General features: G+C 42.3%; 49 protein-coding genes and 1 other annotated feature (2 of these 50 running past the window's edge). Of the genes, 8 read left to right on the top strand and 41 right to left on the bottom strand.

Annotation, left to right across the window (positions count from 1 at the left end; genetic code table 11):
* Window positions 1–494: the start of an MDR family MFS transporter gene (locus tag A5877_RS16350; protein WP_005236311.1), read on the bottom strand. 985 nt of this gene lie to the left of the window's left edge; only the first 494 of its 1,479 coding nucleotides appear in the window; the start codon lies at window positions 492–494; its stop codon lies beyond the left edge, outside the window.
* A 137-nt stretch (window positions 495–631) separates the two neighbouring features.
* On the opposite strand from A5877_RS16350, the gene A5877_RS16345 reads away from it, so the two are divergent.
* From A5877_RS16345 to spxB, 3 genes are all read left to right on the top strand, one after another.
* Window positions 632–1,117, top strand: a complete 486-nt coding sequence (locus A5877_RS16345; protein ID WP_005236312.1) for a MerR family transcriptional regulator — start codon at window positions 632–634, stop codon at window positions 1,115–1,117.
* A gap of 180 nt (window positions 1,118–1,297) precedes the next feature.
* Window positions 1,298–1,990 carry an N-acetylmannosamine-6-phosphate 2-epimerase gene (locus A5877_RS16335; protein ID WP_005236313.1) on the top strand — a complete coding sequence of 231 codons (693 nt, stop codon included), beginning with the start codon at window positions 1,298–1,300 and terminating at the stop codon, window positions 1,988–1,990.
* Window positions 1,991–2,117: 127 nt separating this feature from the next.
* A complete protein-coding gene (gene spxB / locus A5877_RS16330) occupies window positions 2,118–3,851 on the top strand; it encodes a pyruvate oxidase (RefSeq protein WP_086317341.1) in 1,734 nt (577 codons plus the stop codon).
* Window positions 3,852–3,928: 77 nt separating this feature from the next.
* Here the strand turns inward: spxB and A5877_RS17420 are convergent, their stop codons facing one another.
* On the bottom strand, window positions 3,929–4,057 hold the full coding sequence (locus A5877_RS17420) for a hypothetical protein (RefSeq protein ID WP_005236316.1): 129 nt from the start codon (window positions 4,055–4,057) through the stop codon (window positions 3,929–3,931).
* Between the two features lie 411 nt (window positions 4,058–4,468).
* On the opposite strand from A5877_RS17420, the gene A5877_RS16325 reads away from it, so the two are divergent.
* Entirely contained in the window at window positions 4,469–5,014 is a 546-nt protein-coding gene (locus tag A5877_RS16325; RefSeq protein WP_016620851.1) for an NfeD family protein, read from the top strand.
* 25 nt (window positions 5,015–5,039) lie between these two features.
* Window positions 5,040–6,494, top strand: coding sequence for a flotillin family protein (locus A5877_RS16320; protein WP_008381386.1), 1,455 nt, complete (start codon window positions 5,040–5,042; stop codon window positions 6,492–6,494).
* 78 nt (window positions 6,495–6,572) lie between these two features.
* Here A5877_RS16320 and A5877_RS16315 read toward each other — a convergent pair whose 3' ends face one another.
* The 3 genes from A5877_RS16315 to A5877_RS16305 form a co-directional block, all read right to left on the bottom strand.
* A complete protein-coding gene (locus A5877_RS16315; protein ID WP_005236324.1) occupies window positions 6,573–7,142 on the bottom strand; it encodes a sugar O-acetyltransferase in 570 nt (189 codons plus the stop codon).
* A 22-nt stretch (window positions 7,143–7,164) separates the two neighbouring features.
* Window positions 7,165–7,674 carry a cyclophilin-like fold protein gene (locus tag A5877_RS16310; RefSeq protein WP_008381393.1) on the bottom strand — a complete coding sequence of 170 codons (510 nt, stop codon included), beginning with the start codon at window positions 7,672–7,674 and terminating at the stop codon, window positions 7,165–7,167.
* A 124-nt stretch (window positions 7,675–7,798) separates the two neighbouring features.
* Window positions 7,799–8,770 (bottom strand): alpha/beta hydrolase, encoded by a 972-nt coding sequence (locus A5877_RS16305; protein ID WP_217809923.1) that lies wholly within the window; start codon window positions 8,768–8,770, stop codon window positions 7,799–7,801.
* Between the two features lie 341 nt (window positions 8,771–9,111).
* Here A5877_RS16305 and A5877_RS16300 point away from each other — a divergent pair, with 341 nt between their 5' ends.
* A complete protein-coding gene (locus A5877_RS16300) occupies window positions 9,112–9,996 on the top strand; it encodes a LysR family transcriptional regulator (protein WP_086317337.1) in 885 nt (294 codons plus the stop codon).
* A gap of 88 nt (window positions 9,997–10,084) precedes the next feature.
* On the opposite strand, the gene A5877_RS16295 is transcribed toward A5877_RS16300, so the two are convergent.
* The 26 genes from A5877_RS16295 to A5877_RS16170 all read right to left on the bottom strand — a co-directional run bounded on the left by A5877_RS16295 (window position 10,085) and on the right by A5877_RS16170 (window position 43,790).
* Window positions 10,085–10,498: a VOC family protein gene (locus A5877_RS16295; protein WP_008381397.1), complete on the bottom strand. Its 414-nt coding sequence runs from the start codon at window positions 10,496–10,498 to the stop codon at window positions 10,085–10,087.
* Window positions 10,499–10,813: 315 nt separating this feature from the next.
* Window positions 10,814–11,272: a DUF3788 family protein gene (locus A5877_RS16290; RefSeq protein WP_086317335.1), complete on the bottom strand. Its 459-nt coding sequence runs from the start codon at window positions 11,270–11,272 to the stop codon at window positions 10,814–10,816.
* A gap of 43 nt (window positions 11,273–11,315) precedes the next feature.
* Window positions 11,316–11,780, bottom strand: a complete 465-nt coding sequence (locus tag A5877_RS16285) for a hypothetical protein (protein WP_008381399.1) — start codon at window positions 11,778–11,780, stop codon at window positions 11,316–11,318.
* A gap of 231 nt (window positions 11,781–12,011) precedes the next feature.
* Window positions 12,012–12,143, bottom strand: a complete 132-nt coding sequence (locus A5877_RS17415) for a hypothetical protein (protein ID WP_008381400.1) — start codon at window positions 12,141–12,143, stop codon at window positions 12,012–12,014.
* Window positions 12,144–12,314: 171 nt separating this feature from the next.
* Window positions 12,315–12,680, bottom strand: a complete 366-nt coding sequence (locus A5877_RS16275; RefSeq protein ID WP_086317333.1) for a hypothetical protein — start codon at window positions 12,678–12,680, stop codon at window positions 12,315–12,317.
* A 268-nt stretch (window positions 12,681–12,948) separates the two neighbouring features.
* Entirely contained in the window at window positions 12,949–13,932 is a 984-nt protein-coding gene (locus tag A5877_RS16270; RefSeq protein WP_008381404.1) for a serine hydrolase, read from the bottom strand.
* 140 nt (window positions 13,933–14,072) lie between these two features.
* Entirely contained in the window at window positions 14,073–14,609 is a 537-nt protein-coding gene (locus A5877_RS16265) for a CDP-alcohol phosphatidyltransferase family protein (protein ID WP_061054032.1), read from the bottom strand.
* 143 nt (window positions 14,610–14,752) lie between these two features.
* A complete protein-coding gene (locus A5877_RS16260) occupies window positions 14,753–15,436 on the bottom strand; it encodes a M23 family metallopeptidase (RefSeq protein WP_086317331.1) in 684 nt (227 codons plus the stop codon).
* A gap of 302 nt (window positions 15,437–15,738) precedes the next feature.
* Window positions 15,739–17,712, bottom strand: coding sequence for an ABC transporter permease (locus A5877_RS16255; protein ID WP_086317329.1), 1,974 nt, complete (start codon window positions 17,710–17,712; stop codon window positions 15,739–15,741).
* A gap of 3 nt (window positions 17,713–17,715) precedes the next feature.
* On the bottom strand, window positions 17,716–18,474 hold the full coding sequence (locus A5877_RS16250; protein WP_005236354.1) for an ABC transporter ATP-binding protein: 759 nt from the start codon (window positions 18,472–18,474) through the stop codon (window positions 17,716–17,718).
* Between the two features lie 93 nt (window positions 18,475–18,567).
* Window positions 18,568–19,551: a sensor histidine kinase gene (locus A5877_RS16245; protein WP_086317327.1), complete on the bottom strand. Its 984-nt coding sequence runs from the start codon at window positions 19,549–19,551 to the stop codon at window positions 18,568–18,570.
* Complete coding sequence (locus A5877_RS16240; RefSeq protein ID WP_008381414.1) at window positions 19,544–20,236, bottom strand: response regulator transcription factor; 693 nt, start codon at window positions 20,234–20,236, stop codon at window positions 19,544–19,546. The genes A5877_RS16245 and A5877_RS16240 overlap by 8 nt, the downstream gene beginning before the upstream one ends.
* Before the next feature lie 107 nt (window positions 20,237–20,343).
* Window positions 20,344–21,174 (bottom strand): prenyltransferase, encoded by an 831-nt coding sequence (locus tag A5877_RS16235; protein WP_086317325.1) that lies wholly within the window; start codon window positions 21,172–21,174, stop codon window positions 20,344–20,346.
* A 331-nt stretch (window positions 21,175–21,505) separates the two neighbouring features.
* Window positions 21,506–21,934 carry a VOC family protein gene (locus A5877_RS16230; RefSeq protein WP_008381416.1) on the bottom strand — a complete coding sequence of 143 codons (429 nt, stop codon included), beginning with the start codon at window positions 21,932–21,934 and terminating at the stop codon, window positions 21,506–21,508.
* 74 nt (window positions 21,935–22,008) lie between these two features.
* Entirely contained in the window at window positions 22,009–23,670 is a 1,662-nt protein-coding gene (locus A5877_RS16225; RefSeq protein WP_086317323.1) for a phosphoenolpyruvate carboxykinase (ATP), read from the bottom strand.
* Window positions 23,671–24,094: 424 nt separating this feature from the next.
* Complete coding sequence (gene rlmD / locus A5877_RS16220; RefSeq protein ID WP_010749606.1) at window positions 24,095–25,462, bottom strand: 23S rRNA (uracil(1939)-C(5))-methyltransferase RlmD; 1,368 nt, start codon at window positions 25,460–25,462, stop codon at window positions 24,095–24,097.
* Between the two features lie 244 nt (window positions 25,463–25,706).
* Complete coding sequence (typA, locus tag A5877_RS16215) at window positions 25,707–27,536, bottom strand: translational GTPase TypA (protein WP_005236363.1); 1,830 nt, start codon at window positions 27,534–27,536, stop codon at window positions 25,707–25,709.
* 127 nt (window positions 27,537–27,663) lie between these two features.
* Complete coding sequence (locus A5877_RS16210; protein WP_061054025.1) at window positions 27,664–29,001, bottom strand: sensor histidine kinase; 1,338 nt, start codon at window positions 28,999–29,001, stop codon at window positions 27,664–27,666.
* A gap of 27 nt (window positions 29,002–29,028) precedes the next feature.
* Complete coding sequence (locus A5877_RS16205; protein ID WP_087627605.1) at window positions 29,029–29,730, bottom strand: LytTR family DNA-binding domain-containing protein; 702 nt, start codon at window positions 29,728–29,730, stop codon at window positions 29,029–29,031.
* A gap of 197 nt (window positions 29,731–29,927) precedes the next feature.
* On the bottom strand, window positions 29,928–30,389 hold the full coding sequence (locus A5877_RS16200; protein WP_086317321.1) for a hypothetical protein: 462 nt from the start codon (window positions 30,387–30,389) through the stop codon (window positions 29,928–29,930).
* Window positions 30,386–33,457 (bottom strand): glycoside hydrolase family 3 protein, encoded by a 3,072-nt coding sequence (locus A5877_RS16195; RefSeq protein ID WP_254907497.1) that lies wholly within the window; start codon window positions 33,455–33,457, stop codon window positions 30,386–30,388. Before A5877_RS16195 ends, A5877_RS16200 begins: the two co-directional genes overlap by 4 nt.
* Window positions 33,458–33,537: 80 nt before the next feature.
* Window positions 33,538–35,112 (bottom strand): MFS transporter, encoded by a 1,575-nt coding sequence (locus A5877_RS16190; protein WP_016611074.1) that lies wholly within the window; start codon window positions 35,110–35,112, stop codon window positions 33,538–33,540.
* A complete protein-coding gene (locus A5877_RS16185; RefSeq protein ID WP_254907496.1) occupies window positions 35,109–37,670 on the bottom strand; it encodes an alpha-L-rhamnosidase in 2,562 nt (853 codons plus the stop codon). Before A5877_RS16185 ends, A5877_RS16190 begins: the two co-directional genes overlap by 4 nt.
* A gap of 10 nt (window positions 37,671–37,680) precedes the next feature.
* A complete protein-coding gene (locus A5877_RS16180; RefSeq protein WP_086317317.1) occupies window positions 37,681–40,065 on the bottom strand; it encodes a glycoside hydrolase family 2 TIM barrel-domain containing protein in 2,385 nt (794 codons plus the stop codon).
* A gap of 190 nt (window positions 40,066–40,255) precedes the next feature.
* A complete protein-coding gene (locus A5877_RS16175; protein WP_086317315.1) occupies window positions 40,256–41,266 on the bottom strand; it encodes a glycosyltransferase family A protein in 1,011 nt (336 codons plus the stop codon).
* Window positions 41,267–41,357: 91 nt separating this feature from the next.
* Window positions 41,358–43,790 (bottom strand): glycoside hydrolase family 3 C-terminal domain-containing protein, encoded by a 2,433-nt coding sequence (locus tag A5877_RS16170; RefSeq protein ID WP_086317313.1) that lies wholly within the window; start codon window positions 43,788–43,790, stop codon window positions 41,358–41,360.
* Between the two features lie 234 nt (window positions 43,791–44,024).
* Here A5877_RS16170 and glf point away from each other — a divergent pair, with 234 nt between their 5' ends.
* Window positions 44,025–45,152: a UDP-galactopyranose mutase gene (gene glf / locus A5877_RS16165; RefSeq protein WP_086317311.1), complete on the top strand. Its 1,128-nt coding sequence runs from the start codon at window positions 44,025–44,027 to the stop codon at window positions 45,150–45,152.
* A gap of 132 nt (window positions 45,153–45,284) precedes the next feature.
* Here glf and A5877_RS16160 read toward each other — a convergent pair whose 3' ends face one another.
* From A5877_RS16160 to A5877_RS16150, 3 genes are all read right to left on the bottom strand, one after another.
* Window positions 45,285–46,052: an inositol monophosphatase family protein gene (locus A5877_RS16160; RefSeq protein ID WP_086317309.1), complete on the bottom strand. Its 768-nt coding sequence runs from the start codon at window positions 46,050–46,052 to the stop codon at window positions 45,285–45,287.
* Window positions 46,053–46,060: 8 nt separating this feature from the next.
* A complete protein-coding gene (locus A5877_RS16155) occupies window positions 46,061–46,333 on the bottom strand; it encodes a UPF0223 family protein (RefSeq protein ID WP_008381425.1) in 273 nt (90 codons plus the stop codon).
* A 207-nt stretch (window positions 46,334–46,540) separates the two neighbouring features.
* Window positions 46,541–47,446, bottom strand: coding sequence for a hypothetical protein (locus tag A5877_RS16150; RefSeq protein WP_005236371.1), 906 nt, complete (start codon window positions 47,444–47,446; stop codon window positions 46,541–46,543).
* Window positions 47,447–47,634: 188 nt separating this feature from the next.
* Here A5877_RS16150 and A5877_RS16145 point away from each other — a divergent pair, with 188 nt between their 5' ends.
* Complete coding sequence (locus tag A5877_RS16145; protein ID WP_005236373.1) at window positions 47,635–48,159, top strand: type 1 glutamine amidotransferase domain-containing protein; 525 nt, start codon at window positions 47,635–47,637, stop codon at window positions 48,157–48,159.
* Between the two features lie 72 nt (window positions 48,160–48,231).
* Here A5877_RS16145 and A5877_RS16140 read toward each other — a convergent pair whose 3' ends face one another.
* From A5877_RS16140 to mgtA, 7 genes are all read right to left on the bottom strand, one after another.
* A complete protein-coding gene (locus A5877_RS16140; RefSeq protein WP_086317307.1) occupies window positions 48,232–49,431 on the bottom strand; it encodes an MFS transporter in 1,200 nt (399 codons plus the stop codon).
* A gap of 162 nt (window positions 49,432–49,593) precedes the next feature.
* Window positions 49,594–50,865, bottom strand: a complete 1,272-nt coding sequence (locus tag A5877_RS16135; RefSeq protein WP_086317305.1) for an O-acetylhomoserine aminocarboxypropyltransferase/cysteine synthase family protein — start codon at window positions 50,863–50,865, stop codon at window positions 49,594–49,596.
* A 50-nt stretch (window positions 50,866–50,915) separates the two neighbouring features.
* Window positions 50,916–51,169: a binding site (T-box leader), on the bottom strand.
* Between the two features lie 109 nt (window positions 51,170–51,278).
* Window positions 51,279–52,685, bottom strand: a complete 1,407-nt coding sequence (gene lpdA / locus A5877_RS16130) for a dihydrolipoyl dehydrogenase (protein ID WP_086317303.1) — start codon at window positions 52,683–52,685, stop codon at window positions 51,279–51,281.
* A gap of 7 nt (window positions 52,686–52,692) precedes the next feature.
* Window positions 52,693–53,982 carry a 2-oxo acid dehydrogenase subunit E2 gene (locus tag A5877_RS16125; protein WP_086317301.1) on the bottom strand — a complete coding sequence of 430 codons (1,290 nt, stop codon included), beginning with the start codon at window positions 53,980–53,982 and terminating at the stop codon, window positions 52,693–52,695.
* Window positions 53,983–54,007: 25 nt separating this feature from the next.
* Window positions 54,008–54,985, bottom strand: a complete 978-nt coding sequence (locus tag A5877_RS16120; RefSeq protein WP_005230047.1) for an alpha-ketoacid dehydrogenase subunit beta — start codon at window positions 54,983–54,985, stop codon at window positions 54,008–54,010.
* Between the two features lie 2 nt (window positions 54,986–54,987).
* Window positions 54,988–56,097 (bottom strand): pyruvate dehydrogenase (acetyl-transferring) E1 component subunit alpha, encoded by a 1,110-nt coding sequence (gene pdhA, locus A5877_RS16115; protein ID WP_005231936.1) that lies wholly within the window; start codon window positions 56,095–56,097, stop codon window positions 54,988–54,990.
* 434 nt (window positions 56,098–56,531) lie between these two features.
* Window positions 56,532–57,671 carry the 3' portion of a magnesium-translocating P-type ATPase gene (gene mgtA, locus A5877_RS16105; protein ID WP_005236382.1) on the bottom strand. The gene runs 1,452 nt beyond the window's last position, so only the last 1,140 of its 2,592 coding nucleotides appear in the window; its start codon lies off the right edge, out of view; it ends in the stop codon at window positions 56,532–56,534.

Here is a 57,671-nt window from a genome sequence, read left to right as displayed (position 1 = left end):
ATCCAACCAGATAACGTTGGGCCTAAGGCTGGTGCCAACCCAATAACGATTCCAGACATGCCCATAGCTGAACCGCGTTTTTCTGGTGGGAAGATCGACAACATGATATTTTGCAAAAGCGGCATGGAGATCCCTACACCAGCAGCTTGCACTAAGCGGCCAATCAATAATGTAGAAAAGTTCGGTGCTGCAAAACAAGCGATCGTTCCAGCCAGGAAGATGCTCATTGCCGTTAAGTAAAGATTTCTTGAGCTGAACTTGTTGATCAGCCATGCGGTGATCGGGATCATGATCCCATTGACCAGCAAGAAACCGGTGGTTAGCCATTGGACATCAGATGCAGAGATGTCAAAGGCATCCATCAAAGTTGGAAAAGCCGTTGTTAACAATGTTTGGTTCAAAACAGTACAAAACGTACCGATCAGCAAAACCATAACCAGTAAGGAACGATTGTAAGGTTTGCCGTAGATATCTAAAGGACGACTCGTTGACATATTTCACACTCTTTTCAGTATATTTTTCATAAAACCTTCTTTACTTTAAATCTTTCCCTAACATTTGTCAACCTACTTGACATAAAAGTAAAACAAGTTACAATGTTAACAAATACCTTTACAAGAATGGAGTCCGTATGTCTCATCTTTTTCGAAAACTCGTTGATAATGAAAACTTGTTGGTCGGCATCAGCGAACTTAGCCAAATGTGTGATATCTCCCCTCGCCAATTGCGTTATTGGGAACAAAAAGGATTTATTCAATCGGTCCCACAAGAAGAAAATGCCCCACGAAAATACCGACTGCCCACGGTCGTCAAAGTGGAAATGATCAAAACGTTTTTAGATGAAGGCTTTACGTTAGCCAAGGCTGTTGAAAAAGCAGACAAAAAAATCAAGACCGCCCATCATATTCGCAAAGTGTTTTCTGGAGTTTTACAGAATTTAGAAGTCATCAATGAACGGTTTACGATCATCAGTCTGGGACCAGTAGACGAAGACGGAAAAATCCTCCATATCATTCACGATGAAGAAACAGAACGATTGCAATACGAAGTGCTGTCTGCTAATCAAACGATCGATTTTGAGAAGTTCAAGCAATGCACGTCAAAACAAGCAGAATAAAAAATCTGCCTAGCCTATTCGTTACGTGCAGCAAGTATCCATGACAGTGATGCTTGCTGCACGTTTTTTGAATGTCTTGCCTTTGATTCAAAGAGGTGTTGATTCATTTACAAGCAAAAAACCTCATGATATAGTCGAAGGGAGAAACGAACCTTTATCAGAATGGGAAGTGTCATATAAATGGAAAAAGAAGTCTTTACCCAACAAATCAAGGGCGGGTTGATTGTTTCTTGTCAAGCATTGCCTGGAGAACCCTTGTATACCGAAAAAGGCGGTGTCATGCCCCTATTGGCAAAAGCAGCTCAAGAAGCTGGAGCTGTTGGCATCCGTGCCAATTCCGTTCGCGATATTCGCGAGATCCAAGCCGCTGTTGATTTGCCGATCATCGGAATCATCAAAAAAGACTATCCACCGGAAGAACCATTTATCACAGCAACCATCAAAGAGGTACACGAATTAGCAGCTTTACATATTGCGGTGATCGCCTTGGACTGCACCTTGCGCAAACGTCATGATGGCTTGACGGTCAATGCCTTTATCAAGCAAATCAAAACTCTTTATCCCCATCAACTACTCATGGCAGATATCGCCACCTATGAGGAAGGCATCAATGCCTTTGAAGCGGGCGTCGATTTTGTTGGTACAACTTTGTCAGGCTACACGGCGAACAGTCCTACCAATGACGAACCGGACTATCAGTTGATCCAGCAATTGGTTGCGGCGAAGGTTCCGGTAATAGCCGAAGGCAAGATCCACACACCGGAACAAGCAAAAAAAATTCAGGATATGGGTGTGACCGGTATCGTGGTTGGTGGTGCCATCACCCGACCAAAAGAGATCGCCAGTCGATTCGTGCAAGAGCTTCGCAACTGAGTCGTTCATTTCCTAAAATAAGTCTTTCTATGCGCCTTGTGACAGAAGGCGCATTCTTTGTTGTCTTTTTGAGAAACGTTTATACTTAAAAGAGAACGAATGACAACAGAGAAAGCGAGTGAAGAAAATGACAAAAATCAATGCTGGTACAGCAATGATCAAGGTTTTTGAAGCGTGGGGCATCGACCATATCTATGGAATCCCCGGTGGATCTTTCAACTCAACGATGGATGCTTTGTACCATGAACGGCAATCGGTCAAGTATATTCAAGTACGTCATGAAGAAGCAGGTGCGCTGGCAGCAGCGGCTGATGCCAAGCTAACGGGAAAAGTCGGTGCGGTTTTTGGTTCTGCTGGTCCGGGTGCCACCCATTTGATCAATGGCTTATACGATGCTCAAATGGATAATGTGCCCGTCGTTGCCTTGTTAGGACAAGTAGCTTCGAGCTCGATGAACTACAATGATTTTCAAGAAATGAATGAAAATCCGATGTTCGCTGATGTCAGTATCTACAATCGCACGGTCATGTCCCCTGAAAGTTTGCCCCACGTGGTGGACGAAGCCATTAAAGCAGCCTACAAATTTAAAGGAGTCGCTGTGGTAACGATCCCGGTCGATTACGGGTTTGCAGAAATCGACGAACAGGAGATTGCAACCGCAAAAAATCATAAGACAGGTGTTCTCCAGCCTGATGAAGAGGGTTTACAGGCTGCCCTTCCTTATTTTGAACAAGCAAAAAAACCCGTCCTTTATATCGGACAAGGTCTCTTTGGTCATTTTGATGCCATCGATGCTTTTTCTAAGCATTTCTCGATGCCTATCGCAGCTTCTGTCTTAGCCAAAGGCATCGTGCCTGATCTTTATGAAAACTTTCTTGGATTTGCTGGACGGGTTGCGACAAAACCTGCCAATGAAGCTTTGGCAGAAGCCGATCTCATCGTTTTTGTCGGCAGTGACTTCCCTTTTGGCCGCCGCTTTTTCAATCCTGGTGCCAACTTTGTCCAAGTTGATATCGACGCCTCGAAATTTGGTCGTCGTCATCAGACGGATGTCTCCGTTTTAGGAGATGGTGCGACCGCTCTTAGAAAATGGACAGAGATGGCAGCCCCTCGTCCTGCAGATGCTTGGTTAAAAGCCAATCAAGAAAACTGTCGCAATTGGCATGCATGGCGCCATCATTTTTACCATGATTCGCAAGTTCCTTTGCGTCCTGAACCTGTCTATCGAGAAATCAACCGGATTGCAGCTCCTGATGCCCTGTTTGTCACGGATGTCGGTAATGTGACGATCCACAGTATCCGTCATTTAGAAATGACGGGTGAACAGCGTTTTATAACGTCTGGCTGGTTTGCGACAATGGGTAATGGTGTACCTGGTGGGATCGCAGCTCAATTGAGCTATCCGAATCGCCAAGTATTTACCTTTAGTGGGGATGGCGGTTTTGCGATGCAAATGCAAGACATCATCACCCAAGTGAAATATGATTTACCAATCATCAACGTGGTCTTTTCCAATGACTCATTCGGCTTCATCGAAGCGGAGCAAGAAGATACCGAGCAAACCAAGTTCGGTGTCCAACTAGCCGGTGCTGATTTTGGTAAAGTTGGGGAAGCATTAGGTGCGAAAGGCTTCACGGTAACGAAGGAAGATGAATTAGCATCCGTCTTTACACAAGCTAAAGAAATCAACGGACCTGTGGTGATCGATGTCAAGATCGCTAACGAACGACCTCTTCCTGTCGAAGAACTGAAACTTGATCCGAACCGCTTCAGCGCTGAAGAAATCGCAGCGTTTAAAGCAAAATACCAAGTCCATGATCTGCCAGCTTTGAGTGAGTTGTACGTGAATTCTGAGGAATAAAAAAAAAGAGAGAAAGACAGCAACCCTGTCCTTCTCTCTTTTTTTAATCGCTCATTTCGTATTAATAATCCATCGCCTTACTTATTATAAATTTTCGGGCCTTTACGCATGTTTTTCCGATCATTTTTTGGGGATTCCATCTTTTTTGAACGGCCGCCGCCTTGTTTTTTCTTGATTAGTTCTAACATTTTTTCTTTTTGATCCATCGATTCCACCTCTATTTCTTAGCAATACGATCTGTCGGTTGAAAAGAAGTGTTCCTGACTTCTTTTATGTTTGCGAACAACTACTTTATTTCGATTGGGTTAAAAAACAAACGCTGCCTATTGACGTGTCTAGAGTCAGCAGTTCCTTTTGACATTTTTACTACCCTGATTTAATCTACTTTGATTTTGATTGTTTGTCAATGGCTCTTGAAAAAATCATGTGCTTTTGTTGCCTTCTCCCAAATAACAAACCACCATTTATTATATTATTTTATCATTTTATCTAATTAAATCGAATATTTTTATTATTTATTGGTATAATTATAACAGAATCTCTGTTCCTTTCTTTTGCTTCCTTCGTTCTTCTTACGATTGTCTCCTAACTTTCGTCGTTCTCACAAATCACGCTATTTGAAAGGAGGTGGATATGTGCTGCACACTTATGCACCTGAGCAAATTTATTTGTATGTTTTGATTGGCTGTGCTGTTTTAGCCTTTTTGCTGCTTCTGTTTGGGGATATCTTCGATTTCGACGGACCAGTCGATCCGATGTTAATTATTCCATGGTTTGCCTTTACAAGTCTCTTCGGTTACTTAGGAGAAACTTTTCTGTCTGGCTATTCGCTCCTACTTTTCGTCATTAGCGGCTGCCTTGCTACAGGGCTCGTTTTTCTCTTGAATTTTTACGTGCTGATTCCCATGCGAAATGCGGAAGCGACACTGTCAAGTTCTGAGAAAGATTTTGAAGGTCGCATCGCAACGGTGCTGACGCCGATTCCTTGTGAAGGAATGGGCGAAATTCAACTCACAAGTGTCACTGGTTCAAGCAATCGACCAGCTACGGCTTTCCAACCAATCGATGAACCATTAGCAGCTGGATCGAAGGTTTTGATTATTGAAGTCAAAGAACGAGTTTGCTACGTCGTTCCTTACACAAAAAAATTTTTGGATAACTAAACTAAATCACTAAAGAGGTGTATCTATGGATATTCTATTATCACCAATCGTTTTCCCGATCGCCATCGTGGCATTCATTTTATTAATGCTTTTGATCGTCTTTGTCACGAAATATCAAACAGCCAAGCCCGATGAAGCATTGATCATCAGCGGAAGCTATCTAGGTAGCAAAAATGTACACGCCGATGAAAGCAACAACAAAATTAAAATCGTGCGTGGTGGCGGAGCCTTTGTTTTGCCAGTGTTTCAACGATCGAATCGAATCAGTTTGCTCTCCAGCAAGCTGGATGTCTCAACGCCGGAAGTCTACACTGAACAAGGGGTTCCCGTGATGTGTGACGGAACTTCCATTATTAAGATCGGCTCATCCGTGGAAGAAATTGCAACGGCAGCGGAACAATTTCTAGGAAAAACCCGTGAAGAATTAGAAAATGAAGCGCGGGAAGTGCTAGAAGGCCATTTGCGTTCGATCCTTGGTTCGATGACTGTGGAAGAAATTTATCAAAATCGCGACAAATTCAGCCAAAGTGTGCAAGAAGTAGCCTCTGTCGATCTAGCGAAAATGGGCTTGATCATTGTCTCCTTTACGATCAAAGAAGTACGAGACAAAAACGGCTATTTGGATTCTCTTGGAAAGCCTAGAATCGCCCAAGTCAAACGGGATGCTGAAATTGCGGAAGCTGAAGCACTGAAAGAAACCCGCATCAAAAAAGCCCAATCGGAACAAGAATCGCAAACAGCGGAATCAAAACGCATGACCGAAATCGCTGAAGCATTGAAGGAAAAAGAATTGAAGCTGGCGCTTTATAAGAAAGAACAAGACATCGCCAAAGCCGATGCCGATCAAGCCTATCATCTACAAAGTGCCATCATGAAACAAAAAGTCCGAGAACAAGAGATTGAAGTCGAAGTCGTTGAACGACAAAAACAAATCGAATTGGAAGAAAAAGAAATCTTGCGTCGTGAGAAGCAATTTGATTCAGAGATCAAGAAAAAAGCCGATGCGGATCGTTATGCGCTTGAACAAGAAGCGCTAGCCAAAAAAGCATCTGCCTTAGCTACCACTGAAGCCGAGCAATTTCGAACAGAGTCCTTGGCAAAAGCCGAAGCCGATAAGATTCGTTTGATCGGTTTGGCAGAAGCCGAAACCACTTTGGCGAAAGGAACGGCAGAAGCCGAAACGAAAGAAAAAGTCGCTGAAGCCTTCAAGAAATACGATGAAGCAGCCATTCTGAGCATGATCGTCGAGATCCTGCCACAATTAGTCAAAGAAGCAGCCGCACCATTAGGCAATATCGATAAAATTTCAGTCGTTGATACAGGATCAGGTGAAGGTGGCGGTGCCAATCGTGTCACCAATTACGCCACCAATCTCTTATCGACCACACAAGAAACGTTGAAAGAAACCCTCGGTCTTGATGTGAAATCGTTGATTGAAAACTTCGCCGGTTCCACTACGAGCGAGCCGCCTCAAGAATAAGAAAACTGCTGTTAGTCTTCATCGCTTTACAAGCGACAAGGCGAACAGCAGTTTTTTTCTTACTCATTGCTATTATGCTTACTCAGTAACCTCTTTGACATATTTTGCAGGTACACCAGCCACGATCGTGCGCTCAGCGACATCTTTGGTCACCACCGACCCAGCAGCAATGATCGCATGGTCACCGATGGTCACACCGGCAACGATCGTTGCATTTGAGCCAATCCAGACATTCTTCCCAATCGTAATGGGGGCTGGATAAAGCGTGCTACGATCTTCAGGGTGAAGGCCATGATTCAAGGTAGCTAGAACAACGTTATGCCCAATTAGGGTATCATCACCGATCGTGATCCCTCCTTGGTCTTGAAAATGACAACCCGCATTGATAAAGACATCTTTGCCAATGCTGATATTCTTGCCATAATCTGTATAAAAGGGTGGAAACAGCGAAAAAGTCGGCTCAACTGGTTTTCCTGTTAATTGGGCAAAAAGTTCTTGTAACTCATCAGACTCATGGTAGACTGTATTGATTTTCATCGTGATTTTTCTCGCCTTAGCACTCAGAGCTACCATTTGTTTGGAAGCTTGCGAACCGGCAAGTAAGGGTTCGCCACTTGCCATGAGTTTGTTTAATTGATCGATCGTCATGTGTTTTTCTCCTATTCATTTGTTATTCACGAGGATTTCTTAACGAAAAAATAACCTCTACGTCTTCCGCCCCAAGTACTTCTTTTAACCCCGTCGGATCTTCAATGACACCGATACGATTATAACCACCATAAGAATTGGTAAAGGTCTGATAAAACAGCACCAACGTATGACTATTCCAGCTCATGATTTCTCCTTCGTGAATGATCTCCGGCCGTTCTGTAGTCATTTCTGGCAAATTCTCAGAAAAACGATAATATTTCTCGTTGTTGTTCAAATCACTCATTGTCACCGTAAAGGGCATTTGATTCATTAGGTGCTCAGACACCTCATTTTCATAAAACTTCGCTAGAAAATCCTGTTGACCAACCGTAATGACGACAGCTGTTGCTGCTGAAAACTGCTGGACATTCTCTTGGCTAGCTTCCGATGAAGTTTCGTTAGCGGATTGCATATTGGTTCTCTCTGTTTCGCTTGTCCCACAGGCACTTAATAAGAACAGCAAAATAGCGGATATCAATTTTATAAGCATCTCTTCGCTCCTTTCTGGTGATGATTCTATGTAGAAGCGGGCAACTGAATGCGTATTTTCAAAAAAACACGACTGCTCAGCAGAGGCAGAGTGACCGAACAGTCGTGAAGATCGTTGTGGCTATTTAGTTCAAATGTTCTTGGAAGAATTGGGTCATTTGATCAAAAGGAATTACGTCTGTTTGATCATATAGATCAACGTGCGAAGCATTAGGAATGACCGTCAACTCTTTGTTATCGCCTTGTAATTGTTCAAAGGCGTCTTGACTGAAGTAAAGAGAGTGGGCTTCTTCCCCATGTAGTAATAAAACGGCGCTTTGGATCTCATCGATATACGACAAGAGCGGCATATTTAAGAACGACAGCGATGATGTCACGTTCCAACCGTCATTAGAATTTAACGAACGTTCATGATAGCCGCGTTCCGTTTTGTAGTAATCGAAATAATCTTGCATAAAGACCGGTGCATCCTCCGGTAGTGTATCTGGCACTCCACCTGCTCTTTCGTAGCTACCGTTAGCAAAATCGACTGTCCGCTGGGCGTTCAGCTGTTGGCGCAATTCATGACGTCCTTCAGCCCCCATCTCATCAAAATACCCCTGAGCATTGACTCTCGACATGTCATACATCGTGGCGGAAACCGTCGCTCTCACACGGGTATCAATGGCTGCGGCATTCAATGCCATCCCGCCCCAACCGCAAATTCCGATCAAGCCGATTCTTTCTTCATCTACATTTTCTTGGACTGACAAAAAATCGACTGCTGCCTGAAAGTCTTCTGTATTGATATCTGGTGATGACACATAGCGTGGTTCCCCACCGCTTTCGCCTGTGTATGAAGGATCAAAAGCGATCGTAACAAAACCTCGTTCAGCCATCGTTTGGGCATATAGACCAGATGTCTGTTCTTTGACTGCCCCAAAGGGTCCGCTAACCGCGATTGCTGGAAGTGGTCCTTGCGCATCAATTGGTTCATAAAGATCAGCAACTAAAGTGATGCCGTAGCGATTTTCAAAAGTTACTTTTCGGTGATTCACCGTGTCACTTTCTGGGAAAACTTTGTCCCATTCATCTGTAAATGAAACATTTTCTGTCATCGTTTCTCCTCCTGAACTGGCTTGTGTTGCTTCGTTTGCCGCCTCGTTATTGCTGCTGCAAGCACCTAAAATAAGTGGTGCTAGCATCAATAGTGATACAAGTGCCTTTTTTTGCCAATTTTTCATTTCATTCGCCTTCTTTCATGGTCAATCATCCTGTACCTTAGGGCGACATATACAACTCCTTTTCTCTTTTGATCTTTTGTTTGTTACCAGCAACTCATAGATCAAAAGAGTGATTCTCGGATTAAATCTATTGTACTTCGCGGTCTTTTACATGTAAAATATCAATATCAAATACCTAACTATTCATTATACGAATAACAAGAGGAGCATTTTAAATGGAATTAAAAAATCTGACCACCTTTTTAGCAGTTGCAGAAAAAGAGACAATTTCGGCTGCCGCAAAACATCTGCATCTTTCTCAACCTTCCTTGTCCCGACAATTGATGGAGCTAGAAAAAGAATTAGGCGTGACGTTGTTCACCCGAGGCAATCGCAAAATCACACTAACAGAAGACGGACTGTTGTTTCGTAAACGGGCGGAAGAAATCGTAGAATTATTAGAAAAGACCCGCTCAGAATTTTTGTCGCCTCGAGATACGATCGCCGGCAATGTATCGATCGGAGCTGGAGAAACTTATGTGATTCAGTTGCTAGGAGCAATCATCAAAGAAATCCAAGCTGAATACCCCAACATCAAATTTCACTTTTATAGCGGCAACGCCGATGAGGTCAAAGAACGATTGGATAAAGGATTGTTGGATTTTGGTGTCGTAATCAGTCCAGCAGACGTCAAAAAATACCATTCCTTACGCTTGCCTGCCAAAGATACCTGGGGCGTGTTGATGCGAAAAGACAGTCCTCTAGCTCTCAAAGAAGTCATTACCCCAAAAGATCTCTGGGACGTTCCCCTGATTACTTCGCGACAAAGTTTGGTCAGCAGTGAACTTTCTAAATGGTTGAAAAAAGACCTGAAAAAATTGACGGTCGTCGCCACATATAACCTTGTTTACAATGCATCAAAACTGGTAGAAGAAGGTGTCGGCTACGGCTTGACTCTAGATAAATTAGTCAACTTCGCCCCCGATAGCCAATTGTGTTTTAGAGAATTGAGTCCTGCACTGGAATCAAACCTTGACGTTATCTGGAAAAACACCCAAGTTTTTTCAAAAGCTTCTGGACTTTTCTTGGAGCGGATGAAGGAACGCTTTACAGTAGAATGATTTCAAATAAAAAAAGATTTATCTCAAAACAACTATGAGATAAATCTTTCTTTACGTTTTTTTCTGATTCATTTTGAATGTTAACTCTTTAGACACCGCCATCCTCCAAGCTTAGCAAATTTCCTTCTGGATCGCGGAAATAAGCAATATGAAAAGCTTGGTCCCCTTCCCCCAAAACGGTTTTACTTACTTCAAACACTACACCAGCATTGTTCATTCTCGTATAATCTTCTTCAAAATCCGTAGTATGAAATGTTGCCGAAAGCGTATCAGATGAAATCCGATTCTCTGAAATCGGGTAGCCCTCCATTTGATCGATCACGGCATCCACTTGGAACATACCAAAAAAAGGCGCCTCCTCTTTCTTCGATGCAAAGCTTGTATAAGGACCTGACTCATCGCCATAAGTTGGTACCAAGCCGACTTTTTCCGTATAAAATTCATAACACTTCTGATAGTCTCCTTTGACTTGAACGCAAGCTGTGATTCGTTGAATGGTCAATTTGTCTTTTCTCCTTTTCGAATGTGTCTTTCATCTATTTAAAGTAATTAAAGCATATGTTAACCATAATAGCATATTTATCGAATAAAATTTATTGTATTGTGAATTCCCTTCGATAATCTAATCAAAATTAGCGTTGGTTTTCCCAATAGTTACTTATATTAAGAATCAATCAGATGAAATGTAATAAACTTAAAGTCTTCTGATTGACTTTTACTTTTCTAAACCTAAAAATGGGTAAACTATAACAAAGATTCCTTTTTGATAGATGCAATAAAATCAGACTATCCAAGTTAAATAAATCTTACTCTTACTTTATTTATTTTTTTTGAACACGATCAATTCGGTGATATCTTCAAAGAGTGATGGATTAGCGACATCAAAAATCACAGAAAAAAACTTCATTTTCGTGCCATTGGTCGGCGCCTTATGAATCCTTTCTTTTGTGTCATCACTGATTGGTAGAGACAATAACTGTGTTCGGACTTTCTCGCTAAAGTGAAAGGAGACTTTGAAGAAGCCCTCCCACATCGAGAGCCAAAAAATTGGTTTCACTTTATTCGTTCCACGAGTCGTTGTCCATTTGTATTCGCCTTTGGATAACCACGCTTTCCCATCTTGGTAATAGCGCCAATCCATAAGAGAGATTCCCTCGTTTTTAAGCGTTTCGACAAAACGTTGATAAATGGCATATTCCTCTCCCAATGATTCAGCAATCAGCTGCTCTGTTGGTTTCACGTTTTTGTCTCGAAACAATTGCTCTTTGCCTTCCATCCTCCCACTCAACTCCTTGCGCTTTTTTTAGGTTTTTGCTACGTTACAATTTAATTTTGTTGATATCATCAGTGATGACCCAATCGTCCATATTTTTTTCACGATTGTACTGAAATGGCGTTATTTCTTCTAATTCAGCGATTTCATAGACCGCTAGATACTTTTTCCCTGCCCAACGATCGACTTGCTTTTTCGATAGATTCAACTCTTTTTCATAGCGTTCTACAAAATCTATGGATTCTTCTTTCGTCATCTTTTCAGATTCAGTCACATTGGCAATGATGCCCCGATGAGTGATGGTCAAATCGCCGCCGGTCTCCACAAAATAAACAAGATCGTTGATTTTGGCTCTTCCTCCTAAGGGTGATTTTCTGCCAGCTGCCCCCCGAATGATCATTGTTTTGTCGCCATGAATCAGTTTCTCAAGCTCTTTGGCTTCCTTATTTAAATAGACCAAATGTTCTGCCCGCCCAGCTTTTCCTTGATACCATTCTGCTGTTTTTGTCATAAGAAGTTCCTCTTTTCATATGAATTGTTTTTTAGCGTTGTCCATTCCATACTGAATGGTTATTGGAACATTTTTTCAATCGTGTATAGGTGAGAGCTGCAACTGTTTCGATTGATGAATGAATAAAAACATTTGTGCAAAGGCATCTGGGATACCGCATTGGTCAAATGTTTCCGCATCTTCTTTCGTTTCGAACTTGGTGATGTCAGCCCAAATTTCTCAATCTACTAATCATTCAAAAGAAAGGTATCCTCTTTGTTTGAAAATGTATTCACGGTTGAATTGTTCAACGACTGGAACAAATTCTGCTGTTGAAGCACCTTTTATTAATTTGTATAAGTTATGAAATGCAACCTGTCCCATCGTGTGTTCCTCCTTTCCGATTCCCTCAAGAAACAGAGCATTTAAACAACTAATAGTCGTCGATTCAACATTCGAATGACTTTTTAACATCCCGTTGTATTTTTCCCTATAATTTCTAAACAGTTGCAACAAAAAGTCCGTTCATCTGAAGAGCATCCGATACTAAAACGATCACTCAATCACTTCCCCTAAAAGCTTGTCGTGGGGAACGATCAAACATTTCTCGATTGCTTTCCAATAGCTTTCATACAGCCTTTTTTGGGCTTTGCCATAGTTTTCTTCGGTATCAAACTCCCAATAGTGGGCATATTTCACACATTTTATGACTCTTGTCAATGGATCAGGCAGGCGTCCTTCCTTGATGGTGCTCATTTCTTTAATGTAATGGGTTCGTTTCATTAATCGAAAGAACAAAGCCCCCTCCATGGCCTTCATTGCCTCTGTTACTTCCTGCATGATTGCTTCAAAGGTATCGACTTCACTTGGTTTTACTTGATAAATACTGATTTCTGAAAACACTCCGACCGCTCCTTTCACTTGTGATTTTCTTCTCAATTATAGTATACCAAGTTTACGCCGTTGATAGTTTGGTCATTTTATTCATTTCTCATTTATCTTCCGTTTATTATTGATTTGGCCTCCTATATGCGGGATCAAATTGCTAGATTTTAAATTCATAAAAGACTAGCAGCCAAGCTTTATCCGTAGTCACCTGCTTGCCATAGTCATTAAAAGGATCATAAAGCTTTCACCTACAAAAAAAGCAATCAACTTTTGACAGTAGACTGCTTTTTCTTAACGCTCATTATTGCAAAAAGAACGGTTTTAGCTCTGTCTCGATAAAGTCGATTCGATCAAAGACAGTTGGCTTAAAATAAGCCGTAATAGCAATGACGCAATCTGATTCGGGATCAATATAAAGGACATTTCCGCTATTACCGATGGCGGCATAGGTGCTTTTCTCAGTATCCAAAATCCACCACAAATATCCATAACTCATGTTTTGAAATTTCTCTATGTTTGTCTCTAGCGGATTGACCATTTCAGTGAGCCATTGTGAGGAAATCACTTGTTTCCCTTGATGGATGCCTTGGTTCAAGCATAGCTCACCGATTTTGGCTAAATCTTTTGCTGAAAGGCATAGCCCGTAACCTGCCGCCCCAATATTTAAAGGATCGCAAAACCAAACTGGTTTTTTTGGTGCCTTGCTCATTGTAAAGTGCTTATGTTCTTGTGCCGTTTTCGCATAATAATTGGTTATTTCGGCTACACCAAGAGGGCGAAATAAATAATGGTTCGCATAATCAACGGTCGTCATTCCAGAAGCTTTCGCTAACAAACCAGTGAGGATCTGCAGACAAACGGTTTGATAATTGAATTCATTTGTCACTCCTTTTCTTCCTCCCAATAAATCAAGGGAGGCGCTGGTCCAGTCGTCACTCGAACAAACTTTTGTCCATGGATCACCTTTGCATTTATACGGGGCTCGCATCGTTAATAGGTGTTTGATGGTAATATCGTGAATCGTTTTTTCGCCCCGTTTTACGGAATAGTCTGGAAAATAATCGAGTACTTTGTCATTGACACTCCTGATGAGGCCTTGATCTATCGCTATTCCGACTAGTAGAGAAACGATACTTTTCGTAGCGGACATAAGGTGGCAAGTATCGTCTGGCTTATACTCATGCCATTCATCCGAGTAAACTTCCTTTCCATTTTGGTAGGCAGAAATTTGGCAAATATTGGGCTGGTTTTTACTGATACATGCATGCAGTTCTTGTCTGTTCATTTGTGAAGCCTCCCTTCAAAGATAAGCATAGTACCATTAAAAATTGTTTTCAATGTTATTTTTAAAATTGTTTTTGAAAGGACTTTTAAAAGACTACTTCAGAGGAACAAACAAAAAAGGCCCTCAATGATAGAGGTACCTTACATAAAACTTTCGAATATCGATTTTTGATTTCTATCCAGTTTTTTTGCGAGGATCGTTATCAACAATTCTTCTAATGCCGAAATAGTGGCGATGGTCCCCAAAATCAAGACAACAATTCTTTCATGGAATACGATGAGCAGCAATGGAAAAATACATAAAAGAAATCCGACTGCTTTGTTGAGCCATGTATGCAGACTGCTAAAAGACTGAAATTTTACATAGCCAATCAGATAACTGACGAAGCGGATGATAGCGATCACCAAGATCCAAACCATGATCGTTTGGGTTTCCAAAAGCTGCGGTAGAAAAGAAAGAAAAACTGCGAGAAAAAAGCTGACATCTGCGAAACTGTCTAGTAAGGCACCCACCTCACTCGTAAGATTCATCCTTCTTGCAAGCAGCCCATCGACGAGGTCGCTTAAAAAACAATAGGAATAGAGCAGCCAAAACCAGCCAGACATTGGCTGAAGGAATAGTAAAAGTGGTGCGAGAATCAGTCGAGAAGTAGTAATGATATTGGGTAATTGCTTCATTTGTTTCCCCCTGAGATACATTTTCTGAATACCTAAGATTGTTGCAAGTTTTTTAAAGAAGCTCAGAAACGTTTAAATGTTCTTTCTTATAAGCATTTCGGCGATGCCCCCTATTGAAGTTTCACAGCTAGTCCCTAATGCTCCTATAAAAATCGTATCCGTTCTGTACTATCTGGTATCTGATTCCGAACTTTTATCCATCGTCCTGTTCGGTAAACCTCGTATTCTTCAAAGCGACAAGGCAGCCCTTTTGCATGGGCGATATCGTTACTGTCCATCACTTGAAAATGCAAATGAGGTGAAGTCGAATTGCCGGAATGCCCGACATTGCCAATCACCATCCCTTTGGTGATTTTTTGTCCTACGGAAACTTTGATGGATCCTTTTTGCAAATGGACGAATGCCATATATACGCCCTCAGAAGCTTTTATCACAATGTAGTTGCCAGCTATTTGTTGATACTCATCTTTTTGTTCATTAAAAAACAAGCCATTTTTTAAAGCGATCGAAAAATCGACAACCCAATGAACGACTTTGCGTTCCTGATAGCCCTCTCTTACAACAATCACTTCACCATCACAGGGCGCATAGATTTCTTTGCCCCAACAATAACAGTTCTCAAGGGGAACTCCTAAGAAGAAATAGCGCAGAAAGCTTCGGTCGTGAAAAGCTTTTGTTTTCCCCTCAAAATCGACTTGTAAAAAATCAAACGCATAACGTAACCCCATTCGATCGGTGCCATGACTAGGAATCTTCTTGGCTGGTGTAGTCGGCGCAAGCCACTCACCTCTTAAGGGAAATTCAATGGTTATCGGCTGCTCTTTCATAGGACTTTCTCCTTTTTGGATCACATGATCTCTTTTATTTGGAAATGACTATCAGCCTCGCGGCAATCTATACCTGTGCTTTACTCCTTTTCACTATAGGTCACCTAAGCCTTTTTTTCAACTCTAAAAAAGTGGGCTAATAGGAGTAGCTAAAAAAAAACACCTCAATCATATAGTGATTCCAAAAAGTTAGATCAAAAATTCTAACTTCTAGAAGTCGCTTCATGGATGAGGCGTTCTCACATTCTATTTTACTGTAGGTCCTGTCGGTGACGACTCGTTCGACTAACTTTTTTTAACGGCTATTGTTTTCGCTCCACAAGTCGGTAGTAGACTCTTGCAGTGATGAAATACACCATTAAATAGATCATTGTAAACAGCAGAACAGAGATAATCGATACCGTGATCAATAAGTTGCGATCTGTCAGACCAAAAAGAAGCAACAACTTCCGAATCATCGGCAAAGCAAATGCGAGATGGATGATCGCTGCCGCCAATGGAAATGAGAAAATCATCAAGACTTGCTGCTGGATCACTTGTTTGACTTCCTTATGGCTTAACCCAACTTTTTGCAAGATCTCGAAGCGTTCTTTGTCCTCCATCCCTTCGGAAACTTGTTTATAATAAATGATCAATGCGGCAGCTAAAATAAAGACCACACCAAAAATCAAGCCTAAGAAGAAGAAGCCGCCGGTAAAGGTTTTGGTCTCACCTTCAAAAAGATCTTTTGACTGAACGCTCGCATGAGCATCTGCTGCCAGAAGTTCGCTGCGAATCTCTTTTGCGATCGCTTCGCGATCGCTTGCTTCTGCTGCTTGAAAATTAAAGACTGTTGTTGTCATTGGTTGCTGGTAAAGTTGAAAATCTTCTTTTTGATACCAAGAGCTTAGCTTTTCAGTAAGCCACTGATCATCCGCCACAAGAACAAGATGCTGAACCGGGTTTTCTGTTTTCGTGAATGTTGGCAGTTCCTTCAATTCCCGCAAACGAAATTGACGATCATCGATCGTGGTCTTTTCTGGTAATGCTTGTTGGGTCCAAGTTGCGGGAAAAACAAATAATTCATCTTCAGCAGGTCCTGTTTTCCCGCTGATTTCATGGTATTCAGACCTGGTAAGAAAAGTAAGGTACACGGCTTTATCTAAACTATCACTATTTTCTTCAAAAGTGGTTGAAGGAACAAAGTTTAGGCCCTCAAAGGTAAAAAGCAATGGTCTTGTTGTAGTGACTTGCTGGCGCTCTTTGATCGTTAGCTTCTCTTCAAGTCCATCAATCACTGTGTTGATTTGCTGGGAATCAGCCGCTGACTCAATTTGAACATCGTATGGAAAACGAGTTTCGATCACATTCTTTTGTCCAAAGTAAAGACTGGCGGTCGTAGCAACTGTCACTAAAACCATCGTTGATAAAATACAAATACTTGCTAAACCAGCCGCATTTTGCTTCATCCGATACAGCATGGTAGAGATATTGATAAAATGGGTCGTTTGATAATAATAGGTCGTTCGTTTTCTTAAAAACTGCAATGCTTTGATACTACCAGCAATAAACAACAGATAGGTAGCCAAGATTACGAGGATGACAGCGACAAAGAACAGGCCTAAGGCACTGATGGGAGACTTGATCGTCACAGAGATCGTATAGCCCGCCACTAAACAAAGGACACCTAATAGTGCTAAAATGCCTTTCGCGCGAGGCTCTTTTTCATTACGCTTGCTTCCCTGTAGTAATTGAAGTGGATTGGTTTTGCGTACTTGCAACAGGTCAAATAAAAATAGACAACCAAACACGCACATAAAATAGAGGATCACAAATCCAATGCTCTCAAATGAAAGTTTAAAAACAAAGAATTCACCTACGGCTAAGATTTTCTTCAGAATCAAAAATCCTAATCGTGCAAACAATAAGCCACTGATCAACCCGGCCGCAAGACTAATAAGAAAACTGTAAAAGAGTTCCCAAAAGACCACGAAGGCTATCTCGCGTTTTCCTAGTCCCAAAACATTGTAGAGACCAAATTCTTTTTTTCGCTGCTTGATCAAAAAGTTATTGGTGTAAAAGGAAAAGATCGCCGCAAAGATCATCAGGATGATATTTCCTAAATGAAACATGAAAATGGCGCTTTGACTACTAGGAAGTTCCTTCATCCCCGGATTGTTCACGATGATTTGCGTCATCATCAAAACAGCTACCAAGAAACTCATGGATACTAAAAAGGGTGTGTAGGCTTTGGCATTTTTACGTAAATTGGAGAAGGCGATTTTTTGAAAGAACATTCGTTACTCCTCCTTCGCAAAAACAGCAGTCATTGTTTCGGCGATTGCTTCTAGAAAAGCGGTATCACTCCGTTCTCCTCGATACAACTGGTGAAATACATACCCGTCTTTGATAAACAAGACGCGTTGTGCGCGACTGGCTGCGATCGAACTGTGGGTGACCATCACGATCGTCTGTCCGTTTTGATTGATCTGCTGAAATAATGTCAGTAGTTGATCAGAGGTTTTCGAATCCAGCGCTCCGGTTGGCTCATCTGCTAATAGCAGTTCTGGTTTTGTGATGATCGCTCGTGCGACGGCAACACGTTGCTTTTGTCCGCCAGACAATTCATACGGGTAATGCTGCAATAAATCGGCGATCCCTAAAGTTTGTACAATAGGCTGAAGCTGCAATTCCATTTGTTTGACGGAAACTTTCGATAAAACTAATGGCAATAAAATATTGTCCTTTACCGTAAAAGTGTCCAATAAATTAAAGTCTTGAAAGACAAAGCCTAAGTGATCCCGTCGAAAACTTGCTGCATCTTTTTCTTTGATGGTGGTCAAATCGATGCCATTCAGCTGCATCTCACCCGCTGTCGGTTGGTCTAACGTCGCCATCAAGTTCAGTAGCGTACTCTTCCCCGAACCTGATTCCCCCATGATGGCTACATATTCCCCTTCTTCTACCTTAAAGGTTATATTCTTCAACGCTTCGACGGGTTGCCCATTCAGCTGGCTTTGATAGATTTTTTTTACTTGTTGAATGTTTAAAAGTGTCATCTTGTTCCCTCCTTCCTTTTTAGAATAAGCTGACTGGCAGAAAAAAGCGACTTACAATAAAAACCGCAAACTTACAGTGTTGAAAGTTTGCGGCTATCGGTTATTTGTGGTGGGAAAATGAAGTGTGACGATGGTTCCCTGTCCCACTTCAGAATCAATCGCTAAACGGCAGCCGATTTTTTCAGCCGCTTGTTGACTCATATATAAGCCTAGCCCGCTCGCTCGTTGCTGAAAGCGACCATTTTGTCCCGTATATCCTTTCTCAAACACCCTTGGCAAGTCTTCCTTACGAATACCAATGCCGCTATCTTGAATCACTAAGGCATTGTCTTTAGTGAAAACATTAATGCCACCGGTTTCAGTATACTTCAAGCTGTTGAAAAGAACCTGTTCAAAAATAAAAATGAGCCACTTTCGATCAGATGTCACCGTCAAATCCACTGCCATATCCAGTTGCAGATTCTTTTTCGAGAAAAACAAGGCATACTTTTTGATTGTTTGACGAACAAGGGGCTCTAAAGCAATCGACTCAAAGACAAAATCATCATTCGCTAAATTTTGTCGCAAATAATTCAACATCATTTGCAAGTAATCGTTCACCTTAAATAATTCCGCTTTGACCTCCGTCGGTGACAGGGTATCGCTTTGAACCAAAAGATCCAACGCCGCTAGAGGCGTTTTGATTTGATGAAGCCACAAGCCGAAATCTTCATAAATTTCTTCATTTTTCACGGTCGCTTTGTATTCAGACAGAGTTTTTTCTTTTGCCATCTGCCTAAGAAGCGTTTGATACTCGTCTTCTAGCCGATTTCGAGTGGTCGGCAAGAACGCCAACGCCGCTTCCGTCATACGTTCTTTTCTTAATAAATGCTGTAGCTGCTTTCTTTTTTGTGCGTAACGAAAATAATGAAAAAGGGAAAGACCTCCTAAAATCACCCCTGAAAAAACCGCATAGTCAATGAAGGGTTCTAATGGAAGGCTGTGAAGAAAGAATAACCCTAGTAGACCCGCACTAAATAGCAGGTAAACGAGATAAAACTTTCCATACAACACGAAATATTCTTTCACATTAGTCATAGGCGTGTTCCTTTTCTATCAAATAGCCTTTATTCTTTACCGTTTGGATCAAATCGGATAGTTCGATCTGGCTCAATTTTTTTCGCAAACGAGTCATATTGACTGCTAATGTATTGTTATCGATGAACTCTTCACTATTCCAGAGCATTTCAATGATGGTCTCTTTGGCTACGATCTTCCCTCGATGCTGCAAAAGCAAGGAAAGAATCCGAGCTTCATTTGGAGAAAGCGGCAACTGTTCCCCCTGATTTTTTAATATATTTTCTGTTGGATAAAAGGTTACTTGCCCTATGTCAAAGGTCAGCGCTTGTTGGTGGCTATACTGATAGCTGCGCCGCAGCAACGCTTGGATTTTTGCCAAAACGAAGGCTAAATCAAAGGGTTTTGTTAAATAATCATCCGCCCCCATGTTCATCGCCATGATTTGATTCATCTGCTGATCCATCGACGAAAGAAAAATGATCGGTACTTCTGACGCCTTGCGAATTTCTTGGCACCAATGATACCCATTGTAATAAGGCAAGGAGATATCTAAAAGAACGAGATCAGGTTTGATGTCGTGAAACTCTTGCAAGAGTTCAGCAAAATTCTTGGCCGAATGGCATTCGTATCCCCACTGCTGCAAATAATCGGCTAAAACAGAGACGATCGTCGCATCATCTTCAACCAGATAGATTTTTTGCATGTCTTTCTCCCCTCTGTTGATTATTCGGTCGGTTCTTTAGAGACAGTGTACCAGAAAAGAAAAAGAATCGTCTAGATGGAGGAACATTCCAAAGGACTGTTTTTTCCTTAATCTTCTGCTAAGTGAGCAAGGATTTCTTGGTACCGTCGGGTGGCGAAGGAACTAATTTGTCCTTTTTTACAAAAATTCAGTTTCCCCAGTTTTGGTACAACCCGTTCTACAATAACATTGCCATTTTTAACTTTCGATTCAAACTGCTGCAAAGCCTCCAGAAACCGTGCGTCTTTTCTGGCAGAAGGATAAAAAGACAAGACATACAGATAATAAAAAAGATTGTACCCTCTAAAGGGGTATTCTGTCTGCATAAACAATGTGCCCATTCCGTAATGACAGGGACTGATTGGCTGACGAATCTCCCAATGAGCAAGCAAGCATTCGATTGCTTGATTAAGTGTTTCCATCTGTTCACGATCATGAGTATATCGAAAGGCATCAAGGACCGTTAACGTCGTCATCGGGGTTGAATAGCGGGTCTCCGGGCCGCGACCAAAACTGTATTTATTGCACTTCCAGCCGCCATCTGTTTCCTGAGTAGCAAGAAAATAGTGAAAGGTCTGTTGTAGCCGCGGGTCCCTTGCGTAACCAAGAGCACACAGCGTTCGCAAAGCCAGCGCTGTATGACAGGGATAAATCCCCCCTGATGGCGAAATTTTAAATCTGCCATCTTCTCTCCATCCTTGAAAGATCAATGCAGCGGTCTCTTTTAATAAGTTCTCCTCAGGCGACATACCAAGTTCAAGCAAATAATGAGGACACTCTAAGGTTGTAAAGGGTGCTCCTTTCAGTAATTTATGGTCTGGCGTCGACCATAAATCGGCGCCATGATCATATTGACGGGAAATGATCGCTTCGATATCTTGCTGAACCGTCTGATCCATATTGTTCCTCCTCCATTTCTTAAGTGCCCTGCAATCAACGCAACAATCCTTATTGACCCACAATGCTACAGCTTCTAGAAAGATAAAATCGACGTTTTTCAACACATGAGTTAGATTTTTGTATTCGAATTGTCCAAATAAATTTTAGGAACCAACGAGTTTTCCAGGATGGACGTACTTAAAACAAGAGTGTTCAGATTTTCCTGATGACAGGTTCTAAAAAAGTTTCTCTCTAAACTCGCCTGATTATGCTAGCCCCTTAATGAAAGATCACCTTAATAAGAACGCGCTCACGCAATAATTTAATGCCACACTCTTCTAGTTAAAGGAATCAGGCATAATGAAATAGTTCAAAACGAATGCCTTCTGGGCTTTCAAAGAATAAGGCATAGTAGTTAGGAGCGATGCGCTCTTTGTACTCCATTGGTCGATCGTGAAGGATCTTTACCCCTAAGGCTTTTATTTTGGGAAAGATCGCATCTACTACTTCGCGGCTTTCCGCCTTAAACGCCATGTGCTGAACCGAGCCAGGTTTTCTTGAATCGATTTTCTCCTTCTTCCATTCTTTTCGTGGGGAACAAATACCGAAATCAAATGAATCCCCTATATATTCTACTACTTCCATATCGGCATGTTCTAAATACCCAGAATATTTCTTCTGAAGGTCGAAACCTAATAGTGCAAATAATTGATCATAAAAACCTTCTGCTTTTTTTACATCATTGACTGTGATTTGGATATGGTGAAACTGAATGTTCATAATCGCTCCTTTCTGGCTAACAAAATAAGTGTTTCAGGAAGAAAAGCCGCTTGCGGAAGTTTGATTCAATGGGATTAGCCAGGAAGCTCATTTAATGTAGAAATCACATTTCCCATTGCCTTTGCTACCTCTTTAGGCAACTTATTATAGCCATCATTTTCTGTTTCTTGAGCCAAAATAAAGTCCAGCCGTCCTTGCATCCGCTCTCTTAAATGAGCAACATAGGAGGCATCTTGAAAATCGACTTCGAACCCTGTTACTGGCAAGTAACTCATTTCTGTGATTTCACCAAACCTCTTAAAATTGGCCTCGCCTTTCACAATTTTTTCAATCGATGTCAGCGTGACTTCAGGTGTGACCTTCTTGTCTTTGTAAAAGCCTGTATTTAGAATATAACAAGCCGTTTGGTTTTCTTTGAATAAGTTCATGAAATGGGCAAAATCTTCTTTTAAAGGATAGACTCTAAATGGATTGGCATAAGGCTCGATGACCAGTTTATCTATATCCGTGGTCTCGACAACATGTTCAGCTGTCGTGCGCTTCGTAGCTAAGGTCAAACCAAAAACAGCGGCTAAAATCGGATCGTCAATTTTTACTACAGGAGGTAGCGTGTCATCTTTCATGATCCAAAATACTGCATCGATCGGCGAATCTAAATGATCCACCCGGTTAGGTGTGACATACCGTGACTTGACGGTTCGACCATTCCCGTTACGAATATCTTGGGTCACAAGCACCTTCTTTCCTTCCTCGTCTAAAGTAACCCCAACATTTTGACAGGTGATAAAGTAGCGGACATTTGGGTTGGTTAATGGATAATCCTGCGTTTTATCAAAATAAGAAGGCTCCAGAGCAGTGGACGCACCGTTTGTTTGATTGATCACAAACGCATCGTCATGCAGAACCTTGATATCATATTTGCCATCATGTTCTGCCAATGTAATGGTCGATTTTCCTGATCCTGAAAGACCAAAAGCAGCCATCGTAAATGTTCGATTCGGTAGCTGATATTGCTTCATTCCTCCATGACACGCCACAAAGCCATTGCGATGCGCGGTAGCCCAAGCCAAAGTTAATGTCGCTTTTTTCAATTCACCAAAATAGTTTAAGCCTAAGACTGCCGCAACATTGTGTTCAGGATCAAAGAGAGATAGCCCATAGGGAAAATCAGGATGTGTCCAGTCCGGATCAGCGTACAAGAATATATCTGTCTCTGGATAGTTCTTGGAGTGTTGATACCTTTCCTGCCATGATTTCGTCAGCATTTGAAAATTCAACAAATAAGAATAAAAATTGGTTTCATAGTACTCTGGTAGCAACAGGTGTGCTTTGACCATAAACGCTTCGTCTAACCCTACAACAACTTCACCGCCATAGAATTTTTTACGTGTCCCTTGAAATAAAGCATCTCTTAAAATCCCTTCATACAATTTTCGATCAATCCCGGGATGTCCGATGATGCGTCGAGCTGCCGCTGTCCGTCCAACAACTTTTCCGTCATTAAACACGATGACTTTAGCATCCTCTGGTAGTCCTAACTCCTTGGTGTGTGTGACCCGCATATCCGTAAGAATAGCACCAGAAGATTCTTTTGCTAAGCAATAGGCCGTGGCTAGATCATGAATCCAAGTGACATTGTTCCCATAAAAAGCTGACTCTATCAACACTTTAAAACTCGACAAATGCGTATTCTGCGGTGTAATCTCTTTGTGTGAAAATGCACGAATCGTTGCCATGTGTAATCCCTCCTAACAAAAATTTTCTATTCACTACGTTTATTATAATACTTTCTAATCACCACACGCCATATTTTTATACACATTAACTATAAATTGCCGACAAACCATTTTGTTAAAGGATTTGGCTGTCTGCATATTTGTAGCTTCACTGCTTTTTGCATTGATTTTGTCCCCGCTCATCATTAGTGAGAAAGAACAAAAAAACTGGAACAAAAAAGAATGTCTTTCTGTTCCAGTTTCTGGTTTTATATTTCATCCATTCTAAACGTCACAATCGACGTAACTAGATAGACAGATGGGTTTTAGTTGCTTATTTCTCAATTGACTTGCTTTCTCTAGTAACTTTGCTATCGTAAGATTTTATGACATTTACCATAAAAAGAATTCAAAATCAAAATTGCTGAAAAAAACTTGTTGTTTCTTAACCACGTTCTAACAACACGACACACTCCACATGGGTCGTTTGTGGGAACAAATCTACAGGTTGAACTTCTTTTGTCACATACCCTTCTTCCGCAAACAACGCGAGATCACGAGCCAAGGTTGCTGGATTGCAGGAAATGTAAACGATGCGCTCTGGTTTAACCGCAGCAGTCGTTTCGATAAAGCTAGCATCTAAACCTTTGCGAGGTGGATCAACGAAGACGACTGTCGGTTGAATGCCTTCGCGTAGCCATTGCGGCATGATTTTTTCGGCTTTACCGATAAAGTAATGCACGTTTTCGACACCATTTCTTTTGGCATTGGCTTTGGCATCGTTCACTGCTTCAGGAATGACTTCCATCCCTAACACTTCTTTCACGCGATCAGCCAAACTAATCCCGATCGTTCCGATTCCTGCATAAGCATCCACAACGACATCATTTTCAGACAGTTGCGCCATCTCGAAGGCGGTTTGATACAAGACTTCTGTTTGCGCTGTGTTGACTTGGTAGAAAGATTTCGCTGAGATTTGGAAGGTTTTACCTAATAATTGATCATCGATCGATGACTTGCCATACAACACACGCTCGAATTCCCCCATGATCACATTGGTTTTTTCTTCATTGATGTTTTGAATGACAGAAACAACTTCTGGAATCTCTTCGTGGATCACTTCCGCGATTTCTTCTCCTTTGAAGAATTTCGGTTTACGTGTCACTAATACGACCATCATTTCACCTGAGTGATGCCCACGACGAACGACAATGTGGCGTAAGAACCCTTCATGGGCTTCTTCATTGTAGGCTTTGACATTGAACCGCTGCAAAATATCTCTGACTTTGATGATTGCTTGATCGATGTTTGGATCTTGAATATAAAAGTCTTCGATCGGTACCAGAGTATGGCTGTTTTTGCGGTAAAATCCAGTCGTTAATTCCCCATGGATTTTTTGCACAGGGATTTGCGCTTTGTTGCGGTAACCAAATGGTTTTTCCATTCCGATTGGCGCATTGACTGTGATTTCAGGCAATTTGGCGATTTTAGCCAAAACATTCTCTACTTGCTGCTGTTTGAAGGCTAATTGTTTGTCATAGCTCAAATGACTCAATGGAGCGATCCCGGTGCGCAACAATGCTTCATTCGGCAATTCTTGCCGATCAGGACTTGCTTGCAACAATTTCATCACTTTGGCAAAACCAAATTTGTTGCCGACTTTCAACACTTTGACTAAGGCACGTTCATTTGGCAGGGTGTTTTCAATAAATAATAAGTACCCATCGACTTTGGCGATCCCATTTCCTTCATGGGAAAGATCCAAAATATCAACTTCAAGTTCCTGATTCTTTTTAACAGGATAATTTTTCATAGATTTCTCCTTTGTGCTTGCTTTCTTCATTTTAAAAAGGAATGGCCGAAATTGCAAGCGGTGCTTATTCTAACGGTTCAACTTGACTTCGAGCAAAAAAGAACCGAAGGAGGGAAATCGGCTGATTGCTTTTTCTGGGTCCTGCGGCGAAGAGCCGCTGCAACACAGGAGCAATCCCTTTTCCATCCTTCGGAAAATCGAACAGATCAGAAGTGTTTAAAACTTTTGATCACTGTTTTAGTTATCAGTTATTTTTCTTTTTCTGTGATTTTTCCCGTTCGCTCTTGTTCAAGATTTGTTTTCTTAAACGAATGCTTTCTGGTGTTACTTCACAGTATTCATCATCATTCAAGAATTCCAGTGATTCTTCCAAAGAAAGAATACGAGGTTTCTTGATAACTGAGGTTTGGTCTTTGTTTGCTGAACGGACGTTGGTCATTTGTTTTGCTTTCGTGATATTGACCGTTAAGTCTTTGTCACGAGAGTTTTCACCAATGATCATTCCTTCGTACACTTCGGTACCTGGTTCAACGAAGACCGTTCCACGTTCTTCAATACTCATGATCGAGTAAGTCGTTGCTTTTCCTGTATCGATCGATACAAGTGCACCTTGATGACGGCCACCAATTTGTCCTTGGATCATTGGCAAATATTGATCGAAGGTGTGGTGCATGATGCCGTAGCCGCGAGTCATTGATAGGAATTCTGTCGTGTAACCGATTAAGCCACGAGCTGGTGCCAAGAAAATGATCCGTACTTGTCCATTCCCTGTATTGATCATATCTTGCATTTCTGCTTTACGCATTCCCAATGATTCGATTACTGATCCCATGTATTCTTCTGGGGTATCGATTTGCACCCGTTCAAATGGTTCGCATTTCACGCCATCGATTTCGCGTTCGATAACTTCTGGACGAGAAACTTGCAATTCAAAGCCTTCACGACGCATATTTTCGATCAAAATTGACAAATGAAGTTCGCCACGTCCAGAAACGATCCATGAATCAGGTCCGATTGGATCCACACGCAATGAAACGTCTGTTTGCAATTGCGCCATTAAGCGTTCTTCAATTTTACGAGCGGTTACGAATTTTCCTTCGCGACCCGCAAATGGTGAATTGTTCACGATAAAGGTCATTTGCAAAGTTGGTTCATCAATGTGTAAAACAGGTAATGAATCTTGATGATCGATTGGTGTAACAGTTTCACCAACGAAGATATCTTCCATCCCAGAAACGGCAATCAAATCACCGGCTTTGGCTTCTTGGATTTCTAAACGTTTCAAACCGAAGAAACCGAAAAGTTTCGTCACACGGAATTTTTTAACTTCTCCGTTTAATTTCATCAATGCAACTTGGTCGCCGACTTTGATTGATCCGCGGAAGACACGGCCAATACCGATACGTCCAACGTAGTCATTGTAATCAAGCAATGATACTTGGAATTGCAATGGTTCGTCGCTGTTGTCGATTGGCGCTGGAATATGTTCGATGATCGTATCAAACAATGGTGCCATCGTTTTTTGTTGATCAGCAGGATCATCTGATTCACTTGAAGTTCCGTTAATCGCAGAAGCGTAGATCACTGGGAAGTCCAATTGGTCATCGTCGGCACCTAATTCGATAAATAGTTCTAAGACTTCATCGACAACATGCTCAGGACGAGCAGATGGTTTGTCGATTTTGTTGACAACTACGATTGGCACTAAGTGTTGTTCCAACGCTTTTTTCAATACGAAACGTGTTTGAGGCATCGTTCCTTCATAAGCATCAACAACCAAAACAACACCATCGACCATTTTCATGATCCGCTCTACTTCACCACCAAAGTCCGCGTGTCCTGGGGTATCCATGATATTGATTTTTGTACCGTTGTATTCAACCGCTGTATTTTTCGCTAAGATCGTGATGCCACGTTCTTTTTCGATCGCATTTGAATCCATCGCCCGTTCTTGTAATTGGGTATGGCTATCTAACGTTTGGGATTGTTTCAATAATTCATCAACTAATGTAGTTTTTCCGTGGTCAACGTGGGCAATAATAGCGACGTTGCGGATATCATTTCTAATATTCAATTTATAAACTCCTTTTTTGGTGACATTGCACTCGACAAGCCATTATACCAGAATTTCTTTCTGAAATATAGTGCAAAGTTTTCATTTTTACAGAAAAAGCAGACATCTTAGCGATATCTGCTCCAATTTATCCTCGTTTTGGCATAGAATGCCTTACGGGAAACAGCAATTTCAGTTCAAACCAGCCATCTTCTGTTTGGATCACCATCGTTCCTTTGTATTTATTCACCGTTTCGCGGACACTTTTTAATCCATACCCATGAAAATGTTTGTCTTTCTTGGTAGTGATCGGCAAGCCGTTTTCAAACGTTAAGGGTTCTTCGTAGCGATTTTCTAGGCAGATCAAAAGCATCTCCCCTTTACGGCTGATTTTCAATTGAATCAAGCGATTATCTTCTTTGGTGATTTTGCGGACACTTTCAATGGCATTGTCGATAATATTACCAAAAAGCGTACTGATATCCACTGAATTCATAAAAGAAAGGCTTGCCCCATCTGCAATCACGGTGAAGGTGATTTTTTCTTTCTGACAAAAGATTTGTTTTCCTGTCAAAACAATATCTAACACACTATTGCCAGTGTCCATCCTTAAGTCATACGAGTTGATTTCTTTTTCCATGACAGCCAAATAATCCTGTGTCTCCTGCGAGAGAGGATCATTTTTCAAAATATTGATCAAGTGTTTCAGGTCGTGATACTTTTGATTAATGATCTCAATGCTTCTTTCCGAGGTTTGATAATTGATCATTTGATTTTTTAGCAAGCTTTCTAACTTCTGAACCTCAAATTTTTGTTTCATTTCATTCAATTGAACGTGGTAGGCAAACAGCAGCGCCACTCCCCCAAAATCCACCATCGTTCGAATATTAAAAATATCTCTAGCCATGCTGCCACTAAAAGGAGTATTTTGATACACATAGCTGATATTGCTCATGGTGAAAACAACGATCACGATAATCATCACCGAAGTGATTTCTCGATAGGTGATCACTTGTTCGGCACTTTCGATCACAAATCGTTTTTCCAATTTGTACAAAAGGCCTAACAGCATACTGCATCCCAAAAAAATAAACGCATAGGTCCCGATATAATCGAAGGAAACTTTGAAATCCAGTACAAGGAAATAGTAGATTTGATACGTGAGTGATGCAGCAAATTCACCTACGATAAATGCCCGTGCAGTGAAATACAAGGCATTTTTCCACGGAATCTCAGCAGTGGTAAAAAGAAATAGAAACATTATAAGTGCTGAAATTATAATGATCGGAATAAAATAGACTTGTGAGACATCGGCATTGATGATTTCCATATGCAGATACAAGATCAAAAGGAATACAAAGACCCGCCCAATTTTTTTCTTGGTTAGCTTCTCTGTTTTCGTCAGTAATACGAAAAGTAAGGTACTCATCCAATAAGCGATCGCATAAAAAATACCTGGAGTTTCTGATAGTTGATACGGGGACAAAATTGCTTCACCTCATCTAATAGTCATTTAGACATGCCATTGTTTCGCCAGTGTATCCATGATCAATTTGCGTTTTCCTCGGCTGATAGGCAACTCTGCTTCTCCAACGATCACAGTCGAATGATTAATACCCGTGATATGCCTCAGATTGACAATAAACCCACGATGGATCCGTAAAAAACGATCTGGTTGTAACTGCTGTTCCAATTCCCGCATGACACCGATCGATTCTAATTCTTGATCCGTTAATTTAAAAATCAATTTATGTCCTTGGCTTTCCACGTACTGAATCGCGTCTTGATTGACGCGATAATAATTCTGTCCGGCTTTAATACGCAGAAAACTGTCTTCTTTCATCTTCAGTCGCTTGATTGTTTTTTTTAAATACTCCGACAACGAATAATAATTAAAGGGTTTAAGGATATAGCCAATTGCATTGACATCATAGCCTTTGACTGCATATTGCGCCGTACTGGTAATAAAAATGACGAAGACATCGGAATCCCGCTTGCGAATTTCCTCGATCGCTGACATTCCATCGATCAATGGTAGATGGATATCCATCAACAGCAAATCAAATTCCGAGTCATAACGCTCTACGAAATCATACCCATCATGAAAGGTTTCTACTTGAAAAACGACTCCTTCTTTTTCTTGAAAAGTTTGTAAATAAGACAAGAGCTGTTGCCGATATTCTTCTTGATCTTCCACGATTCCAACACGGATCATGCGCTCACCAGCCCGCTGCGTTTTTTTATAGTCATAGTATTCAATCTCCCTCCTCATAAAAAGTAAAGCGTTTTTTTTGTCGTTTTTCTTTTTTTATTTTAACATAGTTCGTTATTTGTGAATCGATTGTTTTTACGCAGGAAAAGCATAGAGAACGAACGCTTTCACGTCATCTCTATGCTTTATTTTTTATCGCTTTAACCAGTAACTGTTTTCTTCTGTCCAACATCGAAAAAGGCTGCGATGACAGAGATCAACCAAGTGGCTACGAAGATAACGATGATCATGATGGCTTGTGAGCCCGCATCGAACGCCGCTTCATTGTTCATTTCAAGGTTAGAGCCGAAAATATAGCCAAAGGATTCAAGTCGCATGCTGATGAAGCGCACTCCACCTAAGATAATCAATAAACTAGCTACGATACGGCTGATATCAGCTGCCATTAACAGTGATTTGGTTTTTGCATGAAAGGATAACCCAATCGTCAAAAGCAGGAATACTAGCGCTGCTGCTAACAAATACAAAACATTGACTTGCATGTCTTGATAATACGCTTTATTAACGTTGGAGATATACAAGAAGACCAAACTCGTCGTAAGGACGAAAACCAGCAGATAGATATACAAACTGATTTTTTGTTTCTTTAGCATTGTCATCATTGTTCCGCTCCCTTCTTCTTCATTGAAATAAAGACATAGCCACCAAAGCTAATAACTGCTACTGCAAGGCCGCCATAGATTCCGACGGTCATGGCTGTCTCCCACCATGGCGTAATTCGGATCGTCTGAACATTTTGGGCGGCACTTTGGGCATAGGCATATAATTGATACTTCATGTTTTCTCTCGCTTGTTCAACAAATTGCGCATCTTGGGCTGCCAAATCAACGGTCAGATAAGGCCAAGCCTCTATGACATTCGCCATCGTCTCATTTGAGGCAAAATCTGCCATCATCGTAACGCCTGCCATAATAATGGATTCTGGACGGAAGTAGCCGTTGTTGTTGACCATATCTGTCGTCAATAAGCCATTAAAGCCCCACTCTTCTCGTAAAATATTGATCAACATTGGGACAGAATTATTCCCATTCGTTGCACCGATCCGACTGAAGGTCACCATTGCACCTAACGCGCCCGCATCCTCAAATGATCCTTGGAAGGCACGTAAATCGCCTTCACGGGCTTTTTGCTCCGTCATATAAGGCGCGATGCCACTTCGTTGTGTTTCTTGATCATTAAATGCCAGATGTTTTGGACCGATTATGATTCCGTAGTCCAAGGCACCTTTGACTGTATTTGCCGACATATAATTAGACAACATTGGGTCTTCCGAATAGTATTCATGGTTTCTTCCGTTGTAAGGGGTCCGATGAATATTAGCTGCTGTCCCCCAAATCAAGTAATTTCCACTCCATAGACCGTCATTACCAAGTAAGTTGCCCCATTCTTCTGCCAGCTCATGACTAAAGGTGCTGCCGATGATCGTAGCATTTGCCATCGTTCCTAGATGGTAATCAGCATTTTCATCATCTTCATTTAACCCTCGACCACTTAGCGTTGTGCCGAAACCATTCGGACCGTCATTTTGATAAACGAGTGGCGAATTGATTTCTTCAATGACATCACTCGTACTTCCACCTTTAGCGATTCGCGGTATCAAAATGTCTAAAGGAATCTGATTGACTAGCTGATCCCAACGAATATCATCGATGTCAGTGACCCCTGCCATATCAGAAAACATCAATGGGTCTTCGATTCCATCTACATTGGCTTCCCCATTTTCCGTAAATTGATAGTTTTCATTCGCAAGGTTTTGGACCCATTCTTCCACTTTGTCACCGTCGATCGTCAAATCGTCATAGGTTCGAGGAAAAGTTCCTGCCCAATCTTGTCGAGTAAGATAGGTGGCATAGTCTGGTTTGTAGTAGTTGATGTCGGCATCTTCCAGCTGATTCACGATCGCCGTGCCATTTTCAGAATAAGCAAATGTTTCTTCGTCAACGGTTCCTTCTTCACCGATCGCCACACTCACTACCTGAGCTTCATTTCCATCGGTATCATGCCCTTTAGCTGCCAATACTGCATTGACGGCTTCGTGTGCTCCATCACCAACAGCAAAATAATAATCGCCGCCATCTAAAATATACCCGCCTAATCCGTCTTTCGCTGTCGAATCCCAGCTAGCCATATATTTCATGTCAACTTCGATCGTAACTGTTTGCGATTCAGAAGGCTCTAATAGCTCTGTTTTCTCAAATCCGATGAGATTGACAGCTGCCTTTTCGATGTTTTGCTCACGATTATAGTCCGTGTATGGCGCATTAAAGTATAGCTGACTAGCAAATTTACCGCTTACATTTCCTGTATTGGTAACAGTCACTGTCGCAGTTACTTTATTGTTTTCTTCGTCGATATCGATCGCATCTAAACGCTGGTCAAAGGTCGTATAAGAAAGACCAAACCCAAAATCATAGGTCACTTCATTGGCATAATCCCAAACGTCTGCCCCATCGATCGCACCGACGTTGCTATCGGCTTGTCCAGCACCGACCACTGTATCATAATAGCGGGTTTCATAATATTTATAACCGGTATAAATTCCTTCGGCTTGGATCAAGTAGTGGTCGGCAGCTAATGACGCATCCCCACCAAAGCTTCCTAAAGGAGAAGTTGCTGGCAGTTCCCCCATCAAGGATTCCTCAAAACGAATTTGAGATAGATCATCCAACTCAATTTTACCAAAATTCTGCATCGCAGGGGAATTCGCAGTTGCAACAGCATAGGTGTCCGTCAAGCGTCCTGAAGGATTGACTGCTCCCGTCAAAATATCGGCAACACCTAAGAAGCCATAAGCACCAGGGAACCCAACGTACAAAATAGCATCGATGGCATCGTCTTTTTCCAGCTCGTCGATTTCCATCGTCGAACTGCTGTTGATCATAACGATCACGCGATCGAAGTTTTCTTTCGCAAGCTCAATCAAGGCTTTCTCATTTTCAACTAGACCTAGCGGCGTATCCGTACCATAAACTTCTTGATCGATGCCTTTTTCTCCAGGATAGTAATCACTGCCCTCAGAGCCTGGTCGTGAAATCACCACAATGGCGGCATCATTATACTCAGCAAAGCTTTCTGTAAAGTCGGAATCATCATTTTGTGCCGTCTCATAAAGATCTGTTGCTGGTTCAGATGGTTCATAAGGGGTTGAAAAATTAGCTGGACGATGCCCGTAGATCGGAACGGTATTCCCAAAACGCTCAAAAGAGCCGGTCTGGATCTCCCCCAGACCATTGTAGATCTCCGTCATCGTAGGATTTAATTCAAATCCTCGTTCCTCTAAAGCTTCTTGGAGATTGATTTGGGAATCGCCAACAACGGTACTCCCCATTGTCCCACCTAAAAATGGATAAGCACTCCCCATCCCCAACAAGGTGACCCGATTCTCTGTTTCCGCTAGGGGCAACGCTTGATTTTGATTTTTTAATAAAACGGTCCCTTCTGCTGACATTCGTTCACCCAGGTCACGATGTGCTTGGATCAGCTCCGCACTAGTTTCGTAATCAGAAGTGAATTTGTCATCATTGATGATTTTGGTACTTGAAGTCCCAAGGGCACCATCAATGATCGGGCGCCACTGATCTGCAACGCCGGTCAAGCCCATCAAAGCACCTGACATCGATAATGACAGTGCAGTCATCCCTCTGCATAGTCGTGATAGATTTTGATTCATGTAGATTTCCTCCTTTTTTCAACTCATGTTTTCCCTTTGGATATGTTTCTTGAATGGTATTTTCTTATCTACTCCCTCCTTTAGGTTTTCATCGCTTCTTGCGATTGTTTTGCCCGTTGTTCTTCTAAAATCAATCGTTCTTGGGGATCGATCCATTCTCCGCCAGATTGGAGAACCTTTTCCTTCTGACTAGCTAAGATCAGCGCCTGATCTTCTTTCGTGTGCTTTTCTACGGTTAGAAAAAGGAGCAAGATCGCAATACCCGCATAACAAATCAACTCAAACCCTAAAAATGCCCAAACAAGAACGGACGAAACTTGTGCGTTTTGGGTGACAGCAGTCGGGTCATAGCCGCTGAGCGTCAGCAAACTGTTGACTAAGGCATTCCCAACCCCTGTCAGACCTACCATGATCGAACCGTAAACAGACATCGTAAACCCATCGCTACGAAAGCCATTTTTGGCTTCTAAGTGATCCAGCACATCTGAAAGTAGCGCTAGTGTCACAAACATCGCAGGCACAGCACCGATCCCTTTTAAAACCAAACCGATGGCAACCGTTGTGAAATCATGGACATCGATAAAACTGATCAGGCCACCTACCACAGCAAAAACGATCCCTAGCAAAACGGAATTGCGTTTACCCAGTTTGTTTGCCAGCGGCCATGCCACCAACATCCCAATTGCGGTCGGTAAACCAGCGATCAAACCTAGTGAGCCCATTGCGACACCGGCAGAGGCTTCGTCGACCACGGAACTAAACATCCAGCGAGCGTAATACCCCATCGATCCGTTTTTTACGAGCCCACCGAACTGGAACAAGAAGAAGTAAGAGATGATCAACCACCAATACTTATCCGAAATACAGGCGGAGAACTGCTTTTTCAAAGAAATCTTCTCTTCTTTGATCGCTAGTTTGGCGTTTTCTTCAGTGATTCGTTCTCGGGTAAAGTAATACTCTAAGAAAATGGCTAGAAACGTCGTGACACATAAAAAGATCATCATCACGCGCCAGTTGTTATAGCTAGCTGCTCGATCGATCACACCCTCCGTCGAAACGAAAAGATAGCTTTGTAACAAGATCGGCACTAAGATACTTCCGCCTAACCCGACAGCCGCTACACCCGAGGCATTAGAAAATGTCGCTAATTTGCCGCGCTGATTACTATCTCGTGTGGATAAGGCGACCATGGAACTATGTGCTGTGTAAAAGAATGGATAGGCTACGGCGTAATAAAAATTATAGGAAAACGCCAGCCAGATCATCTGTAACGTCGGGGATGCGTTCGTTGGTGTAATGAATAGAAATACGATCGCTATCACCAATAACGGTGCAGAAATCAACATATACGGTCGAGCTTTTCCCTGGCTGGTTCGCGTATTATCGATTAATCGACCAACGAATAAGTTACCCAAAATGACAAAGACCACTGAGATTAATGGTAATAAGGCTGAAAAATGCCCGAACTGATTTGTATCTGTCCAACCAATCACATCTGAATAATAACGGTTCAAATAGGCACCGAAGATCGCATTGGAAAGCAATGCCAAAAAAGGCCCAATAAAATATCCTAGAAAAACTTCTTTCTTTTCGACTTTTGCGGTGGTGATTTTAGTCTTGAAGGCGGGCGCTTCAAAGAGTGTTTTGACTTTCATGCGCTGCTTCCTCCTATTGCTTCTGAAAAATGATACTGTCCGTTGGTCAACTGATGGCGCTGACCACTAGGCATTTGTAAATAAGCGGTCGTCCCGATAGGTACCTGCACTTCAATCGAAAAGTAACCATCAGCGATCTGCCAATTGCTGATAATTTCGCCATAACTACACCTTACTTTCGTCTTGGCAAAGGTCAGATCACCACCAATGATCGGTCGCACAGTGAACGCTTGATAGCCGCCTTTGATCGGTTCGATCCCGGCGATCCGCCGATAGAAAAAGTCGCCGACTGCCCCGCTGGCATAATGATTGAAGGAAACCATTCCATTGGTTCCATCATCGGCACCCGTATTACTAGTACCGTCTTCTCTCAAGGCATCCCAGCGTTCCCAAATCGTTGTGCCGCCAGCTTTTACTTGAAAAAGCCAAGATGGGCAGGTATCTGTTAAAAGCATTCGATAGGCTTCTTCTACATACCCATTATCTGCCAATGCAAACAAAATATACGGGGTACCAGGAAAACCGGTGCCGATATGATATTCGTTTTCTCGTACCAAACGTGCCAGGTTGGCTGCCGCTTTTTTCGCATCTGTCTCTGAAAGCATTTGGTAATAAAGCGGTAAGACATACGCAGTTTGAAATTCTTTTTTCACACGGGCATCTTTGTCCATCAGTAATTGGCGATAAGCAGTGGATGTTTCATGAAAAATTTTCTGATAGTACGTGCTATCTTCAGAATAGCCCAAGATCGTTGCAATCTGTGCTAAAAGATTGCTGGTGTTGGCAAGGCTAGCCGTGCCTGTCCATTTGCCCCGCAGCATCCACGTCCAAAGTTTGCCTTCAGGGGCGACCCAATCGCCATAATGATGCAGCAAACGCCAAATTCGTCGGTGCTTGCCAAAGGAAAACAGTTGTGCCCAAAACAGACACGCTTTGTGGTATTTCTTCATCGCATGGTATGTGGTGCGCAGGATTTCTGGATCACCACTACTTAAGTACTCCGCCCATGGAACCAAAATCACGGCATCTCCCCAGTGATCAACGGCCATTGGGATCATGATCTCCCATTGAAAAGGCACGACCACCAGCGGTACGGTTACTGGAATTCCGCCACTTTTTCTTTGTTCTGAACGGACATCTTGAAGCCACTTCTCATAAAAACGACGCATATCAAAGTTAGTAGAAGCCGTTCGAGCAAACAAAGCAATATCCCCGGTCCAGCCCATTCGTTCATCCCGTTGGGGGCAATCGGTGGGAATATCGACAAAATTAGATTTTGCTCCCCACAAAATGTTGCTTTGCAGCTGATTCAACTGAGGATTAGAACAAGTAAAAGAGCCGGTTTCCCTTACGTCAGAATACAAAGCGATTCCTTCAATGGTGATTGCTTCTGGATCGATTCCTTCGACACTCAGATAGCGAAAGCCCATGTAGGTCAACCGTGGCTGATAGACTTGCTTTCCCTCCTTGCAGGTGTAAATAATTGCTTGCTTCGCAGTCCTGAGCGGTTCGGTAAACAGTTTGCCATCCATCAAAATTTCAGCATGTCTGATCGTTAGTTTCTGACCTTCATTTCCTTGAATGGTCAGCTTGACAATACCGGCAAAATTTTGCCCCATGTCATAGAGCCATTTTCCACTCGGTGATCGTGTCATTGACGTTGGCTCAAAAACCTCATGCTCTCGCACAGGTACACCAATTTGGGCAATGATCCGCGGCTTGATTTTGACTGTTTCAAGGGAAGCTGGTTGCCACGAGCGTTGCGTTTCATGGAACCGTGCATCGTAAATTTCGCCGTTGTAAAATTCCGCCTCTTTTAACGGACCCTCCATTGCTGTTTGCCAGTTTGTATCAGTAACGATCTTCTCAAAAGACCCATCACTGTATTCAATGTGAACCTCCGCTAAAAAGGCTTGTCTTTTGGCATAGACGCGGTTGCGTCGTGCGTAGGTAAACGCACCAGAAGCCCATCCTCCTGCCACGACAACTTCCATTTCGTTGCTCTTTGCCAACTGTTTTGTGATGTCATACGTTTGATACTGCAACTGATGTTTATAAGAGGTGAAACCTGGAGCAAAATAGTCGCGACCAATTTTTTCTCCATTCAGGGTCATCTCATAGATCCCTAACGCTGTGGCATAAATCCGTGCCTTGACAACTGACTTTTCACAGGAAAAGGTATGTTTGAAGTACATCGGTTTTGGCGATGCTTTCTTCTCCGTAAAACGATAACTTCCATTGGTGATCCATGATGCTGAAAATGAACCGTCCATCTTCCCCGTCTCAAAATCGCAACTGGCTGCTGCTTGATTTCCTTGATCATCTTCTACTGTCAAATGGACGGTATAGGTGGCGAAAGGCTCCAATGGCGGACCATCGTAATAATGATGGTTCCCACTGGTCGCATCGCACGTCCATTCCCCCAGCGTTAAGACTGCTTTTTTGATCGTTGTATTTTGTCTTTGACTGGCAACGGTATAGGAAAAACAAGGATTGGACTTATCAGTGACGCATTCTTTTTCTAAATCTTCAACAGTAAAACGCGTAATCTCTAGCATACATCCTCCTTCATTTCGTGTCATTGCTTTTTTTCACTACTTCGTTTATCTGAATGGCTGTACGCTCAGACCTACTTCCGTCAGCTGCCATCAGTTCGATTTCGTTTGCTTCAGAATCAGCTTGCACGATCGCTAGTGCTTCGCCATAATAGGTTTTCGTTTTCGAACCAGTATAGCCTTCTGGGTTGTAAGGACAAGCATGACCTAACCCTAATAGCTTACCGCCTTTGACAGAAACCGCGACTTCATGGTTTTCCATCGGCTTTAAAATGCCGTTGCGATCGGTATACCGCAAACGAATAAAGGCCAGCCCTCGAGGAGAAACAGTACTACTTTCAGGTTCAAGCGTTAACTGAGTTTCTTTTTGTGCGGTCACTAAAGAACTACGGCTAATTTCTTGCTCATTTTCGTCATAGGAAACAACGGTCAATGTGCCACTTTGATAAGTGGTCTTGACGACGGTTCGACAATCATTTTTCATTTTTTTCTTAACGACGAGCTGATCATTCAAATAAAGAGCGATTTGAGCCGCTCGAGCATAGACTTCTACTTCGGCTTTCTGACCTTCGCAGCCCGGCCATGTCCAAGAAGACATCGCATCCGTCAATTTCCATGCGGATGGTGAATGTTTGCCTTTTTGATAAACAGGCTTCACCGCTAAAAGGGGCGTTGTGGTTTTTTCGAATGCCACTTTTGTGTAAAGGGTTTCGCCACCTGCTGCACCGGTGATATCCAAGCGACCGCTTCCAGCGGTCAACCAACCAGCTGGACTGGCATTTTTAGGATAGGCATCTTCATAAACCCACGAACCAATACCGGCTTCACCGATATAGTCCATGCCTGCCCACACGAAATCCCCAATAATACGAGGGTGTTTTTTTGCCAGTTCCAAGAAATAAAAAGCATCCTTACAGAAAGTTTCTGTGCCTAAAATCAGGCGCTTTGGATATTTTTTCAGGTCTTTTTTATAGCGTAAAATGCCGTAATTGTAGCCGGCTATGTCCATATTGGCAAATGATTCATAGGTCGTGCGGTCACTTCCTCTGAGGGTGGCCCCCAACTTCATGGTTTTATCGCCCAACAAACCAGCCAGCTTATTATAAAACTCACTTCCGACAGCTTTTTTCTTTTCTTTTTGGGCTTTTTCATCAGTATAGACCCCAAAGCCTAATGAGCTTAGATAATTGAAAAAGATGTTGACACCACATGTTACCGGTCGCGTTGGGTCCAACCCATGCAAGTGTTCCGTTAACTCTTTCGTCAGCTCGATCCCCCGTGGTTCGGCTGTTTCCGAGACTTCATTCCCCGTCGAATAGAGGATCACGCTAGGATGATTAAAATCTTTGTCCACCATATCAGCAAGATCCTGACGCCACCAATCACTAAAATCATTGGCATAATCGTAACGGGTTTTATGGGTGTACCACATGTCGACATATTCATCCATGACCAGCATTCCCAACTCGTCACAAGCATCAAGTAGTGCTTTTGAGCAAGGATTATGGGCTGAACGAATCGCATTATAGCCAGCTTCTTGCAAGAGCTTGACTTTTCGTCTTTCGGCATCTGGAAAAGCAGCGGCGCCTAACAAGCCGTTGTCATGATGTATACAGGCCCCTTTTAAGATGCGACGAACCCCATTGATCAAAAGCCCCGCTTCCGAATCCCAAGTCAAGGTCCTCAGACCAAAACGTGTCTGGTATTGACTCCCTTCGTACTCAACTTGACACTCGTATAAGTTCGGCTCTTCTGGTGACCATGCCTTTGCATTGGGCAGCGGTAGGTTGATCTGTGCTGATCCGTCGATCGAGACATTCGTCCTTGCGATCACTTCCTCCCCATCGACAATCGAGACCCGCGCTTCGCCTTTACTGTTGGATTTTAAAGTCAATGAAATCACTGGTGGTTTTGTTGATACAGTAGTGATTTTTATGCCATTTAGCAAAAGATGCTTTTTCGGTAAAACCAGCAGATTGACGGGACGGTAAATCCCTGTGCCAGTGTACCAGCGACTATTTGGCTGATCGGCATTTCGGGCAATGACCTCAATGGTATTTTCCGATCCAAAGTGCAAAAACGCATCCGCTTCGACATAAAAGTTGGTGTATCCGTATGGACGAAAACCAGCCTTTTTTCCATTGATGATCACTTCGGCGTTGCGATAGACTCCTTCAAATTCAAAAACGACTTTTTTATCTTGGTAGTCCTCAGGCACGAAAAATGTTTTCTTATAGAGGTAATCAAGTCCTTCATACCAGCCGATGTTGGCAGCGCCTAAACTCGATTCGCTTCGTGGCTCTTCGCGCATTGCATCATGTGGGATGGAAACAGGTTTCTGATTGTTTGTGCCTAAAACACCACAGACCCAACCTTCATTAAAATTTATGATCTCCAAAAGAATCCCTCTTTCTTCCTCAATTCTTTACGAAACCAATTATAGCGTGCACAACACGCAAAAAAACGCTTTCTCACGAATGGTCGACTTTTTTGCACGAACGGTTATGATCTCCAAAAAAAAGACAAACCTCATTGATTCATAAGGTTTGTCCACTGTCTTGAAATAATCTTATCTGAATTGATTTCCTTCAATTAAAGCCATAAAATTTTTGAGCAAGGTGGTAAAAGCCTAACGAAGCTTTTCGCCCGATGGCACCTGGGAAATGGACGCCGTGTCCTAAGAGACCGAACCGTAAACGAAAATACAGCAGCTGATCACGAGAGCGAATCAACTTCCACAGCTCCTTTTTCTTTAGCAAGCTTTCTTTCGACCCTTCTTTGATCAACAAAATCGTTGAAACAGTTGTGATTGCTTCTAAATATCGACGCATATAACGAGTGAGTTCTTTGCCGGTTTGATCCAGTGAAAGATAGTAATCGATCATTGTCCGGTTGACTTTCAATTGCTGGTCGATACGACTGATCATCACTTTTTCATTGACGGACTGATCCGATCGACCAATATAATAGCGATAAAAATCGACATTTAAGTAGACCATTTTTTTGACGTAGGGCAATGGTTCATAGACATACAGATTATCTACATAAAAGGTATGTTTGGGCAACTGCAAGTTTGCTTTTTCTAATACGCTTTTGCGATAGATCACCGAGTGCATCAATAGGTACTTACTGAACGGAAATCGCACGTCCCCCCAGCCGAATGGTTCATTTTCTGGCAAGAAGCGCTGATAATGAATGCAACGCTTGTTTTTCTTCCACTGGGTTTCATAGACGTAATTACTAATAACCATATCGACCGAATTTGCCTGTGGATCGCTTGTCAAAAAGATCAAAATTTGTTGATAGGCCTTTTCATCTACCCAATCGTCGCTATCTACGATTTTGATGAAGATCCCACTAGCAGCTTGTAAGCCCGTATTGATCGCTTGACCATGACCGCCGTTTTCTTGATGGACTGCTTTGATTTGCCTTGGGTAAGATCGCTGATAGCGTTCAGCGATCGCTCCGGTTTGATCATGGGACCCGTCATTTACAATAATGATCTCAACGGTCTCTCCCCCTACTAATAATGAATCAATACAGCGTTCCATATAATCTTGCGAATTGTAGCATGGAACAATTATACTTAAAGTTTTCACACTTGATCCCTTCCCCACATTTAACTTTTCTGCTTCTTTCCCCAAAGTGTTGCAGCAGATTTATTTTTGTCTTTTGAAAAACATGTAACGATCAGTGAAGCTGCGATAGTTGTTTATTGTACTTTCTTTGAAGCTTTTTGTTGCGGATAAATGCCCGACAAAGCCCGAAGCTTCCTTTGAAGAAATGCCCATTACACATAACCAACAATTGGTCGATCATTGCCATGCTGACCATCCCATTGGTCATTTTGGCGATGCCACGAAACGGCATGTTCCAAATGAACAATAAGTTTAGATCCAATTTTCCTTTTTTTTCGTTGCGCTTCCTCATGGTATTCAAGACAAGAAAAACCAAACGACCTAGAGGACTTTTTGCCTGCTGCAACTCTGCAATGGTACTGTTTTTGGCTAATGGCTGACCGCTTGATTCTTGCGGTAATGGCTGGTTCAAAAACTGTGCAAAATCATGTAACGTTGCTTGTTCGATCCGCTCAGGATAAATAACTTGTTCGCTTACCGTTCTTGGTCGTAAAGTGGCGGCTTTCTGATCGATCAAAAGCGTGCCTTGAAGTTGGCTCTCTTCACAATTCCCACCAATAAACAGGGTATATTCTCCTGCCTCAACTGCCCAGCAATTTTGTTGGCTGTCATAAACACGAAAGGTCTTATCATCAAAAGGCAATCTGATCGTGCGTTTTTCACCACTGGCTAAGGCTACTTTTTTGAATCCTTTTAATTCTTTTTTCGGTCGCATCAGTTGACTGTCTTTCAAACCAACATACAACTGGACCACTTCTTCACCGTCTCGATTCCCAACATTTTCAATTGTAAATTTTACTTGATTTTCTTCAATGATTAAACCACTATAAGCAAATTCCGTATAACTTAGACCGTAGCCAAATGGAAACAAAACTGGTTTTTTAAACGTGTCATAATAGCGATAACCGACAAACAGTCGCTCTTTGTAATAAGCAAAACGACCTCTTGCTGGGAATTCTTCACCAAACAAAACATCATCATAGGAAGAGGGATAACTTTCTGCTAGTTTTCCGCTCGGATTATACCGACCGAAGATCACATCCAGCATCGCGGAAGCACCGGCTTGTCCACCTAAGTAGCCATGAAGCACACCAACAGCTTTATCTAGCCAGGGCATTTCAACAACCCCTCCCGCAGACAAAACAACGATTACTTTTGCAGTCGTCTGACAAAGTTTTTCGATCAACTGATTTTGATTTGCGGGCATCGCCAACGTCTCACGGTCGATCCCTTCGCTTTCATAGCTCTCATCAAGTCCGGCAAAAACCAGCACAACCTCACAGTCAGCTGCTAAAGAAACAGCTTCTTCGATCAATGCTGCTTGTTCTGTTGCTGTTTTACTACTACTTTTTCGGACATAGCCTTGTGCATAACCTGCCATTTCAGGAGTATAATCTCCAATCTTTTCTAAAATCGACTCGACTTGTTTCGCATTTACCATCGAAGACCCCGCACCTTGGTACCGAGGTGTTTGAGCAAAATCTCCAATAATTCCGACCTTTTGCTTAGGATTTAAAGGCAAGCAGTTGTCATCATTTTTAAGCAGAACCACGCTGCTTCTGGCTGCTTCTCTTGCGACTGTATGATGCTGTGCCCAATCGATCGCATCTTTCCCAGTTTGTTTCTTCGTCTCTGAGAAGACCACTGCTAGCTCAGCAACCCGTACATCAAGCTCCGCCTCAGCCAAACGATTCCTTTCAATTGCATCAATAATTTCTTGTGCGCCAGCGATCCCTTGCCCTGGCATCGCCAAATGGCAGCCATTTCTGACCCCTTCGACATGGTCATTATCCCCGCCCCAGTCGGAGACAACAAAGCCAGCAAATCCCCATTCATCTCGGAGAATCTCTTGTAATAAGCGTTTGTTTTCATTGGCGTAAATGCCATTGATCAAATTATAGGCGCTCATGATACTTTTCGGTTTTCCTTCAGTGACGGCGATTTCAAAATTTGTTAAATACATTTCTCGTAATGTCCGCTCATCAACGATGGAATCCGAGGCCATTCGTCTCGTTTCTTGACTATTGACAGCAAAATGCTTCGGGCAGGCAATCGTCCCGTTTTCTTGAATACCTCTGATATTTGCAGCCGCCATTTCCCCTGACAAATAAGGGTCCTCACTGAAATACTCAAAATTGCGCCCGCCTTTAGGATTTCGCTTGATGTTCAGACCTGGACCCAAAACGACATCAACCTCTAACGCTTTTGCTTCTGATCCAATACATTCACCAACCTTCGCAGCAAGTTCACAGTCCCAGCTGTTTGCAATTGTTGCCGCCGGCGGAAAACAAGTTGCTGGAACGCTTTCATTCAGCCCCAGGTGATCTGCTTCTCCCACTTGCTTACGAATACCGTGCGGACCATCTGCCATAAAAATCGATGGACAGATCGCTGGTAGCTCATGTGTCTCCCAAGTATTTTTTCCTGAAACAAACAATGCCTTTTGTAAAAGTGTTAATTCTGCAATTTTTTCTTGGCTATTCATCTAAACCCAACTTTCTGCTATGTATAAATCATAAGTCTATAAATCTACTAGCAGTAGTTTATCATGGAAACGCCAAGCAATGAGCGTCCTTTCATGAACGGTCGCTTTTTGCTCATGAATAACCAGCCAATTATAAAGATTCTTTGACTCTTTTAGAAAACGCTTGCTTTGCTCGGTGGCAGCCTTTATCTTAGAATTTGTATATCATAAACAAAAGCTGAGAGGAGCGAACACATGAAGACTGGCAACTACCAGTACTTGATCGTTGGTGCGGGCTTATTCGGGTCGATCTTTGCCCATGAAGCAGCCAGAAAAGGGCATCGTTGTCTGGTGATCGATAAGCGTGACCACATCGGAGGCAACTTGTATACTTATCAAGAAGACGGCATCACGGTTCATCAATACGGCGCCCATATTTTCCACACGGATAGCAAAGAGATTTGGGCTTATATGAATCGCTTTGCTGACTTCATTCCTTTTACCAATCAAGTCTTGGCGAACTACCAAGACCAACTCTATAACTTGCCTTTTAATATGAATACCTTTTATCAACTGTGGGGCGTGCGAACGCCTGCAGAAGCGCAAGAAGAGATTAAACAGCAAATTGAAAGTGCCGGTATAACAGGAAAGCCTAAAAACCTTGAAGAACAGGCGATCCAATTAGTGGGAACCGATATTTATCGTAAGCTGATAGCCGGTTATACGCAGAAGCAATGGGGAAAGCCCCCTAGCGAGTTGCCGAGCTTTATCATTCGTCGACTGCCGATTCGTTTCACCTATGATAACAATTATTTCAACCATCGGTTTCAAGGAATTCCCGAAGGTGGCTATACGCCGATTTTCCAGAAATTATTAGATGATGATCGGATCGATGTTTGTTTGAAAACGGACTTTGAAGCTGAAAAAGCAGCCTATTTAGCACGTTTTCCTAAAATAATCTATACAGGACCGATCGATGCCTTTTTCGACCAAAGATACGGTCCTCTAGAATATCGTTCGTTACGTTTTGAAACAACCAAACATCCATCACCAAACCTTCAAGGAAATCCCGTAATCAATTACACGGATGAAAAGATTCCCTTTACCCGCAGCATGGAATGGAAACACTTCGATAAGCAAGGTGAGTCAGATACAACCATTCTTACCAAAGAATATCCAGCCCCATTCACGATTGGTGCTGAACCCTATTATCCTATCAATGACGAAAAAAATAACCAGCTGTATAAAAAATACAAACAGCTGGCTGCGAAACAGCCGCAAGTCCTGTTCGGAGGACGTCTCGGCTCGTATCGGTATTTAGATATGGATCAAATCGTCAGTGAAGCATTAAAGCTAGCACAAAAAGAACTTACTGCGAACTAAAAAGGCTGGGCTGCCGTTTTCGCTACTTAGGGACAGCGTTGACTACCACCAGGTCCAACTAGTGGGAAACGGAGCCAGCCTTTTTTTCTATGAGCGTCAGTTCATCGGTTATCAGATAGTAGGCATGCTTTCTTATTGATTGACGATCGCCAATAATTCTTCAAAAGCTTTCGGTGTACCGCCGATAAACAATTCCCGTCCATTCAAGGATAGCGGCTCTCCTTTGATGTTTGCCATTTTTAATCCAAGGGTTTCTAACAAAACGCCCCATGGCGCATAATCCCATGGCGCAAGATGAGAAAGATAGCCTGCTCTTTGTCCTTTAGCGAGGGCGATCAACTCTACCCCAGCACATCCAGTCATACGAATGCCTAATGCTTTGGCACTGACTTCAGTTTCGTGGTGGCGGTTATGGATCAACATGGGTGAATTCAAGCCAACGAGACCCTCGGATAAGGCAATATCTTTCGGCGGTTCGATCTTCTTGCCATTGTTATAAACACCAATCTCTGGACCCCCCCATAAGAATTCATCTTTCATGACATTATAGACAAAACCAAAGCGCCCTTTGCCCTCTTCGTAGATCGCGATCATGATACAAAAGTTTTCTTTTTCCAACACGAAATTCATGGTTCCATCGATCGGATCAATGATGAAGACCCGTCCACTCATGTCGGCAAGTGTGTCCAGTCCGTTTTCTTCACCTAAAATTTTGGCATCCGGATCATAGGATTGGATCTTACCAATCAGAAAATCTTGCGTGGCTTTATCCAATTCTGTCACTAAGTCTTTCCGTCCTGATTTTGTCTCGACCACCAAGTCTTCTTTATTTAAATTGCCTTTGATCCTTTCGCCTGCAGCGATCATCCACTGGCGAACTTCATTAACGATTTCATGCATTCGTTGATCTACCCTTTCATTTTTAGTTTTCCCTCAGTCTTTTTCGCTGCCTGCACGGCATGGTATAACGAATAGCCTGATAGTTCTTCAAATTCTCTACCTAAACGGCGTTCCTCGCCAATGCTGGGAACGACTTTCTTAAAGGCTTGATACGCCTCAAGAAACGTGCTGCTAGGAAGGCCTTTTTCATAGGCTTGTTCTAACCGTTCCCACATCTTCATGACGACGACCATTTCATCCGTCGACCAATCTAAGTCCAGAGGATATTGATAATCCCGCATATTACCACTCCTATTCATCTTATTCAGTGTACCACAAAATTGAAAATAGGTCAGAGCCTCCGCTGCAAAAAAGGTACATTCTGGCAATGAATGTACCTCTGGTTTACAAACTATTTGGATTTCTAGAAGCTGAACTCCATGAATCTCAAATAAGAAGGAAATTCCTTTGTTCTTTCAACGAGATCGCTTATTAAAAGATGACCGATTTCAAAAAGGTTCGTCTAGAAAAGCCCGCAAAAACAAAAAATTTTTAATGATAGCAATTGATTTCCACCACTGTTTACTAATGAAAAACTCTGGGTAATCTGTTCCCCATTGCCATGGAATGACAAATGATCCGTCTGCTTGTTGGTGTTCTAAAATTTCTTCGGCTTCTTTTTTACATATTTCTTCACTAAAAATCCCAAGCAGCTGCTCTCTTGTAAAGAAAAAATTTGAAGGTTTGCTGACATAAGATGTGAACCACTCTTCTGGCTCATTTGAGACTGCATGGCGAATTTGCCAGAATAAGATCTCGCGAAAGCGTTCATTTGCTAAAACAGGCTGATACTGGATTTCTTCACAGTCTTGTAATAATTCTAGATAGACGACTAATGTGTGCATTTCACTGGTTGGCTCCTTAAGAAAACTTGCAACTGCTGTTTCGGCGATTTCTTGTGCTTTTTGATAGAGGGTCGTTTCCCCTGTTCTTAAGATCGTACCAGCTAGACTGACCGTTGGGTTGTCTGCTGGCACGCCCACAGGACTCTCCCACCAAATCGCATGCGGATAGGATACCGTTGACGGCACTTGGTTGAGCCATTTCCCTTCAGAAAATTCTTTTCCACTAGCTAAATACCTTAGAATCCCTTGGACTTGTGGATTTGACGAATGAAGGCATTCAAGCTCTCGTAAAATTCGACATGCCTCCCACACTGCAATCGGTGTACTATTGGGATTCCAATAATCAGGTTCCAAACCATGCCCATAACCACCATCTTCATTTTGGTAGACTTGTAACGCCTGTAATACAGCCTCGCGAGATCCATTTTCAAAATGGTACTGCCAACGAGCAAGGTCTAAAGGGCGCGCGTTTTTGTAAATAAATTTTCGTGCTTTTTCGAATGCTTCCATATCTTCGCCTCCTTTGGCTTTCTTTTATTATCGCTTACTCCCCTAATGATTACAACGCTTACATCAATATCATTTCTCTGAACGACCATTCTCAGAATAGCTTCTTGGCATTTTTCAGGAAGCATACTTTTGGTGTTTCCCTTGGCATGATGTTACAGTAAGAATAACAAGAAAAAGGAGGAATTCTCTTGCGTTTAGAAAACAAAAAAATCATTGCCTTAGTCGACAATGATTTCGAAGATTTAGAACTTTGGTATCCGGTCCATCGGTTACGGGAAGAAGGCGCACAAGTCGATTTAGTCGGTGAAGAAGCGCATAAAACGTATATTGGCAAATATGGTGTACCCGCAGAATCAGCCTATGCTTTTTCTGATATTCACGCCGATGACTACGATGCCATCTTAGTTCCGGGTGGTTGGGCACCTGATAAATTACGGCGTTTCCCAGAGGTCATCTCTTTCGTCCGAACGATGGACAAAGACCAAAAAATCATTGGACAAATCTGTCATGCAGGCTGGGTCTTGATTTCTGCGAATATCCTGCAAGGTAAGACGGTTACCAGTACACCAGGCATCAAAGATGATATGACAAATGCTGGAGCCACATGGGTCGATACACCTGTGGTTACGGATGGTCATATCGTTTCCAGCCGCCGTCCCCCAGATCTACCAGACTATATGCGGGAATTTATTGCTGTTTTAGAAAAGAAATAGTACCCATTGATCAGATTCAAAAGAGTTGCGACCGAAGGAAATACGGCCGCAACTCTTTTTTCTACCTATCGATCATTCGCTTATGATCGCTAATTTTTTGTTGCTTTTAGGGATTTTTTTCACACCGATAAAGGTCAATGCAGCACCCAGAACGGCAAACCCAGTCCCAATCAAAAGCATTTCCCAGACACCAAAGCTTTGGATCAGCATCCCCCCTAAAAGGTTGCCGATCACGCCACCGATCGTGGTAGCGATAATGATAATCGTTTGTCCAAAAACCCGGTCTTCATCTGCCAAACTATGGTTGAACAAATAAGCAGAAGCAGGAATAAACAAGGCAAAACTAACCCCTTGCATCAAATGGCTCATTTCCATCAGGATGATGGAGCTGATCAACAGCATCAGCACCCCACGAATGGCAAAGGCAACACTGGACAGCAACAGCCAAAAACGGCTAGACCGTATCCTCACTAACTGTTCAAAGAAAATCATGCCCGGCAATTCGCATAACGCCGCAATCATCAGGGCGATGCCAACTTCCTTACTGCCACCGCCAATATCGGCAAAAATTTGTGCCAAAAAACTGTTGATCATCGTGTGGAAGCTGAAGAGAAAGCTAAATCCGACAAAGAGAAAGAGTAAAAAAGGATATTTTTTCAAAAAGGCACCTGAATGACTTTGTTCTGTATGCATCACGGGCATTTCTGGCTTCTTGATCGCTGGCAGCAAAAGCAAAATAATGAGAAACAAAACGGCTTGCCCGATAGCGATCATTGGTAAAAGGGCTGCCGAAAACTCCTCTAAGAGCTGCCCCAGTAAAAAGGAGGTACCCGCAAATCCTAGTGACCCACCGGCACGGGAAAAGCCAAAATTGATTTTGTTGCCGCTATTTGTGTATTCAAACGCCAAGGCGTTGAGAAAGGACTGCATGGAAACGAGCAAAATCCCTCCTAAAACATAGGTCAGTATTGATAATCCAGGGACCATCACACCTGCTAAGAGCACCGCGACCACGCCGATTGTCATCGTTTTCAAGACAACGATCAGTGGTACTTTGCTTTTTTTGATAATGACTTGACTGATGAAGGGCTGCAAAATCGTAGACGCAATATTGACTAGGGCTAAAATACCGCCAATTTTTGCTGGATCGACCTTGAAATAAATCAAAAAGAGTGTCGCAAAGCCATAGATTGAGCAAAACATCATCCAATAAAGAAATTGCAAACTTGTGTAGTAAAACCGAATCCTCTTGTCACTTGCATGATTACGCATACATCCCCCACCTTATCCATATTCCTTAGCAACTAAATATAGCATAGAACCGATGGATTTACTATCCTTCTATAAACAGAAACCGCAGTTTTATTTGAAACACTAACCCACAACAAAAAAGCGCAGCATAGTATCCTGCGCTTTTCCTACTGCTTCAACTATTTAGAGCTGTTGGAAGGCTTGCGTGAGATCTTCCAATAGATCGTCGATGTTTTCCAATCCAATGGATAGGCGAATCGTCTCTGGACGAATTTTGGCTGCTGCAAGTTCTTCTACGCTAAGCTGAGAATGGGTCGTCGAAGCTGGATGGATGATCAAGGACTTTGCATCGCCAACGTTCGCCAGTAGCGAGAATAGCTTAGTTGCGCCACAAAAGGTTTTGCTTGCTTCTGCCCCACCCTTTAATCCGAAGGAAAAGACCGAACTGGTCCCTTTGGGGAAATACTCCTGCGCCCGCTTAAAATAAGGACTGTCCGGCAGGGTTGGGAAATGAACCCAAGAAACTTCCGGGTGCTTGGCTAAAAATTCAGCAACTTGTTGCGCATTTTCTACATGACGTTCCATCCGCAACGAGAGGGTCTCGATGCCTAAAAGCAACACCCATGAATTGAAGGGAGAAATCGCAGCACCTGTATCCCGTAAAAGAATCGTTCGGGCCCGAGTGATATAGGCAGCGTTACCAGCGGCTTCTACCCATGAGATCCCATGGTAACTATGATCGGGATCGACCAGCTTGGGAAATTTGCCGTTTGTCCAATCAAAGTTGCCACTATCAATAATAGCCCCTCCTAAAGCAGCCCCGTGACCACCGAGGTATTTTGTCGTGGAATAAACGATGATGTCCGCACCATGCTCAAACCCTCGAAAAAGATAGGGAGTCGCAAAGGTGTTGTCAATGATGAGGGGAATCCCGGCTTCATGAGCGATCGCTGCAATCTTTTTAAAGTCGGCAATATCAATATCTGGATTGCCTAAAGACTCTAGAAAAACTGCTTTGGTATTTTCTTGGATGGCTGCTTTTAGTGCTGCCAGATCTTCACTATCGACAAAGCTTGTGGTGATGCCAAAATCTGGCAATGTATGGGCGAACAAATTATAGGTACCGCCATAAATTGAAGCGGCAGAAACGATATGATCTCCTGCTTGCGCGAGATTTAAAATTGCATAGGTGATCGCTGCTGAGCCAGAAGCCGTAGCTAACGCACCGACACCACCTTCTAATAGGGCTAATCGTTCTTCTAGAACCGCGGTCGTCGGATTGGTAATACGGGTATAGATATTGCCGCTCTCACTAAGACTAAATCTCGCTGCCGCTTGGTCAGCATCATCAAACACATAGGATGTGGTTTGATAAATGGGTACGGCGCGACTTCCTGTGGTAGGATCTGGTATTTGTCCTCCGTGTAATTGAATCGTCTCAAATCTTTCTGTCATACTATTCCTCCTTAATAATGCAAATAAAAAAGCCCTCTGATATCGAGATATCAAAGGACGTGTTTACGTGTTACCACCTTTATTCAAGCAGACTTTCCAGCATGCTTCTCAGCAAGTACGCGACAAATTAACGTCGTTATACTCTGACGCGATAGCGGGCGCACCCGGATCTCCTTATCTTTCGTACAAGTTCAGAAGATCACCTCTGAGGCCATTTTCGATTGATCCTACAAGTTCTTCTTGCACCTTACGAAGACTCTCTACGCTTGCCAAATCAATTTACTTTCCTCATCAACGGTTGAAATATTAAGAGCATCGTATCATTTCCAGAAGATTCTGTCAATAGGCCAGATCGTTTTATTTTTGGTGATAAAAAAACTCGTTCACCAAATGATGAACGAGTTTCACAAAGCTTAAATGTGGATTGGTAATCCTAGAGCTAACTCAGCAGCATCCATTGTGATCTCACCTAGAGATGGATGTGGATGGATCGTTAGCGCGATATCTTCTGCGTTCATGCCAGATTCAATAGCAAGAGCAAGTTCTGAAACCATATCGCTTGCTCCTAGACCAGCAATTTGCGCACCGATGATCACATTGTCTTCAACCGTTGTTACTAAGCGGATGAATCCTTCAGTTTTTCCTAGAGATAACGCACGACCGTTACCTGAGAATGGGAATTTGAATGCTTTTGCTTCAATTCCAGCATCTTTGGCATCTTTAATCGTCATACCGACAGAAGCCAATTCTGGATCAGTAAAGGCAACTGCTGGCATTGCTTTGTAATCAACGGAAACTTTTTTACCAGAGATTGCTTCAGCAGCGATTTTTGCTTCATAGCTAGCTTTATGTGCTAATGCAGCACCAGGTACGATATCACCAATTGCGTAGATGTTTGATACGTTGGTACGGCCTTGTTTGTCAACCGTGATCAATCCGCGTTCGCCTACTTCAACACCTGCTTGTTCTAAGCCCATGTCATCAGTATTTGGACGACGACCAACAGTAACCATCACGTAATCAGCAGTAACTGATTCTTCTTTACCATCTACGGCATATTTGACAGTTACGCTATCGCCATTGTCAATTGCTTCTTTCGCCATTGCGTTCGTAACGACTGTTACACCTTTTTTCGCAAAGTCTTCTTCAACCAATTTGACCATGTCTTTTTCATAGGTTGGCAAGATTTGAGGAGAGCCTTCAAGGATCGTTACTTCTGCCCCTAGGTTTGCATAAGCTGCACCTAGTTCAGAACCGATGACACCGCCACCGATAACAACGAATTTTTTAGGAACTTCTTTTAATGCCAATCCGCCAGTTGAATCAAGAACACGTCCGCCGAATTTGAAACCAGGGATTTCAATTGGGCGAGAACCTGTTGCGATGATTGCATTGTTGAAAGAGTATGTTTGTGCTGAATCTGGGTGGATGACACGCAATGTGTGATCATCAACGAAGAAAGCTTCTCCTTCAATCGTTTCTACTTTGTGTTTTTTCAATAGGAAACCAACACCTGAAGTTAACGTTTTAACGACTTTGTTGTCTTTCCATTCTTGTGTTTTGGTAAAATCAAGGGAAACATTTTCACTTGTTACACCAAACATTGTTGAATCCAAAGATTCTTGATAATGATGACCTGCAGCGATCAAGGCTTTTGAAGGGATACAACCAACGTTCAAACAAACGCCGCCGATGTATTCTCTTTCAATGATTGCTACTTTTTGTCCCATTTCAGCAGCGCGGATGGCAGCTACATAGCCGCCAGGTCCCGCACCGATTACAACTGTATCTAATTCAACAGCAAAATCTCCAACTACCATTTGTTAATCATCCTTCCATCATTAATAGCTCTGGATCAGCTAATAGACGTTTGATATTATTCATTGCTTGTTGCGCTGTTGCGCCATCAACGATACGGTGGTCGAAGCTTAATGAAAGTTTCATCACACGTCCGACAACGATTTCGCCTTCAGCGTTTACGATTGGTTGTTGCGCGATTGTACCTACACCCAAAATAGCTACTTCAGGGTAGTTGATTACTGGAGTGAACCAGCCGCCACCAACTGAACCGATGTTACTGATTGTGATGGTACCATTACGCATATCATCTGCAGCCAATTTGCCGTCATGAGCAAGTTTTGCTTTTTCGTTGATTTCATCAGCGATAGCAAACATGCCTTTACGATCTGCATCTTTTACGTTTGGTACATACAACCCATGGTCAGTATCTGTTGCGATACCGATGTTGTAATAGTTTTTGTATACGATCTCTTGTTTTGCATCATCGATCGACGCATTCAAGATAGGGAATTTTTTCACTGTTGCAGTCAATGCTTTTACAACATATGGTAAGAAAGTAAGTTTTGTGCCGTTTGCAGCAGCAACTTCTTTGAATTTCTTACGATTATCCCATAGGTTTGTTACTTCAACTTCATCATGCAAGGTTACATGAGGTGCTGTTTGTTTGCTGTTTACCATCGCTTTAGCGATTGCTTTACGTGTAGGTGTTAAGGCAACACGTTCTTCTAAATCACCTAAGTTTGATTTGAAGGCTTTTGCTGGAGCTGCTGGTTTGCTTTCAGTTGCTGCAGCTTTTGTTTCTTCTTTCACAGGAGCTTGAGTTTCAGCTTTTGCAGCTTGTCCGCCACCTGATAGGAAGTTTTCGATGTCTTCTTTTGTTACACGTCCGCCTTTACCTGTTGCAGATACTTGGGAAATATCCACATCTTTTTCGCGTGCGAATTGACGGACAGAAGGCATAGCCAAGACACGTTTGTTAGGATCTGCTGCTTCAACAACACTTGCTGAACCAGAAGTTTCCACTTTTTCTTTTGGTGCTTCTGCAGGTGCGCTTGATGAAGCAGGCGCACTGTTGTGACCAGGTGCGTCGATTTCAACTAAAACATCACCAACATTTGCAATTGTTCCTTCAGCAACAACGATGTTTTTCACTGTTCCTGTTACTGGAGATGGGATTTCTTCGACTGATTTGTCGTTTTGAACTTCAAGCAACGTATCGTCTTCATTGATGGTATCTCCTGCTTTAACGAACCATTTTACGATTTCGCCTTCTGCAATTCCTTCACCGATATCCGGTAATTTAAATTGAAATGCCATTTTCTATTCTTCCCTTCTTCAACTATTAAAAGTTCACGATTTCTTTCACTTTGTCTTCGATGTCTTTTGCATTTGGCAACCAAATGTTTTCAGCTTGACCGAATGGGAAGATCGTATCTGGTGCAGACACGCGTCCGATTGGAGCTTCTAGTGATAGAACCGCACGTTCAGAAATTTCAGAAACGACTTGAGCGCCAACACCTGCTTGTTTTTGTGCTTCTTGAACGACAACCACACGACCAGTTTTTTCAACTGATTTGATGATCGTTTCAACATCAAGAGGAGCAACTGTACGCAAGTCGATAATTTCAGCGTTGATGTTTTCTTTCGCTAAGTTGTCAGCAGCTTTGATTGCTTCACGAACCATTGCACCATAAGTGATGATTGAAACATCAGAACCTTCACGAGTTACTGCTGCTTTGTCTAAAGGAACTTCGTATGCTTCTTCTGGCACTTCTTCACGGAATGAACGGTAAAGTTTCATGTGCTCTAAGAAAACAACTGGGTCATTGCTGCGGATAGAAGCAATCAATAATCCTTTTGCATCATATGGGTTTGATGGAATAACGACACGGATACCAGGTGATTGAGCGATCAATCCTTCCAAGTTATCTGAGTGCAATTCTGGTGTGTGCACACCGCCACCAAATGGTGAACGAATAGTGATTGGTAAATTACGTGTACCACCCATACGGTAACGAGTACGCGCCATTTGACCAACGATTTCGTCAAATGTTTCAAATACGAAACCAAAGAATTGGATTTCTGGAACTGGACGGAAACCTTCTAATGCTAAACCGAAAGCCAAGCCGCCGATACCAGATTCAGCAAGAGGGGTATCGAAGACACGATCTTCGCCGAATTTTTCTTGTAAACCTTCTGTTGCACGGAAAACCCCGCCGTTTTTACCGACATCTTCACCAAAGACTAAAATCTCTTTGTCATTTTCCATTTCAACAGCTAAGGCATCTGTAATTGCTTGAATCATTGTTTTTTGTGCCATGACTATTTCGACTCCTTCGCTTCGTAAGTTGCAATTTGTTCTTTAATGTTTTGTGGTTGTACTTCAAACATGTTTTTCAAGAAATCTGAAACTTTTTGTTTTGGCACGCGGTCCGCTTCAGCGATCGCTGCTTTGATTTCTTCTTTTGTTTGTTCAATGACTTGTTCTTCTTTTTCTTCAGACCAAAGTCCTTTTTCAGTTAGGTAAGTACGGAAACGTACCAATGGATCTTTTTGTTGCCATTCGCTGTCCATGTCTTTTGAACGGTAACGGGTTGGATCATCACCAGACAATGTATGTGGACCGTAACGGTAAGTCAAGGTTTCAATCAATACAGGACCGTTGCCGTTTGCTGCCCATTCACGAGCTGCTTTAGAAACATAGTACACTGCCAATGGATCCATACCGTCAACTTGGATACCAGGGATCCCAGCTGCTGCAGCTTTTTGTGCCAATGTTGGTGCCGCACTTTGTACTTCACGAGGTGTAGAGATCGCAAAACCATTGTTTTGGATATAGAATACAGCGTTTGCATGGTAAGCCCCTGCAAAGTTGATTGCTTCATAGAAGTCCCCTTGTGAAGAACCGCCATCACCTGTATAAGTGAATACAACATTTTTCTTGTTGCGTTTTTTCAATCCTAAAGCAACGCCGGCTGCTTGGACGTATTGTGCACCAATAATGATTTGTGGTGGCAATGCTTTTAAATCTTCTGGATAAAGGTTCCCAGCAACGTGGCCACGTGACCATAAGAAAGCTTCTTTCAATGGCAGACCGTGTTGGATCAATTGTGGTACATCACGGTAACCAGGTAATAAAACGTCTTCTTTTTCAAAAGCAAATTGACTTGCTAATTGGCTTGCTTCTTGTCCAGCAGTTGGCGCGAAGAAACCTAGACGACCTTGACGGTTTAACGCAGTTGAGCGTTGGTCTAATACACGAGACCATACCATACGAGTCATCAATTCAACTAATTCGTCGTCACTTAAATCTGGTACTAACTCTTGATTTACAATTTTCCCGTCTTTGTCCAAAGCTTGGTAAGTTGGAAAATCCGCATTGACTTGCTCCAAAATCGCTTGGAAATCAAGTGCTTTTTGTTTTTTTGCCATCTTGACACACTTTCCTCTCTGATATAAAAATTCACTTTCGTATGTAACAGGGTTTAAATCTGTACTATCGAAATTTCATTTACTCTTATAAATTATCATTTAACTTCGAAAATGACAAGTGAAAAGGGTATTTTTTTTAATAAAAGAATTCCCACTGTAGCAACTCTTAAGAAAACATTAGTGAAATTAATCACATTAAAGCAATCGCTTTCTTCAATTTTTTCTTTTCAGATTCTTTTTTTTATTTAAGAATAGTACAGCATCCACCATTCCGCTAAACAGATTTATCATTAACCTCCTTTTATCACTTGTGAAGGATTCGACTTGAATCAAAGCGAAATTTCTTAATATGAGAAAAAAATAATACAGAGAACGGATAAAAAGAAACAGATCGGCGATTCTCCCCCTGTTAGGAAGAACGCCGACCTGTTTTTTTAAATCCATTCTCTCGTGACATGAATGTAAATGCGTTTCGCAAACTCAACTGTTACTAAATAAGCTAGATTGATACCGACATACCATGGCCAGTAACTTGATGGCAGTGCTGCAAAATCAAAGACGGTATGCAATGGCGTCAAGATGACCAAGAAGCCAACTGCAATCGCTAGAACACTTGAAATCAAAACTGCAGGTGATGCGATACTTTTGATAAATGGTAATTTTCTCGTTCTGATCATGTGAACGACTAAGGTTTGTGTCGTCAAGCCAATCATAAACCATCCTGCTTGGAACAAGGCTTGCTCTTGGATGGTATTTGCACTAAAGACATGCCACATCATAAAGAAAGTCAAAATATCGAAGATGCTGCTGACAGGTCCAATGCCGACGGTAAACTTCAATAGTCCACCCACTTGCCATTTAACTGGTTTTTCTAACTCTTCTTTATCTACGTTGTCCCATGGGATCGTCAATTGGGCCATATCGTACACCAAGTTTTGAACCAACAGTTGAATGGACAACATTGGTAAGAAAGGTAAAAAGGCACTAGCAACTAAGATCGAGAACACATTCCCGAAATTCGAACTCAACGTCATTTTGATGTACTTCATCATATTGGTAAATACTTTGCGGCCTTCGATGACCCCTTTATCAAGGACATTCAAACTTTTTTCTAATAAAATGATCGAGCTGGCATCTTTGGTGATATCTGCTGCGGTATCAACCGAGATACCAACATCTGCTGTACGTAAAGCAGGCGCGTCGTTGATGCCATCTCCCATAAAGCCGACCGTATGGCCTGCCGCTTGAATGGTTTCAATGATTCGGGATTTTTGCATTGGATTTAATTTTGCAAACAGATTAGTTTTTGCAGCTTTCTCTGCTAACTCTTCATCTGACAGATGATCTATATCGGTTCCTAACAAGTATTCATCTGCATCAATACCAACATCTCGACAAACTTTTTGCGCAACGATCGCATTATCTCCCGTTAACACTTTGACATTGATGCCATGACCGTGTAAAGAAGCAATCGCTGTTTTTGCTGTTTCTTTTGCTGGATCTAAGAAGCCCATAAAGCCAATCATGATCATATCTTGTTCATCTTCTACAGAATAAACGGCATCTGCGTGGGC

This window comes from Enterococcus sp. 3C7_DIV0644 (genome assembly GCF_002141235.1).
Classification (GTDB): Bacteria; Bacillota; Bacilli; order Lactobacillales; family Enterococcaceae; genus Enterococcus_D; species Enterococcus_D entomosocium.
Note: the sequence above shows the minus strand (reverse complement) of the source record. Positions and strands in the feature narration are given on the sequence as shown.

Coding starts and splice junctions, on each gene's coding strand:
- A5877_RS16300 (WP_086317337.1), top strand. CDS start 9,112: ATGGAATTAAAAAATCTGACCACCTTTTTAGCAGTTGCAGAAAAAGAG.
- A5877_RS16270 (WP_008381404.1), bottom strand. CDS start 13,932: ATGAACAGACAAGAACTGCATGCATGTATCAGTAAAAACCAGCCCAAT.
- A5877_RS16225 (WP_086317323.1), bottom strand. CDS start 23,670: ATGGCAACGATTCGTGCATTTTCACACAAAGAGATTACACCGCAGAAT.
- A5877_RS16205 (WP_087627605.1), bottom strand. CDS start 29,730: ATGATCCGTGTTGGAATCGTGGAAGATCAAGAAGAATATCGGCAACAG.
- rlmD (WP_010749606.1), bottom strand. CDS start 25,462: ATGAAAAATTATCCTGTTAAAAAGAATCAGGAACTTGAAGTTGATATT.
- A5877_RS16185 (WP_254907496.1), bottom strand. CDS start 37,670: ATGCTAGAGATTACGCGTTTTACTGTTGAAGATTTAGAAAAAGAATGC.
- A5877_RS16250 (WP_005236354.1), bottom strand. CDS start 18,474: ATGACACTTTTAAACATTCAACAAGTAAAAAAAATCTATCAAAGCCAG.
- A5877_RS16290 (WP_086317335.1), bottom strand. CDS start 11,272: ATGGAAGGCAAAGAGCAATTGTTTCGAGACAAAAACGTGAAACCAACA.
- A5877_RS16190 (WP_016611074.1), bottom strand. CDS start 35,112: ATGAAAGTCAAAACACTCTTTGAAGCGCCCGCCTTCAAGACTAAAATC.
- A5877_RS16255 (WP_086317329.1), bottom strand. CDS start 17,712: ATGTTCTTTCAAAAAATCGCCTTCTCCAATTTACGTAAAAATGCCAAA.
- A5877_RS17415 (WP_008381400.1), bottom strand. CDS start 12,143: ATGGGACAGGTTGCATTTCATAACTTATACAAATTAATAAAAGGTGCT.
- A5877_RS16235 (WP_086317325.1), bottom strand. CDS start 21,174: ATGGATCAGACGGTTCAGCAAGATATCGAAGCGATCATTTCCCGTCAA.
- A5877_RS16265 (WP_061054032.1), bottom strand. CDS start 14,609: ATGAAGCAATTACCCAATATCATTACTACTTCTCGACTGATTCTCGCA.
- A5877_RS16305 (WP_217809923.1), bottom strand. CDS start 8,770: ATGACAGAAAATGTTTCATTTACAGATGAATGGGACAAAGTTTTCCCA.
- lpdA (WP_086317303.1), bottom strand. CDS start 52,685: ATGGTAGTTGGAGATTTTGCTGTTGAATTAGATACAGTTGTAATCGGT.
- A5877_RS16345 (WP_005236312.1), top strand. CDS start 632: ATGTCTCATCTTTTTCGAAAACTCGTTGATAATGAAAACTTGTTGGTC.
- A5877_RS16260 (WP_086317331.1), bottom strand. CDS start 15,436: ATGAAAGAGCAGCCGATAACCATTGAATTTCCCTTAAGAGGTGAGTGG.
- A5877_RS16150 (WP_005236371.1), bottom strand. CDS start 47,446: ATGGAAGCATTCGAAAAAGCACGAAAATTTATTTACAAAAACGCGCGC.
- pdhA (WP_005231936.1), bottom strand. CDS start 56,097: ATGGCAAAAAAACAAAAAGCACTTGATTTCCAAGCGATTTTGGAGCAA.
- A5877_RS16170 (WP_086317313.1), bottom strand. CDS start 43,790: ATGAATAGCCAAGAAAAAATTGCAGAATTAACACTTTTACAAAAGGCA.
- A5877_RS16120 (WP_005230047.1), bottom strand. CDS start 54,985: ATGGCACAAAAAACAATGATTCAAGCAATTACAGATGCCTTAGCTGTT.
- A5877_RS16200 (WP_086317321.1), bottom strand. CDS start 30,389: ATGATGACAATGCTAAAGAAACAAAAAATCAGTTTGTATATCTATCTG.
- A5877_RS16140 (WP_086317307.1), bottom strand. CDS start 49,431: ATGCGTAATCATGCAAGTGACAAGAGGATTCGGTTTTACTACACAAGT.
- glf (WP_086317311.1), top strand. CDS start 44,025: ATGAAGACTGGCAACTACCAGTACTTGATCGTTGGTGCGGGCTTATTC.
- A5877_RS16135 (WP_086317305.1), bottom strand. CDS start 50,865: ATGACAGAAAGATTTGAGACGATTCAATTACACGGAGGACAAATACCA.
- A5877_RS16310 (WP_008381393.1), bottom strand. CDS start 7,674: ATGCTTATAAAATTGATATCCGCTATTTTGCTGTTCTTATTAAGTGCC.
- A5877_RS16125 (WP_086317301.1), bottom strand. CDS start 53,982: ATGGCATTTCAATTTAAATTACCGGATATCGGTGAAGGAATTGCAGAA.
- A5877_RS16230 (WP_008381416.1), bottom strand. CDS start 21,934: ATGAACATTCAGTTTCACCATATCCAAATCACAGTCAATGATGTAAAA.
- spxB (WP_086317341.1), top strand. CDS start 2,118: ATGACAAAAATCAATGCTGGTACAGCAATGATCAAGGTTTTTGAAGCG.
- A5877_RS16155 (WP_008381425.1), bottom strand. CDS start 46,333: ATGCGGGATTATCAATATCCTCTGGACTTAGATTGGTCGACGGATGAA.
- A5877_RS16335 (WP_005236313.1), top strand. CDS start 1,298: ATGGAAAAAGAAGTCTTTACCCAACAAATCAAGGGCGGGTTGATTGTT.
- A5877_RS17420 (WP_005236316.1), bottom strand. CDS start 4,057: ATGGATCAAAAAGAAAAAATGTTAGAACTAATCAAGAAAAAACAAGGC.
- A5877_RS16195 (WP_254907497.1), bottom strand. CDS start 33,457: ATGAATCAAAATCTATCACGACTATGCAGAGGGATGACTGCACTGTCA.
- A5877_RS16160 (WP_086317309.1), bottom strand. CDS start 46,052: ATGCATGAAATCGTTAATGAAGTTCGCCAGTGGATGATCGCTGCAGGC.
- A5877_RS16285 (WP_008381399.1), bottom strand. CDS start 11,780: ATGACAAAAACAGCAGAATGGTATCAAGGAAAAGCTGGGCGGGCAGAA.
- A5877_RS16240 (WP_008381414.1), bottom strand. CDS start 20,236: ATGCAAAAAATCTATCTGGTTGAAGATGATGCGACGATCGTCTCTGTT.
- A5877_RS16245 (WP_086317327.1), bottom strand. CDS start 19,551: ATGACTAATGTGAAAGAATATTTCGTGTTGTATGGAAAGTTTTATCTC.
- A5877_RS16320 (WP_008381386.1), top strand. CDS start 5,040: ATGGATATTCTATTATCACCAATCGTTTTCCCGATCGCCATCGTGGCA.
- A5877_RS16315 (WP_005236324.1), bottom strand. CDS start 7,142: ATGACGATCGATCAATTAAACAAACTCATGGCAAGTGGCGAACCCTTA.